General features: G+C 67.4%; 64 protein-coding genes, 1 tRNA gene and 1 pseudogene (1 of these 66 cut by a window edge). 27 read left to right on the top strand and 39 right to left on the bottom strand.

Annotated elements, in window-relative coordinates; translation table 11 throughout:
- Together phoU and phoB are read left to right on the top strand one after the other, a co-directional pair.
- A protein-coding gene (gene phoU, locus AC6EUL_RS17620) for a phosphate signaling complex protein PhoU (protein WP_056213306.1) crosses the window boundary here: on the top strand, positions 1-324 show its 3' end. It extends 402 nt beyond the left edge of the window; 324 of the gene's 726 nt are visible here — the last part of the coding sequence; the start codon falls outside the window, past its left edge; the stop codon is at positions 322-324.
- A gap of 30 nt (positions 325-354) precedes the next feature.
- Positions 355-1059 carry a phosphate regulon transcriptional regulator PhoB gene (gene phoB, locus AC6EUL_RS17615; protein WP_056213308.1) on the top strand — a complete coding sequence of 235 codons (705 nt, stop codon included), beginning with the start codon at positions 355-357 and terminating at the stop codon, positions 1057-1059.
- A 53-nt stretch (positions 1060-1112) separates the two neighbouring features.
- Here phoB and AC6EUL_RS17610 read toward each other — a convergent pair whose 3' ends face one another.
- The 3 genes from AC6EUL_RS17610 to AC6EUL_RS17600 all read right to left on the bottom strand — a co-directional run bounded on the left by AC6EUL_RS17610 (position 1113) and on the right by AC6EUL_RS17600 (position 4449).
- Positions 1113-2141 (bottom strand): matrixin family metalloprotease, encoded by a 1029-nt coding sequence (locus AC6EUL_RS17610; RefSeq protein WP_499871628.1) that lies wholly within the window; start codon positions 2139-2141, stop codon positions 1113-1115.
- 92 nt (positions 2142-2233) lie between these two features.
- On the bottom strand, positions 2234-3046 hold the full coding sequence (locus AC6EUL_RS17605) for an SDR family NAD(P)-dependent oxidoreductase (RefSeq protein WP_056379918.1): 813 nt from the start codon (positions 3044-3046) through the stop codon (positions 2234-2236).
- A 74-nt stretch (positions 3047-3120) separates the two neighbouring features.
- The gene (locus AC6EUL_RS17600) at positions 3121-4449 is read right to left on the bottom strand and encodes an MFS transporter (protein ID WP_499871688.1); all 1329 of its coding nucleotides are present in this window, start codon (positions 4447-4449) and stop codon (positions 3121-3123) included.
- Between the two features lie 315 nt (positions 4450-4764).
- Here AC6EUL_RS17600 and AC6EUL_RS17595 point away from each other — a divergent pair, with 315 nt between their 5' ends.
- Both AC6EUL_RS17595 and AC6EUL_RS17590 read left to right on the top strand, forming a co-directional pair.
- Complete coding sequence (locus tag AC6EUL_RS17595; protein WP_056349575.1) at positions 4765-5784, top strand: alpha/beta fold hydrolase; 1020 nt, start codon at positions 4765-4767, stop codon at positions 5782-5784.
- 42 nt (positions 5785-5826) lie between these two features.
- Entirely contained in the window at positions 5827-6696 is an 870-nt protein-coding gene (locus tag AC6EUL_RS17590) for an NAD(P)-dependent oxidoreductase (RefSeq protein ID WP_499871686.1), read from the top strand.
- 15 nt (positions 6697-6711) lie between these two features.
- Here AC6EUL_RS17590 and AC6EUL_RS17585 read toward each other — a convergent pair whose 3' ends face one another.
- On the bottom strand, positions 6712-7068 hold the full coding sequence (locus AC6EUL_RS17585) for a hypothetical protein (protein WP_056496950.1): 357 nt from the start codon (positions 7066-7068) through the stop codon (positions 6712-6714).
- Between the two features lie 476 nt (positions 7069-7544).
- On the opposite strand from AC6EUL_RS17585, the gene AC6EUL_RS17580 reads away from it, so the two are divergent.
- Positions 7545-7682: a hypothetical protein gene (locus AC6EUL_RS17580; protein WP_499871626.1), complete on the top strand. Its 138-nt coding sequence runs from the start codon at positions 7545-7547 to the stop codon at positions 7680-7682.
- 185 nt (positions 7683-7867) lie between these two features.
- Here the strand turns inward: AC6EUL_RS17580 and AC6EUL_RS17575 are convergent, their stop codons facing one another.
- Entirely contained in the window at positions 7868-8356 is a 489-nt protein-coding gene (locus AC6EUL_RS17575) for an Lrp/AsnC family transcriptional regulator (RefSeq protein ID WP_499871625.1), read from the bottom strand.
- 142 nt (positions 8357-8498) lie between these two features.
- On the opposite strand from AC6EUL_RS17575, the gene AC6EUL_RS17570 reads away from it, so the two are divergent.
- A complete protein-coding gene (locus tag AC6EUL_RS17570; RefSeq protein WP_499871624.1) occupies positions 8499-9452 on the top strand; it encodes a DMT family transporter in 954 nt (317 codons plus the stop codon).
- Positions 9453-9576: 124 nt separating this feature from the next.
- Positions 9577-10290, top strand: coding sequence for a GntR family transcriptional regulator (locus tag AC6EUL_RS17565; protein ID WP_499871623.1), 714 nt, complete (start codon positions 9577-9579; stop codon positions 10288-10290).
- Positions 10291-10403: 113 nt separating this feature from the next.
- Here the strand turns inward: AC6EUL_RS17565 and AC6EUL_RS17560 are convergent, their stop codons facing one another.
- On the bottom strand, positions 10404-10805 hold the full coding sequence (locus AC6EUL_RS17560; protein WP_056213332.1) for a nuclear transport factor 2 family protein: 402 nt from the start codon (positions 10803-10805) through the stop codon (positions 10404-10406).
- A 190-nt stretch (positions 10806-10995) separates the two neighbouring features.
- Here AC6EUL_RS17560 and AC6EUL_RS17555 point away from each other — a divergent pair, with 190 nt between their 5' ends.
- Genes AC6EUL_RS17555 through AC6EUL_RS17545 form a run of 3 tightly spaced genes read left to right on the top strand, consistent with a single transcriptional unit; the run spans position 10996 to position 15584 of the window.
- The gene (locus AC6EUL_RS17555; RefSeq protein WP_499871622.1) at positions 10996-12228 is read left to right on the top strand and encodes an ABC transporter substrate-binding protein; all 1233 of its coding nucleotides are present in this window, start codon (positions 10996-10998) and stop codon (positions 12226-12228) included.
- Positions 12229-12241: 13 nt separating this feature from the next.
- On the top strand, positions 12242-13111 hold the full coding sequence (locus tag AC6EUL_RS17550; protein ID WP_499871621.1) for a branched-chain amino acid ABC transporter permease: 870 nt from the start codon (positions 12242-12244) through the stop codon (positions 13109-13111).
- Between the two features lie 4 nt (positions 13112-13115).
- A complete protein-coding gene (locus AC6EUL_RS17545; RefSeq protein ID WP_499871618.1) occupies positions 13116-15584 on the top strand; it encodes a branched-chain amino acid ABC transporter ATP-binding protein/permease in 2469 nt (822 codons plus the stop codon).
- A gap of 42 nt (positions 15585-15626) precedes the next feature.
- Here AC6EUL_RS17545 and AC6EUL_RS17540 read toward each other — a convergent pair whose 3' ends face one another.
- The gene (locus AC6EUL_RS17540) at positions 15627-16004 is read right to left on the bottom strand and encodes a response regulator (RefSeq protein ID WP_347379729.1); all 378 of its coding nucleotides are present in this window, start codon (positions 16002-16004) and stop codon (positions 15627-15629) included.
- A gap of 212 nt (positions 16005-16216) precedes the next feature.
- On the opposite strand from AC6EUL_RS17540, the gene AC6EUL_RS17535 reads away from it, so the two are divergent.
- Positions 16217-16882 (top strand): class I SAM-dependent methyltransferase, encoded by a 666-nt coding sequence (locus tag AC6EUL_RS17535; RefSeq protein WP_499871615.1) that lies wholly within the window; start codon positions 16217-16219, stop codon positions 16880-16882.
- A gap of 71 nt (positions 16883-16953) precedes the next feature.
- Here AC6EUL_RS17535 and AC6EUL_RS17530 read toward each other — a convergent pair whose 3' ends face one another.
- The 3 genes from AC6EUL_RS17530 to AC6EUL_RS17520 all read right to left on the bottom strand — a co-directional run bounded on the left by AC6EUL_RS17530 (position 16954) and on the right by AC6EUL_RS17520 (position 18293).
- Complete coding sequence (locus AC6EUL_RS17530) at positions 16954-17313, bottom strand: DUF6883 domain-containing protein (RefSeq protein ID WP_499871613.1); 360 nt, start codon at positions 17311-17313, stop codon at positions 16954-16956.
- 8 nt (positions 17314-17321) lie between these two features.
- Positions 17322-17600, bottom strand: coding sequence for a DUF4926 domain-containing protein (locus tag AC6EUL_RS17525; RefSeq protein WP_499871611.1), 279 nt, complete (start codon positions 17598-17600; stop codon positions 17322-17324).
- A 111-nt stretch (positions 17601-17711) separates the two neighbouring features.
- Positions 17712-18293, bottom strand: a complete 582-nt coding sequence (locus tag AC6EUL_RS17520) for a 3'-5' exonuclease (protein ID WP_200941331.1) — start codon at positions 18291-18293, stop codon at positions 17712-17714.
- A gap of 124 nt (positions 18294-18417) precedes the next feature.
- On the opposite strand from AC6EUL_RS17520, the gene AC6EUL_RS17515 reads away from it, so the two are divergent.
- The 4 genes from AC6EUL_RS17515 (at position 18418) to AC6EUL_RS17500 (ending at position 21881) form a co-directional block, all read left to right on the top strand.
- Positions 18418-19515: a phosphatase PAP2 family protein gene (locus AC6EUL_RS17515; RefSeq protein ID WP_499871608.1), complete on the top strand. Its 1098-nt coding sequence runs from the start codon at positions 18418-18420 to the stop codon at positions 19513-19515.
- 247 nt (positions 19516-19762) lie between these two features.
- The gene (locus AC6EUL_RS17510; protein ID WP_499871606.1) at positions 19763-21241 is read left to right on the top strand and encodes a protein adenylyltransferase SelO; all 1479 of its coding nucleotides are present in this window, start codon (positions 19763-19765) and stop codon (positions 21239-21241) included.
- 69 nt (positions 21242-21310) lie between these two features.
- On the top strand, positions 21311-21574 hold the full coding sequence (locus AC6EUL_RS17505; RefSeq protein WP_499871604.1) for a hypothetical protein: 264 nt from the start codon (positions 21311-21313) through the stop codon (positions 21572-21574).
- Between the two features lie 118 nt (positions 21575-21692).
- Positions 21693-21881 (top strand): hypothetical protein, encoded by a 189-nt coding sequence (locus tag AC6EUL_RS17500; protein WP_056379935.1) that lies wholly within the window; start codon positions 21693-21695, stop codon positions 21879-21881.
- A gap of 10 nt (positions 21882-21891) precedes the next feature.
- On the opposite strand, the gene AC6EUL_RS17495 is transcribed toward AC6EUL_RS17500, so the two are convergent.
- Positions 21892-23238: an adenylate/guanylate cyclase domain-containing protein gene (locus AC6EUL_RS17495; RefSeq protein ID WP_499871601.1), complete on the bottom strand. Its 1347-nt coding sequence runs from the start codon at positions 23236-23238 to the stop codon at positions 21892-21894.
- Positions 23239-23316: 78 nt separating this feature from the next.
- Complete coding sequence (locus AC6EUL_RS17490; protein ID WP_056213359.1) at positions 23317-23802, bottom strand: MmcB family DNA repair protein; 486 nt, start codon at positions 23800-23802, stop codon at positions 23317-23319.
- A gap of 200 nt (positions 23803-24002) precedes the next feature.
- Between AC6EUL_RS17490 and AC6EUL_RS17485 the strand changes: the two genes are divergently transcribed.
- Positions 24003-24431, top strand: coding sequence for a hypothetical protein (locus AC6EUL_RS17485; RefSeq protein ID WP_499871599.1), 429 nt, complete (start codon positions 24003-24005; stop codon positions 24429-24431).
- A 6-nt stretch (positions 24432-24437) separates the two neighbouring features.
- On the opposite strand, the gene AC6EUL_RS17480 is transcribed toward AC6EUL_RS17485, so the two are convergent.
- Both AC6EUL_RS17480 and AC6EUL_RS17475 read right to left on the bottom strand, forming a co-directional pair.
- Positions 24438-25223 carry a cobalamin-binding protein gene (locus AC6EUL_RS17480; RefSeq protein WP_499871597.1) on the bottom strand — a complete coding sequence of 262 codons (786 nt, stop codon included), beginning with the start codon at positions 25221-25223 and terminating at the stop codon, positions 24438-24440.
- A gap of 6 nt (positions 25224-25229) precedes the next feature.
- The gene (locus AC6EUL_RS17475; RefSeq protein WP_056213362.1) at positions 25230-25751 is read right to left on the bottom strand and encodes a DedA family protein; all 522 of its coding nucleotides are present in this window, start codon (positions 25749-25751) and stop codon (positions 25230-25232) included.
- Positions 25752-25902: 151 nt separating this feature from the next.
- Here AC6EUL_RS17475 and pdxY point away from each other — a divergent pair, with 151 nt between their 5' ends.
- From pdxY to AC6EUL_RS17460, 3 genes are read left to right on the top strand one after another with little or no spacing between them, the layout of a single operon-like run.
- The gene (pdxY, locus tag AC6EUL_RS17470) at positions 25903-26751 is read left to right on the top strand and encodes a pyridoxal kinase PdxY (RefSeq protein ID WP_056277285.1); all 849 of its coding nucleotides are present in this window, start codon (positions 25903-25905) and stop codon (positions 26749-26751) included.
- 32 nt (positions 26752-26783) lie between these two features.
- Positions 26784-27680 (top strand): PhzF family phenazine biosynthesis protein, encoded by an 897-nt coding sequence (locus tag AC6EUL_RS17465; protein WP_056277289.1) that lies wholly within the window; start codon positions 26784-26786, stop codon positions 27678-27680.
- Positions 27673-28389 carry a hypothetical protein gene (locus AC6EUL_RS17460; RefSeq protein WP_056277291.1) on the top strand — a complete coding sequence of 239 codons (717 nt, stop codon included), beginning with the start codon at positions 27673-27675 and terminating at the stop codon, positions 28387-28389. The genes AC6EUL_RS17465 and AC6EUL_RS17460 overlap by 8 nt, the downstream gene beginning before the upstream one ends.
- Here AC6EUL_RS17460 and AC6EUL_RS17455 read toward each other — a convergent pair.
- Together AC6EUL_RS17455 and AC6EUL_RS17450 are read right to left on the bottom strand one after the other, a co-directional pair.
- A complete protein-coding gene (locus AC6EUL_RS17455; RefSeq protein WP_056213371.1) occupies positions 28380-28709 on the bottom strand; it encodes a hypothetical protein in 330 nt (109 codons plus the stop codon). The genes AC6EUL_RS17460 and AC6EUL_RS17455 overlap by 10 nt on opposite strands.
- A gap of 166 nt (positions 28710-28875) precedes the next feature.
- A complete protein-coding gene (locus tag AC6EUL_RS17450) occupies positions 28876-29361 on the bottom strand; it encodes an SRPBCC family protein (protein WP_056213373.1) in 486 nt (161 codons plus the stop codon).
- A 561-nt stretch (positions 29362-29922) separates the two neighbouring features.
- Here AC6EUL_RS17450 and AC6EUL_RS17445 point away from each other — a divergent pair.
- Together AC6EUL_RS17445 and AC6EUL_RS17440 are read left to right on the top strand one after the other, a co-directional pair.
- Positions 29923-31500, top strand: coding sequence for a 2-isopropylmalate synthase (locus AC6EUL_RS17445; protein WP_056496997.1), 1578 nt, complete (start codon positions 29923-29925; stop codon positions 31498-31500).
- A gap of 103 nt (positions 31501-31603) precedes the next feature.
- Positions 31604-31679, top strand: a tRNA-Lys gene (locus AC6EUL_RS17440).
- Between the two features lie 57 nt (positions 31680-31736).
- On the opposite strand, the gene AC6EUL_RS17435 is transcribed toward AC6EUL_RS17440, so the two are convergent.
- The 7 genes from AC6EUL_RS17435 to AC6EUL_RS17405 form a co-directional block, all read right to left on the bottom strand.
- Positions 31737-32945 carry a site-specific integrase gene (locus AC6EUL_RS17435; RefSeq protein ID WP_499871592.1) on the bottom strand — a complete coding sequence of 403 codons (1209 nt, stop codon included), beginning with the start codon at positions 32943-32945 and terminating at the stop codon, positions 31737-31739.
- Positions 32945-33202, bottom strand: a complete 258-nt coding sequence (locus AC6EUL_RS17430) for a hypothetical protein (protein ID WP_056477845.1) — start codon at positions 33200-33202, stop codon at positions 32945-32947. The genes AC6EUL_RS17435 and AC6EUL_RS17430 overlap by 1 nt, the downstream gene beginning before the upstream one ends.
- A 4-nt stretch (positions 33203-33206) precedes the next feature.
- Positions 33207-33770: a MerR family transcriptional regulator gene (locus AC6EUL_RS17425; RefSeq protein ID WP_499871590.1), complete on the bottom strand. Its 564-nt coding sequence runs from the start codon at positions 33768-33770 to the stop codon at positions 33207-33209.
- 125 nt (positions 33771-33895) lie between these two features.
- Positions 33896-34213 (bottom strand): hypothetical protein, encoded by a 318-nt coding sequence (locus tag AC6EUL_RS17420; protein WP_499871588.1) that lies wholly within the window; start codon positions 34211-34213, stop codon positions 33896-33898.
- A gap of 233 nt (positions 34214-34446) precedes the next feature.
- Entirely contained in the window at positions 34447-34698 is a 252-nt protein-coding gene (locus AC6EUL_RS17415; RefSeq protein WP_499871586.1) for a hypothetical protein, read from the bottom strand.
- A 2-nt stretch (positions 34699-34700) separates the two neighbouring features.
- Positions 34701-35192, bottom strand: coding sequence for a hypothetical protein (locus tag AC6EUL_RS17410; protein WP_499871584.1), 492 nt, complete (start codon positions 35190-35192; stop codon positions 34701-34703).
- Between the two features lie 11 nt (positions 35193-35203).
- Entirely contained in the window at positions 35204-35383 is a 180-nt protein-coding gene (locus AC6EUL_RS17405) for a hypothetical protein (RefSeq protein WP_499871582.1), read from the bottom strand.
- A gap of 628 nt (positions 35384-36011) precedes the next feature.
- On the opposite strand from AC6EUL_RS17405, the gene AC6EUL_RS17400 reads away from it, so the two are divergent.
- The 3 genes from AC6EUL_RS17400 to AC6EUL_RS17390 all read left to right on the top strand — a co-directional run bounded on the left by AC6EUL_RS17400 (position 36012) and on the right by AC6EUL_RS17390 (position 40332).
- Entirely contained in the window at positions 36012-36290 is a 279-nt protein-coding gene (locus AC6EUL_RS17400; RefSeq protein ID WP_499871580.1) for a hypothetical protein, read from the top strand.
- 719 nt (positions 36291-37009) lie between these two features.
- Positions 37010-39067, top strand: a complete 2058-nt coding sequence (locus AC6EUL_RS17395) for an ATP-binding protein (protein WP_499871578.1) — start codon at positions 37010-37012, stop codon at positions 39065-39067.
- Positions 39064-40332: a PP_RS20740 family protein gene (locus AC6EUL_RS17390; RefSeq protein ID WP_499871577.1), complete on the top strand. Its 1269-nt coding sequence runs from the start codon at positions 39064-39066 to the stop codon at positions 40330-40332. Before AC6EUL_RS17395 ends, AC6EUL_RS17390 begins: the two co-directional genes overlap by 4 nt.
- Here the strand turns inward: AC6EUL_RS17390 and AC6EUL_RS17385 are convergent.
- Positions 40295-41401 carry a DNA cytosine methyltransferase gene (locus AC6EUL_RS17385; protein WP_499871575.1) on the bottom strand — a complete coding sequence of 369 codons (1107 nt, stop codon included), beginning with the start codon at positions 41399-41401 and terminating at the stop codon, positions 40295-40297. The two genes, AC6EUL_RS17390 and AC6EUL_RS17385, sit on opposite strands and share 38 nt — an antisense overlap.
- Before the next feature lie 106 nt (positions 41402-41507).
- Here AC6EUL_RS17385 and AC6EUL_RS17380 point away from each other — a divergent pair, with 106 nt between their 5' ends.
- Positions 41508-41960, top strand: a complete 453-nt coding sequence (locus AC6EUL_RS17380) for a very short patch repair endonuclease (RefSeq protein WP_499871573.1) — start codon at positions 41508-41510, stop codon at positions 41958-41960.
- 41 nt (positions 41961-42001) lie between these two features.
- Here AC6EUL_RS17380 and AC6EUL_RS17375 read toward each other — a convergent pair whose 3' ends face one another.
- From AC6EUL_RS17375 to AC6EUL_RS17330, 10 genes are all read right to left on the bottom strand, one after another.
- Positions 42002-42256, bottom strand: a complete 255-nt coding sequence (locus AC6EUL_RS17375; RefSeq protein ID WP_499871571.1) for a hypothetical protein — start codon at positions 42254-42256, stop codon at positions 42002-42004.
- A gap of 51 nt (positions 42257-42307) precedes the next feature.
- A complete protein-coding gene (locus AC6EUL_RS17370) occupies positions 42308-43045 on the bottom strand; it encodes a hypothetical protein (RefSeq protein ID WP_499871569.1) in 738 nt (245 codons plus the stop codon).
- 252 nt (positions 43046-43297) lie between these two features.
- Positions 43298-43795 carry an HAD domain-containing protein gene (locus tag AC6EUL_RS17365; protein WP_499871567.1) on the bottom strand — a complete coding sequence of 166 codons (498 nt, stop codon included), beginning with the start codon at positions 43793-43795 and terminating at the stop codon, positions 43298-43300.
- Positions 43796-43903: 108 nt separating this feature from the next.
- Positions 43904-44371, bottom strand: coding sequence for a Ros/MucR family transcriptional regulator (locus AC6EUL_RS17360; protein WP_499871565.1), 468 nt, complete (start codon positions 44369-44371; stop codon positions 43904-43906).
- 263 nt (positions 44372-44634) lie between these two features.
- Positions 44635-44892 (bottom strand): hypothetical protein, encoded by a 258-nt coding sequence (locus AC6EUL_RS17355; protein ID WP_499871563.1) that lies wholly within the window; start codon positions 44890-44892, stop codon positions 44635-44637.
- The gene (locus tag AC6EUL_RS17350; RefSeq protein ID WP_499871561.1) at positions 44889-45491 is read right to left on the bottom strand and encodes a hypothetical protein; all 603 of its coding nucleotides are present in this window, start codon (positions 45489-45491) and stop codon (positions 44889-44891) included. The genes AC6EUL_RS17355 and AC6EUL_RS17350 overlap by 4 nt, the downstream gene beginning before the upstream one ends.
- 162 nt (positions 45492-45653) lie before the next feature.
- A complete protein-coding gene (locus AC6EUL_RS17345; RefSeq protein ID WP_499871559.1) occupies positions 45654-46004 on the bottom strand; it encodes a hypothetical protein in 351 nt (116 codons plus the stop codon).
- A 124-nt stretch (positions 46005-46128) separates the two neighbouring features.
- Positions 46129-46866, bottom strand: coding sequence for a hypothetical protein (locus AC6EUL_RS17340; RefSeq protein ID WP_499871557.1), 738 nt, complete (start codon positions 46864-46866; stop codon positions 46129-46131).
- 2 nt (positions 46867-46868) lie between these two features.
- Positions 46869-47093 (bottom strand): helix-turn-helix domain-containing protein, encoded by a 225-nt coding sequence (locus AC6EUL_RS17335; protein ID WP_499871555.1) that lies wholly within the window; start codon positions 47091-47093, stop codon positions 46869-46871.
- Positions 47094-47172: 79 nt separating this feature from the next.
- The gene (locus AC6EUL_RS17330; RefSeq protein ID WP_499871553.1) at positions 47173-47418 is read right to left on the bottom strand and encodes a helix-turn-helix domain-containing protein; all 246 of its coding nucleotides are present in this window, start codon (positions 47416-47418) and stop codon (positions 47173-47175) included.
- A gap of 246 nt (positions 47419-47664) precedes the next feature.
- Here AC6EUL_RS17330 and AC6EUL_RS17325 point away from each other — a divergent pair, with 246 nt between their 5' ends.
- Positions 47665-47919 (top strand): hypothetical protein, encoded by a 255-nt coding sequence (locus AC6EUL_RS17325; protein WP_499871551.1) that lies wholly within the window; start codon positions 47665-47667, stop codon positions 47917-47919.
- Positions 47920-48006: 87 nt separating this feature from the next.
- Here AC6EUL_RS17325 and AC6EUL_RS17320 read toward each other — a convergent pair whose 3' ends face one another.
- From AC6EUL_RS17320 to AC6EUL_RS17300, 5 genes are read right to left on the bottom strand one after another with little or no spacing between them, the layout of a single operon-like run.
- Positions 48007-49032, bottom strand: a complete 1026-nt coding sequence (locus AC6EUL_RS17320) for a hypothetical protein (RefSeq protein ID WP_499871550.1) — start codon at positions 49030-49032, stop codon at positions 48007-48009.
- Positions 49032-49964: a DUF1376 domain-containing protein gene (locus AC6EUL_RS17315; RefSeq protein ID WP_499871548.1), complete on the bottom strand. Its 933-nt coding sequence runs from the start codon at positions 49962-49964 to the stop codon at positions 49032-49034. Before AC6EUL_RS17315 ends, AC6EUL_RS17320 begins: the two co-directional genes overlap by 1 nt.
- The gene (locus AC6EUL_RS17310; RefSeq protein WP_499871546.1) at positions 49964-51376 is read right to left on the bottom strand and encodes a replicative DNA helicase; all 1413 of its coding nucleotides are present in this window, start codon (positions 51374-51376) and stop codon (positions 49964-49966) included. Before AC6EUL_RS17310 ends, AC6EUL_RS17315 begins: the two co-directional genes overlap by 1 nt.
- Positions 51373-51603, bottom strand: a complete 231-nt coding sequence (locus AC6EUL_RS17305; protein ID WP_499871544.1) for a hypothetical protein — start codon at positions 51601-51603, stop codon at positions 51373-51375. Before AC6EUL_RS17305 ends, AC6EUL_RS17310 begins: the two co-directional genes overlap by 4 nt.
- A complete protein-coding gene (locus AC6EUL_RS17300; protein WP_499871542.1) occupies positions 51600-51848 on the bottom strand; it encodes a hypothetical protein in 249 nt (82 codons plus the stop codon). The genes AC6EUL_RS17305 and AC6EUL_RS17300 overlap by 4 nt, the downstream gene beginning before the upstream one ends.
- A gap of 1005 nt (positions 51849-52853) precedes the next feature.
- Between AC6EUL_RS17300 and AC6EUL_RS17295 the strand changes: the two are divergent.
- Positions 52854-53135: pseudogene (locus AC6EUL_RS17295) on the top strand (transposase); the annotation flags it as partial.
- Between the last annotated feature and the right edge of the window lie 71 nt (positions 53136-53206).

Below are 53206 nucleotides of genomic sequence, written 5' to 3'. Positions count from 1 at the left end.
CTCAAGGACGTCCTCGACGCCTATGCCAGCCGCGACACCAAGGCGGCCCTCGACGTCTGGGAGCGCGACGACGCCATCGATGCCCTCTACAATTCCCTGTTCCGCGAGCTCCTGACCTACATGATGGAGGACCCGCGCAACATCTCGTTCTGCACGCATCTCCTGTTCGTGGCCAAGAACATCGAGCGCATCGGCGACCACACCACCAACATCGCCGAGACGATCCACTACCTCGTCACCGGCGAGAACCTCCTGGCCGAGCGCGAGCGCCCGAAGAACGACGCGTCCAACTACGCCACCGTGGACATGCCCGGCGCGGCCTGACCCCCGTGCCGGTCTGATCGAAAGCGCACGATGAGTACGCGTATCCTGATCGTCGAGGACGAGGAGGCCCTGACCCTCCTCCTCCGCTACAACCTCGAGGCCGAGGGGTTCATCGTCGACTCGGCCGCCCGCGGCGACGAGGCGGACCTGCGCCTGCAGGAGCAGGTGCCCGACCTCGTCCTGCTCGACTGGATGCTGCCGGCCCTGTCGGGGATCGAGCTCTGCCGCCGCATCCGCGCCCGGCGCGAGACCGAGCGGCTGCCGGTCATCATGCTCACGGCGCGGGGCGAGGAGGGCGACCGCATCCGGGGCCTCGGAACGGGCGCCGACGACTACATCGTGAAGCCGTTCTCGGTGCCGGAGCTCCTCGCCCGGGTCCGCGCCCTGCTGCGCCGGGCCAAGCCGGCCCACGTCGCCAACCTGCTGGTGGCCGGCGACATCGAGCTCGACCGGGTCAGCCACCGCATCCGCCGGGAAGGCCGCGAGATCCATCTCGGGCCGACCGAGTTCAAGCTCCTCGAATTCCTGATGCAGAGCCCCGGCCGGGTGTTCTCGCGCGAGCAGCTCCTCGACGGCGTCTGGGGCCACGACGTCTACATCGACGAGCGCACGGTCGACGTCCATGTCGGGCGCCTGCGCAAGGCCCTGAACCGCCCGCGCCAGAGCGACCCGATCCGCACGGTCCGCGGCTCGGGCTACTCCTTCGACGAGATGTTCGAGGCCGAGGCCGAGTAGCCGATCCCGAGGCGCGCCGGCCCAGCCGTCAGGCGGATAGCCGGGCCCGCCGCCTAGGCGAAGATCATCGCATCGGTGGGCAGGTGGACGGTGAAGGCCTTGCCCTCGTCGACCCAGCCCGGACCGGCGGCGCCGTGGTTGATGCCGTTGGCTTCCTCGGCACTGCCGGCGAAGTGATGCTGGCCGGTCTGGGTGTTGTAGAAGCGCTCCAGGGTCAGGCCGCCGGGGGCGCCCGCATCCGCGTAGGCCTCGAAGGCCACGCCCTCGTACGTGTAGGTCGGCGCCGTCTTGAGGACCTGGTCCCGCTCGGCGACGCTCGTCGTGAAGAAGTGGGCGTTCGAGGCCGTGTCGAAGAACCGGAACACGTCCACCGTGTCGGCGCCCTGGGCCGGGGCCGCCCACGGGGTGCCCTCGTAGGTGAACCACGGCAGCGTCTTTTCGATCTGCGCCTTCTCGGCCGTGCTCGTGGTGTAGAAGTGATCCCCCGTATGGGTGTCGTAGAACCGATAGACCGCCGTGACGGCGGTGCCGGCGACCGGGCTCGTCTGTGCCGCCGCGGCCACCACCGGGGCGGGCGGCGCACCGTACAGGGCCTGGATCCCGGCGATGTCGCCGGCCGCCAGGGTCGTGATGCCCCTGTCGAGGATGGCGTTCATCACCTCGGGCTTGGCGTCGTAATGGTCGAGGCCGAGCGCGTGGCCGATCTCGTGCAGCGCCACCAGGGAGAAATCCACGTTCTGGGTGCCGACGATGCGGGCGCCGGAGGCGTGCCAGCCCTCGCCGCTGTCGAAGGTCACCTCCGCGGACTGCATGCGCTGGCCGCTGTAGGAATAGGTGGCGTAGCCCAGGGTCTTGCCGAGCCCGTCGATCCCCCCGAGGGTGAAGTCGATCTGGGCGTTGGCCGTCGCGGCCACCTGCTGGAAGGCGATGTCGGCGGCGGCGGCCCAGGTGGCGAAGGCGGCCTGGAGGAGGCTCACGAAGCCGGTGGGGATCGTGCCGTCGACGGCCCAGGTGACGGTGCCGCCGCCCGTGCCTGCCGCGCCCGTTCCCCAGCGCGGACCTTCCAGCGCATAATCCCCCATCGGCCGCCCTCCCGTGCGTTCGGGCCAGGGTCGGCGGCAGAGGTTGCGAAATCCTTACCGGACCGGCCGCAACGCGTCGGGGCGGCGCGTCCTCACACGATGCTGCGCACCACGCCGCCATCGACGCGCAGCGCCGCCCCGCTGGTGGCGCTGGCGGCCGGGCTGCAGATGTAGGCGACCATGCTGGCGACCTCCTCGACGGTGGCGAGGCGGCCGATCAGCGAGGTCGGGCGGTGCTCGGCCACGAAGGCGCGGCCGGCGGCGTCGAGGTCGACGGCGCCCCCGGTTCCGCCGTCCTGCCCCTGCGCCATGCTCTTCATGAAATCGGCGACCCCCTCGGACAGGGTCGGCCCCGGCAGCACGCTGTTCACGGTGACGCCGCTGCCCGACACGGTCTCGGCGAGCCCCCGGGCCACGGCGAGCTGGGCGGTCTTCGTCATCCCGTAATGGACCATCTCCACCGGGATGTTCACGCCGGATTCGCTGGAGATGAAGACCACCCGGCCCCAGCCGCGCGCGACCATGCCGGGGGTGTAGGCCCGCGCCAGGCGCACGCCGCTCATCACGTTGGTCTCGAAGAACCGCTGCCAGTCCTCGTCCGGGATCTCGAAGAACGGCTTCGGCTCGAAGATGCCGGTGTTGTTCACCAGGATGTCGACGTCCGGCAGGCCGGCGACCACGCGGGCCGCCCCGTCCGGACTGGCGACGTCCCCGGGCGCCCCGATGAAGCCGGCACGGCCGGTCTCGCGCTTCAGGCGGTCGACGGCGTCGCGGACGCGGTCCTGCGTCCGCCCGTTGATCGCCACGTTGGCGCCGAGTTCGCCCAGGGCCTTGGCGATGGCGTAGCCGATGCCGCTGGTGGAGCCGCTGACGAGGGCGCGCTTGCCGGACAGGTCGAGGTTCATGGGATCGTCCTTCGGAGAGGCACTGATCCGGGTCAACGCGCAGGTCGGGCCCTGGTGCGATCGCGGCGGATGCGTCAGGCGCGGGGCTGGCGCCGCAGGACGCTGGTCACCGCCCCGAGGCTCGCCAGCGCGACGGCGCACCACAGGGTCGCGGTCACCGGCCCGGCCGGCGGGCCGCCCTGGTGCAGGCCGAAGATCACCGCCACCAGGGCCGCGCCGAAGGATTGTCCGGTGAGGCGGGCGGTGGACTGCATCCCGCTCGCCCCGCCGCTGCGGTCCCGCGGGGCGCTGGTGATGATGACCTTGTTGTTGGGCGACTGGAACAACCCGAAGCCGAGGCCGCACAGGGTCAGGCGCCAGGCGATGTCGGGATGCGACGCGCCCGCGGGGAGGAGGGCCGTCGCCGTCAGGCCGGTGGCCATCAGGGCGAGGCCGAGGCCGCCGAGCAGCCCCGGGGCGTAGCGGTCGGCGAGGCGCCCCGAGATCGGGGCCATCAGGGCGATGGCCAGGGGCCACGGCGTCATCAGGAAGCCGGTCTGGGTCTCGGAGAGGTGCAGCACGTCCTGGAAGTAGAAGGGCAGGGCGACGTAGGCCATCATCTGGGCCGCGAAGGAGGCGACCGAGCTCGCCATCGACAGGGCGAAGGCGGGGATCCGCAGGAGGTCGACGGGCAGGAGCGGGCGCGCCAGCCGGGTCTGGGTCCGGACGAACACCGCGCCGATCGCCAGGGCCGCCCCGATCTCGGCCAGCGCCACGCCCCGGGTCGCCGGGTCGCCGAGGCCGTCGACCCCGATGATGAGGAGCCCGAAGGTCACGGCGTTGAGGAGGGCGCTGCGGAGGTCGAAGCGCCCGCCGTTCCGGGGCGTCGCCGGGAGGGTGCGGGCCCCCACCGTCAGGGCGATCAGCCCCACCGGCAGGTTGACCAGGAACAGCCAGGGCCAGCTCGCCACCGACAGGATGGCGGCCGCCACCGTCGGACCGGCGGCGGAGGCCATGGCCACCACCAGGGCGATGTTGCCGACGCCGCGCCCGATCATCCGCTGCGGGTAGATGAAGCGCACCAGGGCGGTGTTCACGCTCATGATGCCGGCCGCCCCGAGCCCCTGCGCGATCCGCGCGGCCACCAGGGCTTCGAAGCTGGGGGCGAAGGCGCAGGCGACGGACGCCGCCGTGAACACGGCGAGACCGGCGAGGTAGATCCGGCGATAGCCCAGGATGTCGCCCAGGGCGGCCAGGGGCAGCAGGGCGGCCGTCACCGCGATCTGGAAGCTGTTGGTCACGAAGATCGCCGCGGAGGGCTCGACCCCGAGGTCCTTGGCCATCACCGGCAGGGCGACGTTGACGATGGCGCCGTCGAGGACCGCCATGGTCATGGCAAGGCTGATCGCGAGGAGCGCCAGCATGCGTTCGCGCACCGGAATGCCGTCCAGTCCGGGCTCGGGCGGTGTCCGGGGCGGGAGATCCTGGTGCGGGAGATCTTGACCCTGGGAGGGATCCTGATCCCGGGACGTCGTCCGGTCCGGGGAGGAAGGTCGGCCGCGCGGATCCGGGCCGGGAACGTCGGTGGTCATGGCCGAGCCCTGGGACGCCGGGCCGGAAACCGCAAGGGCCGGGGAAACGCGGCGTGTCGTTTGTCACCGGGATCGGGCGACGCTGGTGCGGAACCTGCGCTATGTCAGCCCGGTGCGTAGGATTGCGCGCCGTTGCCGGGACCCCACATGGACGCGCTCCTCAAACTCTCCGCCCTGCTGCTGGCGGCCCTGCTGTCCGTGGCGCCCGCCGCCGCCCAGCCGACCGCCAACGACACGGCGCCCCTCGGCATCGCCCTGGAGGGCTTCGCCTACCCGTACCCGGTCTTCTATCTCGAGCGGATGCGCGACGGCGAGCGCCAGCGCCTCGCCTACATGGACGTGCCCGCGGAGGGACAGGCCAACGGCCGGACCGTCCTGCTGCTGCATGGGCGCAACTTCCCGTCGAGCTACTGGCAGCCGGTGATCCAGGCCCTGACCCGCGCGGGCTACCGGGTGCTGGCCCCGGACCAGCTCGGCTTCGGCAAGTCGGCCAAGCCCGTGGGGCCCTACACCTTCGACGCCATGGCGGCCGACACCGTGGCGCTGCTCGACTCCCTCGGCCTGGCCCGGGTCGACGTGGTGGCCCATTCCATGGGGGGGATGCTGGCGGTGCGCCTCGCGCGCAATGCCCCGACCCGGGTCAACAGCCTCGTCCTCGAAGCGCCGATCGGCCTGGAGGATTACCGGTTCACGGTGCCGCCGGTCTCCGACGCCACCCTGCTGCGCCTGGAGGGCGACGCCACGGCGGAGTCCTACCGCCGCCAGCTGATGACGAACTACGCCCTGTCGCTGCCGGCCTCCGCCATCGAACCCTTCGTGGCGCTGCGCGAGCGGGTGAAGGGCTCGGGCGAGTATCCGCGCTGGCTGCAGTCCTTCGTCAATGCCTACCAGGCGATCTGGGGGCAGCCGGTGGTGCACGAGATCCCGCTGCTCCCGGTCCCGACCCTCTTCATCATGGGCGAGAACGACCACAACGCCCCCGGCAAGCCCTTCGCGCCGGAAGCCCTCCGGGCCGGGATGGGGCGCAATGCCGAGCACGCGCGGACGCTGGCCGGCCGGATGCCGAACGGCCGCGCCGTGGTGCTGCCCGGCATCGGGCACCTCGTCCACATGGAGGCGACGGACCAGTTCAACAGCCTGACTCTCGAATTCCTCGACGGCCACTGAGCGCCGGGCCACCACGACGGGAGAGACGACATGAGCGTGCGCATGGATGTCGGCGTGATCGGCCTCGGACGGATGGGCCGCGGCATGGCGGCGAGCCTGGTCCGGGCCGGGCACAGGGTCCGGGTCTGGAACCGCTCGGCCGGCGCGGCCGACGGGCTCGACGGGGTGGTCCCGGTGGCGAGCGCCGCCGAGGCTTTCGCCGGGGATGCGGCCATCACCATGCTGGCCGACGACGCGGCCCTGCGGGCGGTGATCGTGGAGGGGGGACTCCTCGACGGCGCCGCGCGCCCGGGCCTGCATCTCTCGATGAGCACGATCTCGGTGGCCCTGGCGCAGGAGCTCGCCGCCATCCACGCCCGCGCCGGCGTGCCCTACATCGCCGCTCCGGTCTTCGGACGTCCGGACGTCGCCGAGGCCGGCGCCCTGAACATCGTGGCGGCGGGCGAACCGGCGGCCATCGACCGGGCCGGGCCGCTCCTCGACGCCCTGGGCGCCCGGACCTGGGGCTTCGGGCCCGAGCCGCACCGGGCCAACGCGGTCAAGCTCGCGGGCAACTTCATGCTGATCGCGGCGATCGAGGCCATGGGCGAGGCGTCCGCCCTGGCCGAGGGCCACGGGGTGACGGGGGCCGACCTCCTCGACCTCCTGACGAACACCCTGTTCGCTTCCCCCGTCTACAAGAACTACGGCGCGCTCATCGCGGCCCGGCGCTACGAGCCGCCGGGGTTCAACCTCAAGCTCGGCGCCAAGGATGTCGGCCTGGCGCTCTCCGCGGCCGGGGCCGCCGGGGTGCCGATGCCCTTCGCCAGCGTGCTGCGCGACAACCTCATCGAGGCGATGGGCCACGGCGACGCCGAGAAGGACCTCGCGGCCCTCGCCGAGGTCGCCCGCCGGCGGGGCCGGACGGCCTGAGGGCGGTTTCCGCCTTCAGCGGAAGACGAAGAGCGACACGCCGACCACCACCGGCACCAGGGCGGCGAGGCCGATGAACAGCGGCATGACCCAGCCGCCGCCGGTCTCTTGCCTCGCGGCCTCCCGCGCCTTCGGCGGCGCGGCCTCGGTCTTCCGGGCGAGCGCCACGCGGGCATGCGAGGGGGCGTTGCCGGCCGCCTCGTCGTCGGTGCCGAGCTGCGACAGGCCGGGGTCGTACTGGGCGATCTTGTCCCCGGTCCGGCCGCTGTCGATGTCCGCCTTCAGCATGGCGGTGGTGGGCCGGTCGGATTCGGGCGGCGTCGCGACCGCGAGGTTGCCCGGGGACGGGGGTGTTTCGGATCGTAAGGTCATGGGGGGCTCCGTGTCCGGGGGCGGACCTGTGGGGAGGCAACGCGCCATGGCCTCGCCCGTTCGTCGCCCGCTCTGACGCAGCACCGCGCCACGCCTCGGGGGCCCAAGCCGCGCCACGGGCGAAAATCGCGTCCCCCTCCGGGGTGACCGGGGTCCGGCCCCTGTGCTTTCGGCGGGAGAGCGCGGCATCGGCCCGGGTCACGAGCCTGTCGCCGGACTCGCCCGCCCGGAGGGCCGCGATCCCGCAGGAACAGGTCCGGGCGCCAACGACGGGCAGGGGCGTCCAGCGCGCCGTCGGGGCGCCGCCGGTTGTCGAGGCCGGTGAGCAGACCGGTGCTGGCCAGGCGCTCGACGGGAAGGACGCACCGGAGACGGCCCGCAGCGTGGCGCGGTCCTCCGGTGCGGACCACGCTTCGACGATCTCCCGGAACGCCTCCGTCGCGCGGACGTCCGGCAGGATCGCGTCGATCCGGTCGATGACGGCCCGCCCCCAGGGCGTGCGCGCGCCCAACACCCGGCTGAAGCGCGGGGCCGGATTCTTGGTCATGGGCCACCCGATCCAGGGCCGGGGCTCGCCCAGCGCCCGGGCGGAGGAGGCCGCGATGTCGGCGTGACCGATCACGTCGTCGAGGCGTCCGTTCTGGAACGTCCGGAAGGCCTCGTCGAACGCGGAATGCCCCTGCGGCGCGTCCGCGCCCTGCAGGATCGGGTCGATGGCGGGCCCCATGGACCGATTGCGCAGGACGCTGGTGCGCAACTCCGGATGCTCCGTGAGCAGGCTCCGCAGCCAGAGGGCCCCTCAGCGCCGAAGATGGCCGAGGGGCAGGGCGGTCGTGTACTTCACCTGTCCCAGGGCGAAGCTGGAGCGGATGCTCGCGACGCCGGGAATTCGGGTGAGGTAATCGAGCACGAGCTTCTGGAACTGGCCCAGATCCTCCACCACGACGCGCAGCATGTAATCGGCCTCGCCGCTCATCAGGTAGCACTCCATCACCTCGGGACGGTGGCGCACCGCCGCGTCGAAGGCCGTGAGCGCGGTCTGGGTCTGTTTCTCCAGCGTGACGTGGACGAAGACGTTGACCGCCAGCCCGAGGGCGATCGGATCGGCCACCGCGACGGAGCGCTGGATGACGCCGCTGGCCTTCAGGTCGTTGACCCGGCGCCAGCACGGCGAGGTCGAGAGCCCGACCTCCTGGGCCAGCTCGGCGACGCTGATCTCGCTGTCCCGTTGCAGGCGTTCGAGGATGCGCAGGGAGGCGTCATCCAGCATGATCGACCGCGGCGGCATGATCTGTCCCCAAACCGGATGAATGCGGCATGTTTTGCCGATTGTACCGGTCTAACCGGAAAATCGGGACGAACATACCGTCGAGCGGGACATAAACATCCTGGGCCGCGGCCTCGTCCGCGATCTGTCCGCGGACCCCCTCATGGTCAATTCCTTCTCCCCACCCTTGGTCTCGCCACCCTTGGTCTCGCCACCCTTGGCGCCGGCCCATCCCCGCATCCGGGTTCCGACGGGGGCCTGGCTCGGCCTGATGGTGCTGCTCTGGGGCCTGAGCTGGCCGGCGATGAAGCTCTGCCTCGACGCCGCGCCGCCCCTCTGGCTCGCGGCCCTGCGCTTTTCCAGCGCCGGGGCGGTCCTGTTCGGGCTCCTCGGCCTCGCCGGCCGCCTGCGCTGGCCGCCCCGGGCCGACTGGCCGGTGCTCGCCAGCGTCGGGCTCCTGCAGATGATGGCCTTCACGGCCCTCGGCCTGATCGCGATGCGCCACACCGATGCGGGCCGGGCGGCGCTGCTGGCCTACACGACGCCGATCTGGGTCCTGCTCGGCGCCGGCTTGGTGCTGCGCGAGCGCCCGTCGCGCCGGCAGGGCGTCGCGATCCTGCTCGGCCTCGTGGGCGTCGCCGTGGTTTGCTCGCCGATGGGCATGGATTGGACCGATCCCGACGTGCTCCTCGGCAACGGCCTGCTGCTCGTCTGCGCCCTCTGCTGGGCCGGGGTCATCCTGCATGTCCGCCGCCACCGCTGGCGCGCGCATCCCCTCGACCTCGCGCCCTGGCAGATGCTGCTGGCGGCGGTCCCGCTCGCCGTCGCCGCCTTCGCGGTGGAGGGGCCGCTCGCCGTCGCGTGGTCGCCACGCCTCGTCGGGCTCCTGGTCTTCATCGGGCCTGTGGCGACGTCGCTCTGCTTCGTGATCTTCGCGACGATCGGCCGGCGCATCGACAGCTTCACCATGGCGAACGCCACCCTCGGGGTTCCGGCGGTGGGCCTCCTGTCCTCCGCCCTGCTGCTGGGCGAGCGCCTCGGCCCTGCCCTGCTCGTCGGCCTCGGCTGTCTCGCCGCCGCCCTGGTCACAGCGGCGCAGGATGCGCGCCGCGCCTGACCCGGATCGGTCGAGTCCATCCCGGACCCTCGCCCGCGCGGCCCCTCGGCCGGAGGCAGGGGGCCGGATCTGGTCCCACTCGTGCTTCCGGAGCCGCGACGGGCACGGGATGGATCGACGCGACATGCAGGACGACGAGACGCGGGTGGAGAGCCGGGACCGGGTGGGCTCGATCTGCCGCTCCCTGCGCCGGGCGATCGTCGAGCGGGCGATCATGCCCGGCGACCGCCTGCCCGAAGATGCGCTGGGCGAGCGCTTCGGCGTCAGCCGTACCATCGCCCGCCAGGCCCTCGGGCAACTGGCGGGGGAGGGGCTGGTGGAACTGCGGCGCAACCGCATCGCCGTGGTGGCGACTCCGAGCTGGGCGGAGGCGCGCGACACCTTCGACGTGCGCATCAGCCTGGAGCGCCTTGTGGTCGCGCGCCTCGCCGGGCAGCTGACGCCCGCGCAGCAGGCGGCGCTCCACGCGCACATCGCCCGGGAGGAGGCGGCGCAGGGCGGGGCCGACGGCGCCTCGATCCGCCTCGCCACCGAGTTCCACCTGCTGCTCGCCCGGATGACCGGCAGCCCGGTGCTGGAGCGCTACGTGGCCGAGCTCGGCTACCGCTGCGCCCTGGTGCTCTCGCTCTACAGCCGGCCGCATTCCGCCGAATGCGGGGTCGCTGAGCACCGCGCCCTCGCCGCCGCCCTGATTGCGGGCGACCCCGCGCGGGCCGTGGCGCTGATGGACCACCACCTCGACGCGGTGGCCGAGCGGGCGCGCATCGTCGCCGCCCCGCCGCGCGAGCGCGACCTCGGCCGCCTGCTCGCGCCCTACATCGAGCCCGTGGGCGGATGAGGGTCCCGCGGACCCAATCCGTCTGATCCGTTCGGGATGGCGGATACGGGCTTCGCGCACGCGCCGCGCCGGCTTGCCGATCCGGGCACCGCTTCGATCACGCGGAGCCCGGATCAGGTGTTCAGGTCGTGCCGGCTGAGGAGGCGCTCGGCGCTGTCGTTCCAGACCTCCATGGTCACGATCAGGCCGTCCCGCACCGTGAAGCGGTCGACGTAGCGGTTGCCCTCGAACGGCGTCCCGTCCGGCCATGCGCCGTAGAGCGTGCCGAGGCTGTAGACCGTGGTGACGCCGTCCCCCGGCACCACGTCGAGGCGCTCCATCCGCTTCTTCACCCAGGCGTAGCGCCCGGCGTTGAAGGCCGTGACCTCGCGGGGATGCCCGAAGGTGCGCCCGCCCGTGAACACGATGGTGATGCCCGGCGCCATGTAGGTCGCCGCCCGCTCGGGGTCGGGCACCATCGAGGCTTCGAGATAGGCGGTGACGTTGGCCGCGTCGCGGGCGGTGGTGTCGGTCATGGTCGGGCCTCCGGGGACACGCCCCTCCCTGCCGCAAACGCCGCCAAAGTGCATGCAACAAGTGTATGCACTTTGGCGCATCCGCAGGCACTGAGCGGGGTCTGGCGAGAATCCCCTTGCAAATTCAAGGCCGAAGCGGCTGGCATGGGGGTTGCGGGGTGGGGCAAGACGCAGCCGCCGGAGAGACCCCATGCCCCGCCGACCCCTGTCCAGCCGACCCCTGTCCGGCCGATCGACGCCCCTGACCCGCCGCCTCGCCCTGGGGGCCTGCGGCGCTCTGGGCGCCTGCCTCGTCCTCGGGCTCTCCGCCGCCGGCGCGGCCCGGGCCGCGGAGCCGATCCGGATCGGCCTCGTCACGGCGCTGAGCGGGCAGTCGGCGAAATCCGGCGAGGCGATCTCCCGCGGCATCGGGCTCGCCATCGACGAGGTCAACGCCCGCGGCGGCGTGCTCGGGCGGCCTCTGGAGCTGGTGGCGCGGGACGACGAGGCCAACCCGTCGAAGGGCGTGCTCGCCGCCCGCGAGCTGATCCAGCGGGTCGGCGTGGTGGCGCTGGTCGGCGGCCTCGACACGCCGGTCTCGATGGCGCTGGTGCCCATCGCCAACCAGATGAAGGTGCCCTTCCTCGGGCCCTGGGCCGCCGGCACCGGGATCACCCGCAACGGGGCGGCCGACAACTACGCCTTCCGGGTCTCGGCCGTGGACGCCCTGGTGGACGAGGCCCTGGTCGCCTACGCGGTGAAGACCCATCGCGCGAAGAAGCCCGGGATGATCCTGGTCAACAACGCCTGGGGCGAGTCGAACCAGCAGGGCCTGACCGCGGCGCTGAAGGCCGCCGACCTGCCGGCCGCCGGCATCGAGAAGTACGAGGCCGCCGACCTCGACATGGTGCCCCAGCTCACCCGCCTGCGGGAGGCCGGCGCCGACACCCTGTTCCTCGTCGGCAATGTCGGGCCCTCGGCCCAGGTGGTGAAGTCCCTCGACCGGATGGGCTGGAGCGTGCCGGTGGTCTCGCACTGGGGCCCGGCCGGCGGGCGCTTCGACGAGCTCGCCGGGCCGAGCGCGGCAAGAGTCCACTTCATCCAGACCTTCACCTTCGCGGGCAACACCAGCCCGAAGGCCCTCGCGGTCCTCGACGCCCTCAAGGCGAAGTATCCGGCGATCAAGACGATGGCCGACGTCACCCCGGCGGTGGGCATCGCCAACGCCTACGACGCCACCCACCTGCTCGCCCTGGCGATCCAGGCCGCCGGCTCGACCAAGGGACCGGAGGTGCGGGACGGCTTCTACAAGGTCGCGACCTATCCGGGCCTGATCAAGACCTACGACACGCCCTTCGCGCCGGGCCAGCACGACGCCCTCGGGCCGCAGGACTACGTCTTCACCCGCTTCCAGAACGGCGAGATCGTCGCCGTTACGAACTAAAGGGACGGGGCCGATGCTCACGGGAACGCTCATCACCGGCCTCGGCCTCGGCAGCATGTACGGGCTCGTGGCGCTCGGCTTCCACGTCACCTACGCGGTCTCGGGCACGGTGAACTTCGCGCAGGGCAGCGCCGTCACCCTCGGGGCGGTGCTGGGCTACACCCTGGCGGTGACGCTGGGCTGGCCGATGCCGGCGGCGATCCTCGGGGCGCTGCTCGGCTGCGCGCTCCTCGGGGTCGCGGTGGAGCGGCTGCTGGTGCGGCCCTTCGTCGAGAAGGGCTCGGAGGCCTGGCTCCTCGCCACCGTGGCGGGCGGCATCGTCCTCGACAACGCGATGCTGTTCACCTTCGGCAAGGAGCCGCGCAGCCTGCCCTCGTCCCTGGCGGTGAAGCCGGTGGAGATCCTCGGCACCGGCCTCTATCCGCTCCAGCTCCTCATCCCGGTGGTCGGCCTCTCGGTGGCGGTGGCGATCCGGACCCTGTTCCGCCGCACCGACCTCGGCCGGGTGCTCCTGGCGGTGGCGCAGAACGCCGAGGCCGCGCGGCTGATGGGCATCGACGTCCGGCGCACGGTGGCCTGCGCCTTCGCGCTCTCGGCGCTGCTGGCCGGGGCCGCCGGCCTCCTCATCGCGCCGCTGTTCTCGGTCTCGGCCGAGATGGGGGCGCTGTTCGGGATCAAGGCCTTCGCCGTGGCGATCCTGGGCGGCATCGGCTCGGCCACCGGCGTGGTGCTGGCGGGCCTGCTCTACGGCCTCGTCGAGGCCGGCGTCACCGCGACCCTCGGCTCCACCTACACCCAGCTCGTGGTCTTCTCGGTGATCATCCTGGCCCTGGCGCTGCGCCCCGACGGGCTCCTCGGCCGCGCCGCCATCAACAAGGTCTGAGCCGATGCACCGCCTGCGCGCCCCCGCCGCGATGCCTCTCACGATCCTGGCCCTGACCCTGGCGGGGCTGGCCCTGGTGGGGCTGACCGGCGGCTACAGCCACTTCGTCATCGCCCTGGTGGCCCTGACCACGGTCGCCGGAACGGGGCTCAACGTCCTCCTCGGGCTGACCGGGCTGATCTCCTTCGGCCATGCCGGCTTCTACGCCATCGGCGCCTATGCCAGCGCGATCCTCTCCGGAGCCGGGCTGAGCTTCTGGCTCGCGCTGCCGGCGGCCGGCCTGCTCTCGGGCCTGGTCGGAGCGGGGCTCGCGGTGCCGGCCATGCGGGTGAAGGGCCCCTACCTCGCCATGGTCACCATCGCGTTCGGCTTCATCATCGAGCACGCCCTGATCGAGGGCGGGGCACTCACCGGCGGCCAGAACGGCCTCGTGGTCACCGCCGGGCCGAGCCTGTTCGGCACCCCCTTCGCCGAGCGCGAGCTGGCCCTCCTCGCCGTGCTGGGCGCGGGCCTCGCCCTCTACAGCTTCCATCGCCTCGCCCGCAGCCGCCTCGGGCGGGCGATGCGGGCGGTGCGCGACGCCGACGTGGCGGCCGCCTCCCTGGGCTTCGACCCGGTGCGGGTGAAGACACTCGCCTTCGCGATCTCGGCGGCGCTGACGGGCCTCGCCGGGGCGGTGCTGCCGCCCCTGATGCTGTTCATCGCCCCGAGCTCGTTCCCGTTCTCGCAGTCGATCCTGTTCGTGCTCTCCGTGGTGGTCGGCGGGGCCGGCACCGTGCTCGGGCCGCTCTTCGGCGCCCTCGTCACCGTGCTCCTGCCCGAGACCCTGGCGGGGCTCGCCGAGTACCGGCTGCTGTTCTTCGGCCTCGCCACCCTGGTGGTGCTCTGGCTGGTGCCCGCGGGGATCGTCGGCAGCGCGGCCCGGCTGCTGCCGCGGCCCCGCACCGGCGCCCGGCCGCCGGCGCTGGATTTCGCCCGGCTCATCGGGCAGCGCGGGGGCGAGCCCCTGGTGGTCGAGGGCATCGGCATCCGCTTCGGCGGCATCCGCGCGGCCGAGGGCGTCTCGGTCCGGGCCGAGGCCGGGGCGGTGACGAGCCTGATCGGCCCCAACGGCGCCGGCAAGACCACGGTGCTCAACATGATCTCGGGCTTCTACCGGCCGCAGGCCGGGGCGATCCGCTTAGGGGACCGGGACCTCGCCGGGGCCCCGGCCCACGCCATCGCCCGGGCCGGCATCGCCCGCACCTACCAGACCACGCGCCTGTTCGGCTCGCTCGGCGTCCTCGACAACGTCGCCCTGGCCTTCGAGCCGGGCCGCCTCTGGCGCCCCTCCGGCAAGGGCGACCGCGTTGCCGCCGCGTCCCTGCTGGACTTCGTGGGCTACGCGGGCGACCTCGACCGGCCCGCCGGGGAGCTGCCCCATGTGGACCGCCGCCTGGTGGAGATCGCCCGGGCGCTCGCCGGCCGGCCGCGCATCCTCCTCCTCGACGAGCCCGCCGCCGGCCTGACCCGGGCCGACACCGACGCCCTGGGCGGTCTCCTGCGCCGGATCGCCGGGCAGGGCATCGCCGTGGTGCTGGTCGAGCACGACATGCCCCTGGTGATGGGCGTCTCCGACGCGATCCTGGTCATGGATGCCGGGCGTCCGATCGCCCACGGGACGCCGGCCGCGATCCGGCACGACCCGGCGGTGATCCGCGCCTATCTGGGCGGGGCCGACACGCCGGCCCGGCCCCGCGCCGTCGCCTGGAAGCCGCCGGCCGACGCGGTGCTCTCCACCCAGGGCCTCACCGCCGGCTACGGCGCCGCCCCGGTCCTCGACCGCGTCGCCCTCGAGGTCCGCCCCGGCGAGACCGTGGCGCTGCTCGGCGCCAACGGCGCCGGCAAGTCGACGACCCTGCGGGCCCTCGCCGGCCTGCTCCGGCCGGTCTCCGGCGGGATCGTGCTGGAGGACCGGGCCATCGCGCAGCTGCCCGCCCACACCATCGCCCGCCTCGGCCTCGCCCTGGTGCCGGAGGGCCGGCAGGTGTTTCCCGAATTGACCGTGATCGAGAACATCCGCCTCGGGGCCCATGGCCGCAAGGCGCCCATCGACCCGGCCGAGATCGAGGCGCTGCTCACCCGCTTTCCCCGCCTGCGCGACCGGGCGACGAGCCGGGCGGGCCTGCTCTCGGGGGGCGAGCAGCAGATGCTGGCGATCGCCCGCGGGATGATGGCGCAGCCGCGCATCCTGCTCCTCGACGAGCCCTCCCTCGGCCTGGCCCCGGCGATGATCAACGCCCTCTACGCCGTGGTGGCGGACCTGCGCGACCAGGGCGTCACCATCCTGATCGTCGACCAGATGGCGGCCCTGGCCCTGACGGTGGCCGATCGCGGCTACGTGCTGGAGCAGGGCCGCGTCGTCACCGCCGGCACCGCCGCCGAACTCAGCGCCGATGCCGGCCTGGAGGCCGCCTATCTCGGCGCCGCCTGACAGGGCGGCCGGTCCGACCGGTGGCCGCGGCCAGCGCCCCTTCTAGCGCTTGCGTGCTTTCAGAGGCTCGGGTTTCTGACCGTCCGGCAGGATCATGTCGAGGTGGTCGTGAACGATCTGAGCGCTGAAGGGCTTGCCCAGGAAGACAGCCCCCTCGGGAAGATCCCCCACCCCCGGTTTGACGCCGCCGGATGCAACGACGATCGAGATGTCGGGCCAGCGCCTCGCGGTCGTTCGTGCCAACTCGAAGCCATCGGGGCCGCCCGGCATCTCCACATCGGTGAACAGCAGCACGATCAGGTCTGCGTGGTCCTCAAGCAGCTTGATCGCTTCAACGCCATTTGCTGCCGACAGGGCGTGGAAGCCAGCATCCTCCAAGATCGTTTCCGCATCCATCCGAACGAGGAAATCGTCGTCCACGACGAGGGCATACGGCGCGTTCGGGGGGTGAGGCATGGCCATCAAGCCGAGGGGACGGACAAAAGTTCAGATTGGCGGGAGCATGGGTCTGGATCGCCACGGCTGGCGCGCCTGATGGATCGGGCTTCGGAGGGGGGGCCAAGAGGGTCGAAGCGTCCGCAAGCCACCCGACGCGGACGTTCGCCAGCTCGTCGCGCGTGATACGATCCGGCATGGATGCTTTCTCAGATCCGCAGGCCGTTGCCCGCTACGCCGAAAACCCGCCGCGCATGGTGCCCGGCTATGCCGACATGCAACGTATGGCGAGGCTTCTCCTCGCGGAACGCGCCCCGGACAAGGCACAGGTGCTCGTTCTCGGCGCGGGCGGCGGCCTCGAACTCAAGGTGTTCGCCGAGGGGCAGCCCGGGTGGACGTTCGTCGGCGTCGACCCGTCTGCCGCAATGCTTGACCTTGCCCGGAAAACCCTGGGCCACCTCTCCGACCGTGCCCATCTTCATGAGGGGCTGATCGATGGCGCGCCGGAGGGGCCGTTCGACGCTGCCGCCTGCATCCTGACCCTGCACTTCATCGAGCGTCAGGAGCGGTCACGCACCCTCCGGGAAATTCGGCGTCGACTAAAGCCCGGTGCACCCTTCGTCGCGGCGCACTTCAGCATTCCGCAGGATGAACGCGACCTCTGGCTCTCACGGTATGCCGCTTTCGCGACGGCCTCCGGCATCGAACGCTCACACGCCGAGCGTGCAAAGACCGGGATCGTAGAACGCTTGCCGATCCTTTCGCCCGAGGAGGACGAGACGCTGTTGCGCGAGGCTGGGTTTAGCGGGGTCCGCCTCTTCTACGCCGGGTTTGCCTTCCGGGGCTGGGTCGCCTGGGCCTGACGCCAAAGAGCCGCAAACCACCCCCGGTGGTCGTTCACACGGTCGAACGGATCGGCGCCCGATCCTCCGGATCAGGGTCGCGGCGCCGACCGGTTACGGTCGGGACAAGCCGCCCCGAAGCGGCCCGTCTCGCCCTCGGCCTCCGCGATCACCAGCCAGACCGAGCGGATCCAGGGCCTGCGGCCCGAGGGTGTTCCCAGGGGACCGACGCAGGTCAGCATGTCGGCTCCGTATTCGGAGGGCTGACGGGCGACGTGGGCAGCGCCCTGGGCTTCGGCAACGAGGGCGTCCGCGAACGCCAAGGGCTCGGTCGGCGCGAAGCCGAACCCGGGGAAGAAGCGTGCTTTCGGCCCGCCATGCGGGTGGGTCACGTCCAGCAGATCATTGCAGATCTTGCGGGTATCGACGCCGAGCCGGTGCGGGACGGCCACGTTCCCGCTCACCGCTCCGCTGGGACGGCGAGCGTCAGGAGCGCGGCCGGGACCGCCGCAAGGGCCTCGGCGGGCTCGGCAAACTCGACCAGGTACGCGCTGGATCCCGGATAGACCGCGACGATCGTCCCCTCGGTCCCTGCTTCGATCCGCGCGCCCGACTCGGCGTTCACCGCACCGATCAGCACGACGCGGTCCAGGTCTCGCAGGCCTGGCTGGTCGTTCCTCAGCAGGAACTGCGTTTCGATCGACAGGCAGGAGAGGATACGCTGCCCGCCGAATGGCACACCTCGCACCGATCCGCGACGGCCGCGGGCGGGTGACGAAACCTCGCCGGCCTCACCGGACGCAGGGTTCGGGCGCTGGGCAAAGGCTCGCCCCATCTCCACCCGAGACCGCTACTCCACCCCGCCTCCGCCCTCCTCGCGGAGCAGCGCCGCGGCGCGGCTTCGGGCGCGGGCCCAGCGCCGGCACTCGCGCCGGGCATCCGACAGGGCGCGATGCTCCGCCGCCGGATCGTCGCGCGCCTCCAGGCGCAGGGTCGCCAGGAGCTTGCCCGCCAGGGCGTCGCGCGCGGTCGGCGCCACGCCGCCCGCCGCGAGCACGTCCAGGACGACGCGGCGCTGCGCCTCCGCCGTGGCCTTCAGCCGGAGGGCGTGGCGCGGCAGGCCGGCGGCGCGCAGGAGCCGGCTCAGCCAGTGCCCGTCCCAGGAGGGCGCCGAGGCGTAGAGCGCCACGTCGCGCAGGGCCGTGAGCATGTGCAGCGCCACCCAGTCGTGGGCGACGCCCTCCCGCACCAGGCGTTCCCGGGCGAGCCCGTGCACCGCCTCGGCCTCGGGCGCCCAGTCGGTCCAGCCCGGGGCCGGGCGGATGAGGAAGCTCTCCGACTTACCGTCGGGAAACACCCACGCGACCTCGATCGGGTAGCTGGTCTTCGCGAGGGAGGACGCCTCGAAATCCAGGAAGGCGATGCGGCTCAACGGGCGACCATCGGGGGGACCATCGGGGCTGGGAACCGGAACGGGATGGGGAAAAGGAACGCCGCCGGGCAACAAACCGGCGCAAAGCCGAGTTCCGGCTGCGACGAACCACGAAGGATGCCGGGTGAGCGACGCAACTCCGATTTCGATGCCCGCGCGCGGGACGCGCCGCGGACTCGCCGAGGCCGCCTCCCTCGCAAGATCTTCCTTCGCAAGATCCCCCCTTTCAGGATCCGCCCTCGCCAAACCCATCGCCCGCATCGGCCGGGTCTCGGCCGCCCTGGCCGCGCCGCATCAGGCGCTCTGGGGCCTCGCCCTGGCGGTCGCCCTCCTCGATGCGGTGTGGCTGCGCCGGGCCGGGATCGCCCTGGCGCCGTTCGGCTTCGGCGTGGCGGCGGGCCTCGTCGCGGCGCTCCTCGCCCTCGCGGTCCTGTTCGGCCCGATCCTGTCCGAGCCCAAGCTGCGGGCGATGGCCCTAGCGAGCGCCGGCCTCATCGCCGTGACCGTGCCGATCGCGGTGCTGCACTACCTCACCGCCACCTGGGCCCTGCCGCTGGCCGATGCGCGGCTGGCCCGGGCGGAGGCGGCGCTCGGCCTCGACTGGCCCGCCTACTACGCTGCCCTGCAGGCGCAGCCGCGCCTCGCCTGGTGGCTGGCGCTCGCCTACCACACCAGCGGGCCGCAGGTCGGGCTCACGGTGATCGCGCTCAGCGCCACCCTCCGGGTCGGCCGGCTCTGGGCCTATGTGCGGATGTTCGCCGTGCTGCTCCTCACGGTCGTGCTCATCGCCGCCCTGGTGCCGGCGGCCGGCCCCTTTGTGCAGTACGGTCTCGCCACCGTGCCGGACGGCTCCATCGAGACCCTGGGCGCCCTCTGGCACCTCGACGCCCTGGAGCACCTGCGCGCCGGGACCCTGCGCACCCTGGCCCTGGAGGACATCCGCGGCCTCGTGACCTTTCCGTCCTTCCACGTCTGCCTCGCGGTGCTGACCGCCTGGGCGCTGGCGCCGATCCCGGTCCTCGGCCCCCTGGCGATCGCCCTCAACGCCGTCATCGTGGTGGCGACCCTCGGGGCCGGTGGGCACTACCTGCCCGACCTGCTGGCCGGCTTCGTGCTCTCGATCACGGTCATCGGCGGACGCGCGATCCTGCGCGGACGCCGCACCCGCGCGCCGGGCCTCCTGTCCGAACCCGCCCCGCACGGGTCGCGTTGTCCGGGGTGAACGCGCGCGGCCGGCCCCCTCGGCCCCCTCGGCGCCCCCGCGCCGTCCGCCATTACCCGAGCCGGGGCCAGGGCCGATACGCCCATCGCCGGGGCCGTCGCCTCCGGACAGGACGGCCCCGCGCGCGACGTTCGGGATCGCCATGATGTGCCTTGGCCTCTTCCCTTGGGATTTGCCTTGGCGCATGCGGCGCCCCACCTCGTGGGCAGCACCGCGCGCCGCGCCGCACACGGGACCCATGCCCTCGATGACAGCCGCCATTCCCTTCGCCAACACCTATGCCCGCCTGCCGGAGCACTTCTTCGCTGCGGTGAACCCCACCCCCGTGGCGGCGCCCCGCCTGATCCGGATCAACCGAGAACTCGCCGCGGACCTCGGGATCGAGGCCGCCTGGCTCGAGAGCCCGGAGGGCGTCGCGGTGCTGGCTGGCAACCGGGTGCCGGAGGGCGCCGAGCCCCTGGCCATGGCCTATGCCGGCCACCAGTTCGGCAACCGCGTGCCCCAGCTCGGCGACGGCCGGGCGATCCTGCTCGGCGAGGTCGTCGGGCGCGACGGGGTCCGGCGCGACATTCAGCTCAAGGGCTCGGGCCCGACGCCGTTCTCCCGGCGGGGCGACGGTCGCGCCGCCCTCGGGCCGGTGCTGCGCGAGTACGTGGTCAGCGAGGCCATGACGGCTCTGGGCATCCCCAGCACCCGCGCCCTGGCGGCGGTGCTCACGGGCGATTCCGTGAGGCGCGAGACGGTCCTGCCCGGCGGCGTCCTGACCCGGGTCGCCACCAGCCACATCCGCGTCGGCACCTTCCAGTACTTCGCCATGCGGGGCGACGTCGACGGCGTGCGGGCGCTGGCCGACCACGTCATCGGCCGGCACTATCCGGAGCTGGCGGAAGACGCCAACCCCTACGGCGCCCTGCTGACCCGGGTGGTGGAGCGCCAGGCCGACCTCGTCGCGCGCTGGCTCCTCGTCGGCTTCATCCACGGGGTGATGAACACCGACAACTGCGCCGTCTCCGGCGAGACCATCGATTTCGGACCCTGTGCCTTCCTCGACGCCTACGACCCCTCCGCCGTGTTCAGCGCCATCGACGAGAATGGCCGCTACGCCTACGGCAACCAGCCGGGCATCCTGCACTGGAACCTGACCCGGTTCGCCGAGGCGCTGCTGCCCCTGCTGGCGCCCGAGACCGAGGACGGCATCGCCGTGGCGCAGGACCGCCTCGCCGCCTTCGGCCCCCGGTTCGAGGCGGCCTATTACGGCGGCCTGCGGGCCAAGCTCGGCCTCACCACGGACCGGGACGAGGACCGCGAGCTCGGCCGCACCCTGCTGGAGGCGATGCAGGCCGGGCGCGCCGACTTCACCCTGACCTTCCGGCGCCTCGGCGCAGCGGCCCTCGGCCCCGAGGGCGACGGTTCGGTGCGCGACCTCTTCGACGACTCCACCGTATACGAGGCCTGGGCGACCCGCTGGCGCGCGCGTCTCGCCGCCGAGCCGGGGGACCCGGCCGCGCGCCGGGCGGCGATGGACCGGGTCAACCCGGCCTTCATCCCGCGCAACCATCGGGTCGAGGCGGTGATCGAGGCGGCGGTCGCGCGCGACGACTTCGCGCCGTTCCACGAGCTCGTGGCGGTGCTGGCCCGCCCCTACGACGACCAGCCCGCCTTCGCGGCTTATGCCGCGCCGCCGCAGCCGCACGAGCGCGTGCTCCAGACCTTCTGCGGCACCTGAACCGAACCGGCTCCGCGCGGGCGGTGTACTCCGAAGGAACGAACCCCGCCCACGACGGAGACGTGCCGGATGCCGAAAGACCCCTTCGCCGAAGCCGGCACCGATCCGTCGGGCGGTCTTGCCACCAGCCCGCGGGACACCGTCACCGGGCAGGTCAAGGACGCGTCCGGAGACCCTTTGGATCGGCCCGGCACCGAGGCCGCGGAGGCGGGCGCCAGCGACACCACGCCCCTGACTCCACAGGGGCGGACGGGCGACGCCGCGCGGAAAGACCACGCCACCGCCCCCACGCGCGGTGTAAAGACCGACCGGGCGGACAAGGCCGAGGGCTGAGCGGGCTCGGGCGACGCACCGGATCTTCCCCGGTTCGGAGGGAACACGGATAGCCTTGCGCTATTTCTGGTATATTGTATTTCGTAAGCGCTCGTCAGCGCATGCCAGGAGTGTTCCGATGACCCAGACAGTGAAGCCGGACCGTCCGATCTGGCCCTCCGTCCCGGACGACCGTCCGCCGCCCCGGACCACCCGACCGGAGACCCCGGCCCCCGAGATCGATCCGGCTCTCCTCGAGCGGCCCAAGGCCGACGAGGCGGCCCGCCAGCGTGTCGGGTTCGAGGGGTTCGGCTCGTTCTCGGGCTAACCGTCTTGGCTCACGCGACGGAGGCGAACGGATGCTCCGGCGCCGCGGCATCCGCCGCGGTGTCCTCGGCCCAGCCCACCGCGAACAGCAGCATGTCGCGGGTGTCTCGGCACTCCGACGGGGGCATGCCGGAGAGCCGGAGCGATGTCCGGGTAGCCGGCTCGAGGAGGCGGATCACCTCGTCCGAGGCCGCCAGGGTCAGGTCGGCGGCCTTGGCCCGGGCCTCGATCCTGGCGAGTCGGTTCATCGCCGTGCCCAGCACCGTGAACTCGGCCCGGTGCCCGTCGTCGAAGACCCCCACCAGCACCTCGCCGGCATGCAGCGCCATGGTGATGCGCAGCTCCGGCCGCTCTTCCCGGCGGCGATCCTCGTTCAGCGCCGCGAGACGCGCGACAATGGTTTGGGCGCATGCCAGCACTGCCTCGGCCTGGGCCTGCGGACGCCCGACGATGAACTGCGCCAGGACGCCGTCGCCGACATATTTATCGACGATGCCGCCGTGCTCGCTTACCGCCACGTGGGTCAGGGCGCGGACGTCGAGCAGGGCGCGCACCACCTCCTCCTGGGTCTGGTCGCGCGAGAAGGCCGAGAAGCCGCGCAGGTCGAGGCCGAACAGGCAGGCGTGGCGGGACTGCACCGCACCGACGCCGCCGCCGCTCTGGGCAAGCTCTCCCGCCACCCGGCGCGGCACGAAGCGCGCGAGACTCGTCCGCTCCTGCTCCATCCGCAAAGCCGTCGTCACTGCCATCTGCAGGCGGCGCACCCCATCGATCACCACGAGGCTCGCGGCGAGGAAGGTGAGCAGGCCGGGCACCTCCTCTTCCAGGGTCACGTGCGGACCGAGAAGGGCGCTCTCGGGCGCGAGATAGGCGAGGAGGATGGTGCCGCCCCAGGCGAGACTCACCAGACCCGAGAACACGACGGTGTGCCAGACCCGCATGCTGAGTCCGGTCTGGAGCAGGAGCAGGAAGGCTGGCAGGCGGCTCACCGCGGTGGCCGTCTCCTCTGTTTCCACCGCACCGAGCAGGATGTGCTCGACGATGAGGAACAGGGCCACGCCGGCGTTCAGCAGGGTCGCTGTCCAGGCCAGCCACTCCATGCCGGGCTCCGCCCCGCCGTCCCGCTGCGAGGCGCGCCAATCGGCGATCCCGAGGCCGAGGGAGAAGATCGCGTAGACCCCGAGGCCGATCCAGTGATGGGTGGAATGGGCCGAGCCGTCGTAGCCCTGGGCGGTGGCCACGAGCACCAGGACGATGACGAGGTAGAGCAGCAGGGACCGACGGCCCGAGGCGGCCTGGAGCCGTCGCAGGATGGCGGGATCGCCGTCGTGTGGACGGCGACGGGAGGGCAGGCGCATGCAGTTGGCAATCGATGAGTGGCGCGTGGTTCCTTACCACGCCGGGCCGCCCGTGCATCGGCGGCGATTCGCCGTGCCTCAGAGGGCGCCTTCGCGGATGGCGCCGGGATCGGCCAGAGCGTGCAGCAGGCGCGCGGCGCTATGGGCGAAGCGCAGGGTCACGGCCTTGCGCCGGGGACCGCTGAGGGAATGGTCCGCCGGGTCGCGCAGGATCGCGGCGCCGAAGGCATCGGCGACGATGAGGCCGGCGTCCTCCGGGGTCAGGGTGGTGGAGAGCGTCTCGGGGATCGCGAAATAGAAGCGGTCGCAGTAGTCCCGATAATCCGGCCATTTCCGGTCGGCCCGGAAGTCGGCGACGCTGGACTTGATCTCCACGATCGTCAGGCGCCCGGCCGGGCAGAGGGCGATGACGTCGGCGCGGCGGCCGTTCGCCAGGGAGAATTCTGGAATGGTGACGTGACCGAGCTCGGCGAACAGACGCCGGACGCCGCGCTGGACCTGGAGCGCGGTGGCCGACTGACGCCGGTCGGGCGGAAGGATCACGGACGCGAGGGCTGCTGACATACGGCTCTGATGCTTCGGAACGACGTCCCGAATCGGGACGGGTCCCAGGAAATCAGCCGCCGCGCGGCTTGTCACCTGCGACCCCGTTGCGCCGGTCGGGCTGGAGCACGGGCCCGGACCATGGCACCCCTCGTGGTGGATCGGGTGCGGAGGAGGCAGGTCTGCCGAAGAACGAAGACCGGGACGCCGAGACGGCGCGGGTGGCGCGCGAACTCGATCGCCTCGAGGCGCTGGCCGCCCGGCGACGCCTGCGGGTGGGCTTGCTGAGAGCGGCGCGCGGTGCCCTGGGCGCCGGCGCGACCCTGGCGACGCTCATCAAGCTGAAGCTGGCGGGCTCCCTGGCGCTCAAGCTCGGCATCGCCGTGCTGGTCGGAATGGGGCTGGCCTGGCCCGTCGTCGTCCTGGCGGTGGTGGTGCTGATCGGCTTCGTGCTCGCCCTGGTGAGCCTGTTCGACGGAGGGGCCGCCGATTGTCCCGACACCGCCTGCGGCGACGGCTGCGAGCGCCGGGAGAAGCGGGCGGCCCGTCTGCGCCATCTCATCGCCCGGCGCCAAGCCTGGCTCGCAGCCCCGTCGGGACCGGCTCCCAGCGCGCGCAGGCGCGAGGCCGATCCGCTGTCGGCCGCGTGAAACCGCTCAGGCTATATCCCGGAGGGCGGCGCGGATCGCGTCGAAACCGTCCGTGAGGGCGGCAGGGCCCGGCTGGAGGATCAGCGGCGACTTGATCTCGTGGATGCGCCCGGCGGCCACCGCCGGAATCGCGTCCCATCCCGGGCGGGCGCGGATGTGCGCGCGGTTCACACGCTTGCCGCACCATGAGGCGAGGATCACGTCGGGCCGGGCCGCGATCACCGCCTCCGGGCTCACGATCCGGTCCCGGGCCGCCGCCTGTCGGCTGAGTTCGGGGAAGACGTCGTCGCCGCCCGCCGCCGCGATGAGGTCCGAGACCCATCCGATGCCGGAGATCATCGGGGCATCCCATTCTTCGAAGTAGACGCGCGGATGCGGCCGGCCGACGCTTTCCGCGGCGGCGGCCGCGATGCGGTCTGCCAGCCGCGTCGCTAGGGTCTCGGCCTCGGCCGACACGCCGGTCAGGGCGCCCACGGTGCGGATCATCGCCAGGCAGCCGGCCAGGTCGCGCTGGTTGAAGAGGTGCACGGCGATGCCGGCCCGGGCAAGGTCGGCGACGATCTCGGCCTGCAGATCGGAGAAGGCCAGGACGAGATCGGGAGCGAGGGCCAGGATCTTGGGCAGGTCGGCGCTGGTGAAGGCCGAGACCCGAGGCTTCTCCCGCCGGACCCGGGCCGGGCGGACCGCGTAGCCCGAGACCCCGACGATGCGGTCTTCCTGGCCGAGGAGGTAGAGCGTCTCGACGGTCTCCTCCGTCAGACAGACGATGCGCTCGGGCGGGAACCGGCGCACGGCGCCTCAGCCCTTCAGGTAGCCGAGGAGGCCGGCCCCCGGCGCCAGCATGAGGAAGGCCCAGGCCAGGGCCGAGGTGACGTTGGCGATCTGGAACGGCAGGCGCTTCACACCGAATACCCCTGCGACCAGGGGCACCACGGCCCGCGCCGGCCCGATGAACCGCCCGATCAGGATGCCGCCGGCTCCCCATTTGCGGCAGAACTCCTCGGCGCGGGCGACGATGGCGGGATAGCGCCGCATCGGCCACATCTGCTTGGCGCCGTCCTTGTAATAGTGCCCGAACTCGTAGGAGACCCAGTCGCCGAGAGCGGCCCCGAGCGCACCGGCGAGCATCACCGGCCAGAACGGGATACCGACCGAGCCCATCAGCGCTCCGATGCCGAGGAGCAGGAAGGTGGCGGGCACCAGCAGCGAGAGAAAGGCCAGGGACTCGCAGAACGCGAGCACGCCGACGATCAGCGGCGTCCAGCCCTGGTTCGCCTCCACGAAGGCGAGGGTGCTGGTGCGGATTGAATCGAAGTCCATGGGGCTCGCTTGAGGTTCGGCGCCTTCCTGTGACCGAGGGCGCGGATCGGGGCAAGCGCGTGGGGCGCCGGCAGGGGTGCGTTGGGAAGGAAAACCGGGTTAAGGGCTGGCGCCACAACTCCTCGGCCGCGGGATTTCGGGAGATTCCGGCATGAACATCCTCTCGATCCAGTCCCACGTTGCCTTCGGCCACGTGGGCAACGCCTCGGCGGTGTTTCCGATGCAACGCCTCGGCGTCGAGGTTTGGCCGATCCATACGGTGCAGTTCTCCAACCACACCGGCTACGGCGCCTGGCGCGGCCGGGTGTTCGATGGCCCGGCGATCGAGGACCTCGTCGCCGGCATTGCCGAGCGGGGTGTGCTCGGAACCTGCGACGGAGTCCTCTCGGGCTACATGGGTTCGGCCGATATCGGGACCGCCATCGTGCGGGCCGTGGCCTCGGTGCGGGCGCTGAACCCACAGGCCCTCTACGCCTGCGACCCCGTGATGGGCGACACCGACCGCGGCATCTACGTACGGCCCGGCATCCCCGAATTCATGCGCGAGCAGGCGGTGCCCGCGGCCGACATCGTCACCCCGAACCAGTTCGAGCTGAACCACCTCTCGGGCCTGCCGACCGGCACCCTCGCGGAGGCCAAGCGCGCGGTGGCCTCGGTTCAGGCGCTGGGACCCCGCGTTGTCCTCGTCACCTCGCTGGTCACCGACGATACGCCGGACGACGCCATCGACCTTCTGGCGGGGGAGGGCGGCCATTTCTGGCGCCTGCGCACGCCGCGCCTTCACCTCGACGTGAATGGCGCGGGCGACGCCATCGCGGCTCTGTTCCTGGTGCACTACGCCCGGACGTGCTCGGCCGCGCTGGCCCTGGGTATGGCCGGCGCCTCGGTCTATGGTCTCCTGCGCCGCACGGCCGAGGCGGGCTCACGCGAGATCCTCACGGTGGCGGCGCAGGACGAGTTCGTCACGCCGAGCGAGACGTTTCCGGTGCACACCGTCTAAGGTTGATTCTCAGAGAGCCTGGAGACCCCGCCATGCCCCGCCGCTTCGTGACCCTCGACGTGTTCACCGACACGGCGCTGACCGGCAATCCCCTGGCCGTCGTGCTCGATGCCGAGGACCTCGACACCGCCGCGATGCAGGCCCTGGCCGCCGAGTTCAATCTGTCCGAGACGGTGTTCGTTCTCCCGCCCGAGACACCCCGGCACCGCGCCCGGATGCGCATCTTCACGCCCACGTCGGAACTGCCCTTCGCCGGGCACCCCACCCTCGGCACCGCCATCCTCCTTGCCCTGCGCGACCAGCGGGCGGGGCTCACCGACGCGATGGCCTTCGGGCTCGAGGCCCCCCTCGGAACCCTGGCCTGCGTGGTCGAGCCCGGGGAGGGGCGCGGTACCGGGCGCTTCAAGATGCCGGGGCTCCCGGAATATCTGGGGGAGGGACCCGAGACGAACCTGGTCGCGGCCGCCCTGGGCCTGGAGCCGGGTGAGATCGGCTTCGCCCGCCACGTCCCGAGCCGGCACCGGACCGGCCCTTCCTTCCTGTTCGTGCCCCTCGCCAGCCGAGCGGCCCTCGACCGGGCTCGCGTCGTGCCGGCAGCCCTCGATGATCTCGGCACTCCGGCCGCGCTCTACTGCTACACCCTCAACCCCGAAGAGGTCGGCCACCGCTATCAGGCCCGGATGTTCGCGCCCCATCTCGGCGTGCCGGAAGACCCGGCCACCGGCTCGGCCGCAGCGGCCTTCGCCGGAGTGATGATGCAGTTCGAGCCCCTGGGCGACGGGGAGCACGACATCGTCCTACGCCAAGGCGTCGCCATGGGCCGACCGAGTACGATCGGGGTCCAGCTCGTCATCGAGGCCGGTGCCCTGCGCTCCGTGGAGATCAGCGGGGCGGCGGTGCTGGTGAGTGAGGGCACCCTGCTTGTCTGACGGTTTCACGCTGACGCCGCTCCGGCACATCGAGGCCCGGCTGGTCCCTTCCGACTGGTCCTGGGCCCGCGACCATGCCGGGGCGATCGCCGAGACCTGGGCGCGGCGACGCACCGAGCGGCCGGACCTGTTCGACGGACGGGTGCTCCTTGCCCGCGACTGCCGCATCGATGGATCGACCTGCGTGATCGACCTGTTCGAGGTCGCGTATTCTCAGTTCCTCGCCTTCCGCCTGGCCGGCTCCCCGGATCCGGCGGTGACCAACGCCTTCGCGGCGGTGGTGCCGTGGAGCGCCGACGGCGCGGCCCTCTTGGGCATCATGGGCGGACACACAGCCAATGCCGGGCAGATTTACTTCGCCTGCGGAACCCCGGATCGAACCGACACCCGCGAGGGCGGTCGCGTCGATCTCGCCGGCAGCGCCGGGCGGGAGTTCCTGGAGGAAACGGGTCTTGCCCTTCCGGCCGATGCGCCGGAGGCGTGGGTTTTGGTCTCGGGCCAGAGCCAGCACGCCTTCCTGCTCCCGGTCCGCTTTGCGGAAACGGCCGAGGTGCTGCATGGCCGGATGGAGGCACACCGCCAAAGCGAGGCCGCGCCAGAACTCGCCGGCTTCGCCATCGCGCGCGGGCTGGACGACCTCGACGCCGCTCGGATGCCCGGCTTCGTGCGCGCCTATCTCACCGACGCCTTCGCGGGCGCTCAGCGGTAGCCGTAGCGTGCCTTGGCGGCGCCGAGCAGACTGAGGGCCTCACGCTCGCGGCCGCCCGCGCAGGCATCGGCGGCGTGGCGCAGGTCGGCCCCGAAGCGCTCGCCGACGGGCGGGTTGAGGTTGCCGGTAGCGACATCGCTCTCGACCACCGCCTGGGTGCGGGCGATGGACGGGCCGCAGCCGGTGCCCTGTGGCAGGGGCGCGGCGACCACGGGGGCTGCGGCGACGGCGACCGCGGGGGGCGCCGAGGCGGTCGGCTTGCAGGCGCCGAGCAGGGCGGCGGAGAGAAGGACGGCGACGGCGAGGCTGACCCGGGACACGGCGGCTCCTGACGGTACCCGTGCCGGGACACGGCACAGCTTGATCCGGGCCGGTTTTGCGCCGAGTGCTCTGGCTGGTCAATCGGGCGCGGGTCCGAATGAACCTGCAGGCGAGGGCGGCCTCGGGTGAGCCGCCCTCGGTCTTGGTCCGCTTACTTCGATCCGCTTACTTGGACTTGTCGGCGATAGCCTTCAGGCCGGAATCGTAAATGCCGGAGATTGCATCGATTGCCACCGCATCCGGCGCGCCCTTCGCCTTGAAGCTGCCGGTCCAGTTCACGGTCGAGCCCGAGCCCTTGGGCATCACCGAGAGGGTCGAGGAATAGTCGCTCACCGGCAACGGACCGGAAACGATGGCATAGGTGTAGCTCATGGCCTTGTCGTCGCGCTTGGTCTGCGACTCGACGATGGTGCCGCCACCCTTCAGGCTCAGGGTTCGCAAAGCCTTGCCGCCGTCCTGCGACAGCACGCATTTCTCGATGGCCGGATGCCACTGACCGATGCCGCAGAAATCGCCGATCGTCGCCCAGACCTTGGCGGGAGGGGCGGCGACATCGATGGTCTTGGCAGCATCCAGCGCCAGCGCCGGCGCCGCTCCGGCGATCAGGGCGAGGGCAGGCAGGGCCAGGGTGCGCGACAGCATCCGCGACATAATGGGGATTCCTTCCAGATTTTTTCTTGCGTGGACGGACTGATTTCGCCGCCGAATCGTATTCGATCCACCAGCGAAGCTAGGCGGAGCAGACCGCACGGCAATGCATCCGGCCGAAACGATTGCGAATTCCAACGAGACCTTGTGGGGAACTGGGCTCTGAGACCGAATTCCTCCCTGTCCGGCGGTCGCGCGCATTGCTGGCGGGCGCGGCGCTGAAACTTGTCAAGCGGGCCCTCAGCGGCTAGGTAAACCGCCTTCGCAAGCGTTCGCGCACCGCCGCGGTGCGCCCTTGCCTCTCGGGAGAGACGAGCCTTGGCCAGCGCCGGCTCCACGCGCAGCACGACCGACGCCGCCTTCGCGGCCGTCCGGTCGCGCGCGTCTCTCGCCGCCCTGCTCCTCCTTATCCGCCCCTGAGAGCCGTCCGGGCGCGTGCGCCTGGGCTCTCAGGGGAGTGCAGTTTTCTAAGGTCGGCGCCCGTCCACCGGCGCTTGCCCGGACCCCTCGATTTCCCGATGCCGCGTCCCCGGTTCTGGACCGCGTTCCGACAGGATACTCAGCATGACGACCTCCCCGACTCCGGCGCCCGAAGCCCGCGCGAAGGACCGCGTTCTCATCTTCGACACCACCCTGCGCGACGGCGAGCAGTGCCCCGGTGCCACCATGACCCTCGACGAGAAGCTCGCGGTCGCCGAACTCCTCGACACCATGGGCGTCGACATCATTGAGGCGGGTTTCCCCATCGCGTCGAACGGCGATTTCGCGGCGGTCTCCGAGATCGCCCGGCGCGTCAAGCGCGCCACCGTCGCGGGTCTCGCCCGCGCGATTCCCGCCGACATCGCCCGGGCCGGCGAGGCGGTGCGCCAGGCCAGGCGCGGCCGTATCCACACCTTCGTGTCGACCTCGCCGATCCACCTCGCGCACCAGATGCGCAAGTCCGAGGATGAGGTGGTGGAGATCATCCTGAAGACGGTGTCCCAGGCCCGCGACCTCGTCGAGGACGTGGAATGGTCGGCCATGGACGCCACCCGCACGCCGATCGACTATCTCTGCCGCTGCGTCGAGGCGGCGATCCGTTCGGGCGCCACCACCATCAACCTGCCCGACACCGTGGGCTACGCCACACCGGACGAGTACCGCCGGATGTTCCAGGACGTCCGGAACCGGGTGCCGAACGCCGACAAAGCGATCTTCTCGGTGCATTGCCACGACGATCTGGGTCTCGCCATCGCCAATTCCCTGGCTGGCATCGAGGGCGGCGCGCGGCAGGTGGAGTGCACCATCAACGGCATCGGCGAGCGGGCCGGCAACGCTGCTTTGGAGGAGATCGTCATGGCGATCCGTACCCGCGGCGACGTCATGCCCTTTGAGACCGGCATCGAGACCACGATGCTCACCCGCGCCTCGAAGCTCGTTAGCCATGCGACGAACTTTCCCGTGCAGTACAACAAGGCGATTGTCGGTCGGAACGCCTTCGCGCACGAGAGCGGCATCCACCAGGACGGTATGCTCAAGCACACGGAGACCTACGAGATCATGACTCCAGCCTCGGTCGGCGTTGCCAAGACCTCGCTCGTCATGGGCAAGCATTCGGGCCGGGCCGCCTTCCGCGCGAAGCTGGACGAACTCGGCCTCGTGCTGAGCAACAACCAGATGCAGGACGTATTCGAGCGCTTCAAGGCATTGGCCGACCGCAAGAAGCACGTCTACGACGAGGACATCGAGGCCCTGGTCGACGAGAACCTCGCCACGGCGCATGACCGGATCCGCCTCGTCTCCCTGTCGGTGATCGCGGGCACCCGCGGCCCGCAGCGGGCGACCCTGAAGCTCGATATCGCAGGCCGGATGGTCACCGAGGAGGCCGTCGGAAACGGCCCGGTCGACGCCGTGTTCAACGCGATTCAGGCTCTCGTGCCGCATCAGGCCGACCTCGAACTCTATCAGGTCCACGCGGTCACCGAGGGCACGGATGCTCAGGCCGAGGTCTCGGTGCGCCTCAAGAGCGGCGAGCGCAGTGTGACCGCCCGAGGCGCCGACCCCGACACCCTGGTCGCTTCGGCCCGTGCCTACCTCTCGGCCCTCAACAAGCTCGAAGCCTGGGCGGAGCGCCTGCATGCCCAGAGCCCAGCCGCGGTTTAGCCGAGAAAATAACGCCCCGGGGGTGGACACCCCCCGGGGCGTTTGCTATCAGCCCCCTCGTCGCGGCGGACTTGGTGGGCCGCAGCGATCGCCGCAAGGCGTTGGGTGCATAGCTCAGTTGGTAGAGCAGCTGACTCTTAATCAGCGGGTCCAAGGTTCGAACCCTTGTGCACCCACCAAACATCTCAATGACTTAGCCAGTTTGTATGACGTCGTTTCGACACGACCTCACCGGCTTATTTCGACAAACTTTCCTTCTTCGTTCTCGCGTCCAAGCGTTTCCGCGCTCCCGCCTGCCGTTGCTTCGAGGTCGCTTGCGCGTACCGAAGCAGAGCTGCGGTGGTCAGGTGGCCGCTCAGCGCGCGGAGCTGAGCGTCTGTCAGGTCGGCCTCGGCGCCTTCGACGTTGCCGCCGTGACGCAAGCCCATGAACTTCACTTCCGGGTCGATACCAGCGGCATTCCGGATGTTCGCAACGCGATGCCGAAAGTAATGCTCGTCCCAGGGTAGGTGGACCTTCCGGCGCCGGTCTGGTTGATCCCGCGTGACGATCAAGGTGCCATGCCGCGGAAAGTGATCCAGCCGATCCATCAGCTCCGGCCAGAGCACCGTGCCATCCACGTCGAACAGCGGCAGCTCAACGAGCTCACCGGTCTTGTGGTGGAAGATCCTTGCGAGTCCTGGCTTGTCGGCCGGACGGTAGTGCGTCCAGGCCAAGCGCTTCAGGATGTCCTCCTGACGTTGAAGCCAGAAGAAGGCGATCATCGCCGCTGTACCAATCGAGGCCTCGCCAGCGGCGTCTGCGGCGGCCACAAAGCGCAGTAGCTCCTCGTGAGTAACCGGCCGCGTCGGCTTGGCCTTGTAGGCGAGATCCATCTTAGCGAATGGGTTCTCCGCCGGGACGATATCGGGCTTGTCGCGGCGCGCCACGTTCCAGGCGCGCTTCGCGATGCTCATGGCGAGGATGCCTGTGCGGATGCGCTCCGTACCATCGGCCTTGAGCTTCAGGCGCTCGTAGAGACGATCGGCAGCGCCAGGCGTGATGCTCCCAAGTGCCAGGGTACCGAAACGCCGGCCATCCTTCAGCACGTAGCTTGAGACGAGATGCAGGGCCGCGTCATAGCCCTTGCGGGTCTTCGGCGGCTTGCTGGTGTACTTCGGCGACGTCTTGTAAAGCGCGGCCATCCAATCGAACGTTCCGATGCGAATGCGAACGGTGTCGACCGGTACGGCACCGCGCTGGCGCCAAGCATCGAACTGGGGATTGAGGACGTCGTCGCAGCGGGCCTTCGCGACTCCGTAGTCGCTTCCGAGGGCTTCTGATCGCGTCGGACATCCTGCCTCTTTGGCCCATGTCGGCGGAACCCAATAGTAGCCGGTGAGGCCCGACATCAGCCGCCGCGCCACCATCAGCTTGGGCCAGCCCTGGGGCTTGCGACGCGGCATCAGATCAGGCCCTCGATGCTCTCGGCTATCGGGACCACGGGCATCGCGAGCCCGTGACGACGGGCGATGTCCTGCGCCAAGCGCTCACGATGCCATTTCGGCAGACAGCCTCTTTCGGTACGCGGGCGCGAGTAGATGCCGCGATCGACCTTTGCGCGAAACGCCTCGACGCTCGGCTCGTCGCAGAAGGCAGCCGCCGTCTCTGCACGCATCTCCAGTGGCCAGGAACCGAGCGGGTATGCGACCGCGCGTGCCATCGGTTCAGGCCTCCTGATTCCAGCGCAGGGCGCGAAGCTCAGCGATGTGCTTCTCAAAGGCAGCGATGCCTTCGGTGACGTTGCCGGGGTAGGGCGGCTTGTCGGAGGCGCCTTCCTTCTCGATCAGAGCACGCACGCGAGGCCAGAGCTCGTCGAAGAGGGGCCAACAGCGGATCTGGATGCTTACCGGCGTGTCAGCGCTGTCGAGCTGCATGTACTCCCCGTCGTCGTTCCGAGAGAAGAACAGCGTCCCTGGGTAGGTGAATAGGGGCTCCTGGCCGGGGCCGTAGCCGTCGGTCAGCATGGCGTGGTAGGGGCCCCGGCTTCGACGCAGAGCCTTCGCAGCTTCCTCGGCCGACAATCCCCCGTTCTTCATCAGGGCCTTCACAGCGGAGAGAAGCAGCAGATCGGCCAGCTTGAAGTCGACATGATAGCCTTTGCCCTTCGGCCGGGCCGGGAAGAGGTCGTACCGCGTGAGGTAGTTCCCGATCTGACCGCTGGTCATGCCGACTAAGGCGGCGGCATCGCTGCGAGAGAATGCCCAGGTCTCAATCTGCGTCGCGTCCACGGCATCACTCCAAAACGTCACAGTGATGCTATGACGTGTGCTGACGTTTGTAAAGCATCGATCCGATGCTCTGATGAATGGATACCGCACCAGGTTGCTGGGCGGCCCGATGGCCTCCTGCCGGTTCACTGCGATCCACCCTCGGCAGCACGAAGCCTCTGGGTCGTCCGTTGCACCATGGTCGTGAAGCGATCGGCAGCAGCCTCCCGGCCGAATTTCCGGGTGACGCGTCTGAGGACCCGGCCCACGAACCCGGGCACGGCATCGGGATCGCGAGCGAGGATTACCAGCAGCTCATCCAAGCACGCTGTAGCGAAGTCGTCCTTCTGCGGGATTGCCTTCTCCTTCAGCCGCTGGCGGTAGCCGGCCTGGTACCCACGCTGCCGCCGGAGACGAGCGCGGTACCGCCGAGCATCATTCCCATCGTGAAAATCGTCTGCCATCACGTCCTCCGATCCCTTCGAGCAAGGTTCGCGACGAGCCATGAAAATCGCAATGGCAGGTGGTTTGAGGTGGGCCGCCCCAGGGGAGGGGCGAAACCGGGTGAGCTGCCTCCGTTTCCCCCTGCTCAACCTATTAGGAGGCAGGGGGAGAGCTAACCCCGTGAACAAACCGGGCGAGACGGGGTCTCGGTCAGGCTCCTGATTCGAACGCATGAAGGCAGCCTGATCGGGTCTCAATCCGCCTCCAGATCGCGGTCGCTACCAACGGCCCAGATGCGTTGGGAAGGGCCGCCAATGGGTGAGGCGAGCGAAGGCTCCCTGTCGGCATCGGGCTCGAGGTCGGCGTCGCCATCTGCGGCATCAAGGATGGCAACGATCTGGTCGACGACATCCAGAGCAAGATCGGCAAGACGTTCGAACTCTGCCCTTGAGATGCTGGCAGCCTGGATCCGGCGAGGGGCGGGAAACGGCACGACGTTGCTCATGGTCAGCCCCATGCCTTCAGCGCTTCGAGGAGGAGGTCGGGTGCGTCGAGGCGATCGACTCGGCCGTTGCAGTCGATCTCGTGCATGATGCGCACGCTAAGGATCTCATCGTGCTCGGACTTGTTCGTCGGCGCACGCCGAGTGATTTCGGCGACGCAGCTGTCACGGAAGAAGGAAAAGCGCTGGCTCTCACCCTCAACGAACCAGCCGATGTTCGACAGACGCGATGAACCGTCGGAGCTTTGGCAAAGCGGCATGTTACCGATGTGCCCCCAAAAACTGTCGGCCTGTCGTGTGATCTCGTATAGGCGCGCGAGCTCTTCGATGCTGAACGGAGCAAAATCGAACTCGGCCGCATAGCGCCGGCAGTTGGCTAGAAGGGCCTCCAGGGGTACCTGCGGAGGCAGACGGGCAGTGGCTGCCCTTAGCGCCCCGGCACGCTCTTGGATCGATTGCTCGGGAGCGGTAGTGCTTGGTTTGCGACGAGCGTTCATAACAGCCTCCCTCATCCGATCTGCAGGAAGCCGTAGGCGAGCACGCCCCCGGCAATGATCAGGACGGCCGAGACAAGGTCGCCAGCGAAGTCGAGGAAGCGGGGAGCCCGGACGTGTGCCGAGTCGGGCCGCACCGGGGTGATGACTGGGCCGTCCTCCGCCTCGGCCTCATCTGGCTCCAGCAGGGGCATCGGACGGGAGTAAACCGCTGCCGAAGGCGAGCGAGAGCGTTCACCGGCGCGTGCCGATGTTGTAGAATTCCGGATAGCCATGATGCGTCGTTCCTCGACGTGTGTGGTCAGGGCCAGTCGAGTGTTGCAACCACTCGATTGGCCCGGTATTATTAGCGCCAGAAAATGGTGGCCGCAATAGCTAGCGCTGGAAATTCTTCACGAGGTCGGCCGCGCGTTGACGCAACGCCGGTAAACGTACGCCTTCCTCCTCAGCAGCTGTGGGCTCTCGATCACTGGATCAAACACCAGTCCGATCCCAAACCTTCGCGGCCTGAAGCGGTGAGGCGACTGCTTGAAGCGGCTCTACCCGAACGACCGCCTAGCCCATATGGGTACCTGACAGGGCTCGTAGAAAGACAGCAACTTGCCCCTTCCGAAAGCAACTTGATCGAAATTTTGGACGAGATCATTGCTTTGACGGGGGATGGCGACCCACGGAACGAAAGCTTCGTTCGCTCCGTCTTCGCGGACTACCTCAACGCCCAGCTCGCACCTGCTCCAGAGCCCCTTCCAGGGCCAAAGCCAGGAATGTAGGCTGAGGCATCCAACACCCTACCGAGCACCTTAAGGCAGAGGGCTGCCTAACATGACTGCGAAGGCCGGAGACCTGCTGGATCGGCTCACAGAAGTCTCTCGCCTTTCGACGCTTCTCGCTGACCGCGTGCTCGCAGCCCAGGCTGCCGACCAGCCTGTGCCCAAGGCTCACATGAACGCCTTGCTCGACGCAGCCATCATCCTGGATAAGTACGAGGTCGACCTACCGACTTCTCTCGGCCAGATCGTCGATCAGATCAGCGATGCCGAAGATGAAGAGGCTGATCGGCTTGCGTGGCTGTTCCGGCCGTTCCAAGGGCCGAGAGGCTGATGTCCACCGATCACCAGAATGCTATTGGTTATCTGAAGTGAGCAAGAGCTCAGACGGCAGCTTGGACAGATGGCGGAAGTGCTCCGGCTTAGCACGTCGCTATCGCATCCCGTGCTCAACACTCTACAGGCTCATGACCCAGTTACGCACGATCAGACGACAGCGTTGATCAAAGCCGCCTACGTGCTGAGGGACAATGACCTCCCTTGGCCGTCCGTTCTCACACAAGCGCCGCACGAACTTGTTGACCGGGTCGGCCGCCATAACCCAAAGTGATCATCGCCGACATAAGGAACAACGTGACTCAACATCAGAGCAAAGAGTGGAAGCAAGCCGAGGCGGCTTTTGCGAAAGAGCAGGCTCGGCCATCTCGCACGCCCGTCCCGCAGCTGACCACGAGCGCAGTCGATGAGAACATGGCTAGGCAAAAGGCTGCGCGCTTGGCCAGGGATGCTGATCGGGCCGCCGTGAGCAGACGCTAAGGTGCCGGTATCAGCGATCGTACTTCGAACGACGGAGGCAGCACTTTGCCTTCAGCGGGTGTTGAATCTCCAGGTTGGCACCCGAAGCTGCTTCACGCGCCATTCTCAAAAAAGGACGATGTGCAAAGCTCGTCCGTTTTGGGACGGATGGATCAAGAACCTCGTGAGCAAGACGCAAGAGCCTTGCCTCTAACGTGTTTGTGCACCTAGTTTGCGCTGAACGTAGGACAGACTCTCTTGGTTGATGAAACATTGAATGCGTCGGCTGCAGCGGCGCCGCAGGGCGCGCCGGACGACGACCTGCCGCTCTTGGCTGATAACGCAGCGCTATCGCAGTGGCTGGCTGAGGAGAGCAATGAGGGGCTGGTCGCCCGCACGCGGCTTAAGGCCAGCGAACGCGTCATTGCGCGAGTAACGGACGGCATCTATCGGCAGCCTGCATCCGCCCTTAGGGAGCTGATTTCAAACGCCTGGGACGCCGATGCGAACGAGGTTTCGATTCTGACTGACGCTCCTCGTTTCTCCCGAATATATGTCCGCGACGATGGGGCAGGCATGTCCTATCAGACACTCTCACGCTTGCTGCATTCCATCGGCGGTAGTGCCAAGAGACGAGAGGAAGGGCAGGAGCTTGGCGTAACAGCGAAAGATGATGCTGATCGGACGCCAAAAGGCAGGCTGCTAATTGGCAAGATTGGCATTGGGTTGTTTTCCGTTAGCCAGCTTGCACGTAAGTTCCGAATTGTTACGAAAGTAAAGGGTGAGAGCTACCGCCTGATTGCTGAAATAAGCCTCAGAGCTTACTCGGAAGACGACTCGGACGACGACGATACAGAGTCGGATGATAGCTTCATCAGTGGGGATGTTCTGATAACCCGTGAGCACACTGAAGATAAAAGTGCACATGGGACTGATGTCGTCTTGGACGACGTGAAGCCGCGAGTCCGCGACCTTCTACGCAGCGCCGACCGGTGGAGATCAGTAGACGAGAAACAGGCTGCAATCGAAAGGGACGATCTGGAGACGGCTGCAACCATCCGGATCGAGCCTCCTGTGTATCACTCCGGCTGGATTGCTGACCTCGGGATCCGTCAGGAGGGCGCTGATATCCTGAGCCGATCTCCTAATCTGCCATGGGAGGCCTCTGATCCCGCAGGATCGCGTATGGGCAAGCTCATGGACGCTGTGGAGCGAGAGTTTACGAAATTTGAACGTCCGGACCTGGCGACTACTCTCGATACATACCTGGAAACGATCTGGACGTTAGCTTTGTCTGTACCAGTCAGCTACGTCGACAAGCACCCATTTGAGCTTACCTCAGATGCGTCTGTACGATTATTCTGGATATCTAACGACACTAGAGGGCAGGCGCAAGAGCTTGACCTTCCACCAGGAAAAACCGTACGGACTGCGGTCAAGGAGCAAGTTAGAGGCCATCCAGAACTTCTGGATGGCGCAGCTGACCCTGCTGGAGGGTTCAAAGTCATTCTTGATGGCGTCGAACTGAAGCGTCCAATACGCTTCAAGTTCATTCGGACTGAGCGTCGTGGCCTCGAAAAAACCATGCTGTTTGTCGGTCGTTACGCGCCAAATCTCCGCCGTGTCGATAAGAGTGTTACCGGCGGCGGCCTCGAACTCGAAGGCTATTTATTTTGGAATGGGCGAGTGGTTCCAAAAGAAAACAACGGAGTTCTTATCCGTATTCGAGGATCTAGCGGTGCACTATTTGATCCTACATTTTTTAAATATCAAATCTCAGAGCAGACTCGGCTGCGCCAGATAACATCAGAACTCTTCATTCAACGGGGGTTAGATGCCGCGTTGAATATTGATCGAGAGTCATTTAACTTTTCGCATCCTCACGTCCAGCTTGTTACGTTGTGGCTTCATCGCGCCATCAGACAGCTGACTAATAAACACAAAGACTTGAGCGGTCGCGCGCGGGATGATCGCAGGCACGAAGAAGCCGCTATTCAAAGAAGTGCCGTGGCCACACATGCGGAGGCCGTCTGGCGAAATTACCGAGGGTCGGAGCCAGTCCCCGAAGTAACAATCTCCACCGATGTTACTCGGGCACAGGAAGCCCGCCAACAGGGATATATCGCGTACGCACGCCACGAAATGCCCAGCTTGGCCGTACAACAGCCTGAAATGCGAACAGATCGAGACAGCCGTGCGAAAGCGCTCGTTCAGGTGCTGTCTGCCTACGGGGTGCTCGACGATCGGTCCTACGAAGAACAGCAGAGCATGATTGACGCAATTCTACGGATCTTTTTTGAAGTGCCAATTCAATGATGAGCGTACAAGACGGTGGGGTAGACGAGCCTGAGAACGAGGAAGATCTCCGCGCTATATTTGGCCAATTAGTTGGCGCTGATATCGACGCGCCTTCGGGGCTTGCAAGAAAGAGGCGCGGATTCCTTCCATGGCATCACCCCGTGAAGCAAGTAGTCCGCGATCGGCAATGGGCCGAACTTACAGCTCGCCTTATTGAGGCTCGCACAACTCAGAGCGATACTCTGCGCTACTTCACGCTTCCCGGAGCAGATCTTCTGGACGTCCGAGTGCTGGCAGAAAAGTGCTCTGATAAGAACGTCAGGATTGAATACTTTGGTTTCAATTCGGGATACGTCGCTGCGCAGGGGGATCTGGCGGACTTAAACGAAGATCAGGGAGCCTGGATTAGCGCTGAGTCGGCTCTTCGGCAGTCGAACCGTATTACTGGGGATGCGGTCATATTGCCGGACCGGCTGGAGGATATCGCAATAGACAGGTCGCAGGCCGCTGAGCAGCTTCGTTTGCGAGATATATTTGACGTTGTTAATATCGATGCATGTGACCATCTCGCCTACAGACCAGCGGGCAGAGATGTCTGTACTTTCGACGCTCTGAACGCTATTCTAAAACATCAAATGGTCGCGAGAAGGCCATGGCTACTTTTCATAACTACCCGCGTTCACCCGGATCTCCTGGGGCAGCCAGGATTAGAGTTTCAGCGCGCAATCGGTGAAAATCTTCGGGTTAGTTCTGAACTATTTGGTGGAGCGCTCGCTGCAGCTATAGGCGCTGACCCTGCGCGCATACTGGCCGCTGTTGCCGGCGCGTGGGCCAGCAATGATAGCACCTTCCTGAAGCTCTATACGATCGGACTTGGTAAGTTCCTTCTTCAGTTTTTTCACGCACAGCCGAACCTTCCGGCTCATGTCGAACTTGCAAGCGCGTACGCATACAGGGTTCATGGTGATCAGCCCGACATGTTAGCGTTGGCCTTTCGAATAAGCCCAGAACCGCAGCGTGCTTTTCCTGCTAGCGCTGGCGGCGCAACGGTTACGCCACCTCTAGAACCGGCACGAGCAGTCAAGCTCGCCGAGCGCGCACAGCGCCTTCAAGATTTGGATCAAGCAATCGAAGCAGAGGCGGATCTTCGAACGGAAGCCATCAGAAATACCGAGAGCCTTCTACGATCCGCGAACTATGATGAACAAGCTTGGCGAGAATGGCTCGCAACGCATCCTCAACGGCCTATGTCTGTCCCCGATGCTGCTGCCGAGTTATCTTAGACATATAAGAAGTAACCACTCTGCGACGAATGGGAATACGAATCGATGAGGTTTTCCCCTTTGTCTGAATCTTAGTATTTATCTGTTTACCTATGGAGTCGGCTACGGCGTGAGCCAGTAATGGTGGAACCGCTTCACTTACCTGAGCGAACTGGGACGACAGTGAGCCGACAAGCTCATAATCTCTTGGAAAGCTTTGTAATAGCATTGCTTCATAGACACTGAGGCGCCTATGGCAGTTTGGATGTATATGTACTTCGCGGTTGCCGTATGCGACTGTAATACTTGGTAGATGCCAAGCGAGAGTTTTGAAGCTTCTTTTTCCGCCATGCCCAGGGACTAGTGTGCCTGGTTGTAAGAACTTCAAAGACTTGGGCTGCATGCACCAATGATTCGGGTGGGCTGGAAAGTCAGCAGGATTTGCACCCCGCACATAGTATGCTGGCTCAGGTAAGTTGCCGATAGCAAACCGAACAGTCACACTGTCTTGGTTCAGCGTTGTAGGTTCGGGAGGAAGCCATCGAAGATCGCCGAAGAGCTTCCTGTTTATTCCAACTAGGAAGAGGCGCTCCCGCTTTTGGGGGGTTTGGTATAGCGATGCATTTAGAATATGCTTCTCGACGTTGAACCCGAGCATATCCATTCGTTCGATGATAGCGGAAAGACGATCCGCGTGCTCGCGCCGACATAAGCCCGTGACATTCTCCATCACGAAGAACTGAAGTGGCTTCCTGTTATTGAGGCGCTCGAGTATATCACAGTAAACTAATGGAAGTGTATGCCTCAGGTCGCCTTCTTTAACTGTACGATTTGCCTGACTGAAGCTCTGACACGGCGGTCCACCAATCAAGCCGGTGGGCTCAAACTGCTTTCCATATATCTGGTCCAACCGTTCAAGTGTAAGATCCCTGACATCCGCAACCTGAGCAACTGCATTGATTGAATTGCGGTTAAAGTTGTAGGAAGCAACGCTGTCCGCTTTTTTATCAAATGCAAGTCCGACCTTATAGCCGGCCTTTTCGAACCCAAGATCCAGGCCTCCTGCGCCGCAAAACAAACTCAGCAGCACGGATGATACCCTCTTCCAGGAGCGACAGAAACGCTAAGGCATCGCTTCTAGCGAAGGCAAGGGCCCGCCTCCATCCCTTATCTTCGAAAACAGTGGGAAACGGCAAATGGCAGACGTGATGACGCCTACCCAGCGTAGCCGCTGCATGTCCAGAATCCGATCGAAGAACACGAAGCCCGAAATGCGGATCCGCAAGCTCGCGCACTCACTCGGCTATCGATTTCGTCTCTATCGCAAGGACTTGCCTGGAAATCCGGATCTCGTGTTTCCGAGGCGACGCAAAATTGTTTTTGTACATGGGTGCTTCTGGCACCGACATTTTGGATGCAGAGATGCCTCTATCCCGAAAAGCCGGCGTGAGTATTGGGACGATAAATTTGCGCGTAATGTTGCCCGGGATGTGGAGGCCCAGCAGGCGCTCTTAGCTGCCGGATGGAAGGTGCTTGTTATTTGGGAATGCCAAATATCAGATCTTGATGCTTTGCAGGAGCTTCTTATAGGTTTTCTTGGACCACCCGGGAGCACGGGCGACACCGGCCCTTTTGCGCCCACTATCTAAGGCTGCGGTGTCGCACTGCAAGGGGTTTAGAAACCTTACGATTAAATCGCTTCATCCTGGCCAGTCCCGGCGGTCAAGATCCGATTCGAGACCGCCACCATGTAGGCCAGCCCGTAGACGCTGATTTCGTGCTCCTGAACGCCGTCCCGGCGCAGGGTGACGATGCGGTCCTCCATGTAGCGTTCGATGCCGCGCTTCAGGATGCGCCCGGCGGCGAGTGAGCCGACCGTGCGCAAGATGGTGGAAGCGAGTTCTTCCGCCACGAGCATCCCGTCGGCCTCGGCGAGCCGCCGCACGGCGGCGTGGGTCTCCAGGTATTGGTATGGCGCGCTTTGAGGGGATAAAGCTCAGGCGGCCGCGGGCGCTCGCCCGAACGATGCGCCTGCGACGCGGCGAAGGGTGTCCACAAAGCGTGTCGTCAACCGTGAGAGTGGCGAGCGCCACAGCCCGAATCCGTCGTCGCAGAGCGGATCGTTGACCACGGGGCTACCATCCTGGCCGACAAGCACGTTGCCGATGTTCGGATCGAGCGCGCGGGGAGCTACGGCCCGGAGAGTTGCTACGAACGCTTCGTAGCCCGGCCATGCGGCTCTAAAATCCTCGCGAATGCCGTCGAAGCTCGGATGATCAACCTGAGGCTCGTACGCCGGCCATTCCGCCTTGAACCGCTCGCGCACGCCCTCATCCATCGCCGCGCCGGCCTGGTCCGCAAGAACAGCATGAGCGTAGGGCAACCACCACGTCTCGGGAGTCGGGTTGGCCAGCCGCGAGCCGACCGTCATCAGAGCACCGCAGCGGCTAACAGACAGGTCGTGGACGCGCGGGGCATGCGGCCCGTCGGAGCCAACGAACCCCTTACGGAGGAGGGCCGCGTAGTCGCCGAAGCCATCGGCCTTGCGTGCGAGGCGCACGACGACGTCCGGATGTTCCTGATGTGCGTGGACGGAGCCGTGGTAGCCGTAACCGATTTCTGCCCAGCCCGCGGCGATCAGCGACGCGTGGGCCTTGGCGGCCGAGCGCTCGACAATGCCCAAGGCGGCAAGGGAGGGACTGACGACACGGCTCCGGTTCAAAAGTCCCAACATCGCAGTCACTCCTTCCTGCCGATCGAAGATCCGACGCGACGCACCCTGTGGCGCGACAGGGATGCCGCACCACGAAAGCAGGCCGGACGGGCAGGTCCAGCGAAGGTCAGTGTGACCGTGTCGATGTCGGGAGCAGTGGAACGAGACCGTCACACCGCTGTCATGCAATGACGCGAGGCCCCGGAAAGTTCAAGTGCTACGGAAGCGTAAACGCGTGGGCAAACGGCCTGCGCCGTCCAGTCGCACGATCCGTCAGGCCGCTTTCGCCTGCGCCAGAAGGGATCGCGCCAGAACGCTGTCGGCGTCACACAGGCCGCGCTCCGCATCGGGCCTGACATGCCGGCCTGCATGGGCGGGACCGACTTCGACATCGTCGAGGATGAGATAGTCCGCGATGCGGTTTCGGAGCAGGTGCTCAGTGATCTCGTCGCCGCGCCCGGCCCGCTCGGCGGCCAGCATTCCACCTGTTTTGGGATCGCGGCTCGTCGGCAGGATGGCCGTGCGCCAATCGGGGTGGAAGCAGTTCTTCGGCAGTCCCGCTTCGACAAGGGTCGGGCGGCAATCGGCGACGCGCCACGTCGACGAGACCACCACCCGCGCGTCGAACTCCCGGACCAGCGCGGCGACACGGGCGATCTGCGCCGGGTTCAGCTTGTCCTTGCCCACCTGCCGCTGATAGCCGACCGTCGTCACGACGCCATCCACGTCGAGATAGATTGTGGGCTGCTCCGCGCCTCGATGCTCGTCCAAGAACCCTGAACTCCGTCGCGTGCGGAGTCCCCGCATCTGCAGCCGAAGGGGCTACAGGGCGGCGTCCCAGCCGTCTAGCGTGCGCTTGGTCCTGCTGCCAACGTGGCCTCAGGCGGCCCGCTTGCGGCCCTGCGCCCGGGGCCGCTCGCCCTCTCCGCGGTCGGCGACCCGGCCAAGGCCAATCGATTTAGCCAGGGCCGAGCGCTGCGCAGCGTAGGCCGGGGCGACCATGGGATAATCAGCCGAGAGACCGAAGCGCTGGCGGTAGCCCTGCGGGTCGAGCCCGTGCGTGCCGAGATGGCGCTTCAGGGTCTTATAGGCTTTGCCGTCCAGGAAGCTGACGATGCCGTCTGGCGTCACAGATTTCCGGATCTGCGCGGCCGTCGGCTTCTCGACTTCGGCTTCGGCCGGCACCTGCGTGCTGCCAGTGGCAAGGCCGTTGAGAGCGGAATAGACGGTGCGGATCATCTCTGGCAGATCGGACGTGCGCACAGGATTATTCGACACATACGCAGCGACGATGTCGCCCGTCAGTTCTACGAAGTTCAAGGTCTGCATTTCGGTATTCTCAGACATGGCATTCTTCACATGAAGGCCCCCGTCCCAGGCGAATGGCGCAAATCTCCCCTGCAATCAAATGAATAAATTGTAATTCAGCCTGGGGCATACCAGGTATGCGCAAAATAGATCAGTAGTCGACGGCTGCGGAGAGCGCCTGCAAGCCGCGTCAATTACCTATTATTCCCGAAGGACATGAGGTCGAGCCACGTCGGTTGGGTGATCGTCGGGGCGAGCTTCTGCATGATGGATTCCTTTGGGTGCTGAGGGGGGTAATTGACTCAGTGCAATCGCGGCGCAGGCCGAGCGATCGAGCGAAGCTGATGGACGAGAACGGGAGTGCGCTCGCCAGCCTCAGCGATCCGCCTCGTGGCAATCGCATCAACGATGCTGGCGGCGGCTGTTCGATCTAGACCGCGGTCTTCGGCGACTTCGGCGACCGCGCGTTCTGCCCACTCCAAGATGCGGTTGGCCTCCGCTTGGAACATAGATCGCGCGCGCTGGATGGCTTCCGCGAGGGGCATCGTGTCATCGGTCATCTCGGCGCCTTCCATTCCGGGTCGGCCGGCTCGCCCATCTCGGCGAGATGCTGGCGGACGTAGGTGCTAAGGACTTGGACGAGGCTGCGAGGATCGACCTTGCCGGTTGCCGTATCGACCTTGATCTCGTCCGCCATCGAGATGCCAACCCGGGCCGGCCAGGAAGACCAAGCGTCTCGTCCCTCGCGGGCCAAGTCGAAGAACAGCTTCTCCGCGGCAGTTCGATCAACGAGCGTGCTCTCCTGCTCCGCTTGATCGAGGTCGCGCTGACGGGCCTTTAGGATCAATTCGGCGGTGCGAACCTTGCCGAAGTCGATCCCTTTGCCATCGTCGCGCATGCCCTCTTCGGCCAGGATGCGGGCGATCAGCGTGACGGCTTCACGGGCATCCGCTTCGGTACCCACCTCCGCGGTTGGGTGCGTACCTCGCGTGCGTACCTTGGGCGAGGTACGCACCTTGGTACGCACCGGGTCTGTGGCTGAACTCCAGGCAGATCGCGCCGCGACTGGATCTATAAGACCGTTTGGCAAACGCTTGATACGTTTCGACAAAATGGCCTTGCGCACGGCCCCTTCCGTGACGTCGAGGATCTTGGCCAACTGCCGCTGAGAGACCCCTTCGGGCATAGGTGCGTACCTCGGATTTGGTGCCTGGCGCTAGGAAGTTTGGGGGCCCCGACCACCCGTATACGTTTTGGCCTCCCAGGGTCCCTGACGGGTCGGCGGGGGGGGGGCTCTTAGGCAGGGTCGGGCCCAGGGTGGTCACGCGGCCACCCACGCGACCCGGTCGCCTCGGTTGGCGAAGACGTCTCGGGTCTCTCCCGCCGGGATGAAGATGCGACCGGTCCCTGAGGCTATGCCCATCGCCTTGCTGGCATCCGGGTTCGGTCCCCAGGCCATGTAGATGTCGATGCTCGGACGGACCTCGAAGATCGCATCGGCCAAGGGTGGATTGGGAAACTGGCCAGCTCCCGGGACCACCGCGTCCGTCACCCCAGGTGCCGCCATGGTGCGGGACCAAATGAGTGCGCCCACGAGCAGCATGCCCTGGGTGATCTCTCCATCCCGTCCACCGACGTAAGCGCAGGCAATGTGTACGCCTGAGAGGGCCATGGGTCTGTCTCCTACGGGTCATCGTCTTAGGAGGAAGGGATGGCACCCGCGGTCCTGGCCGAAGCCAGGTTCGCCGCCGCGGGTGCCTCACCGGGTGAAGGAATGAACCCCCGGCGATCTCGGATCAGGCGGCCTGACGCTGGGCGTCGAAGGCCAGCATGGGCGCGAAATCCTGGTCGGCGATAAGACTGGGTTCGATCTCGCGGCTGCGGACCTTGCCGGCAGTCTCACGCAGGCGCTGGCCAAACTCGGTGGCGATGGCGATGGGATCGCTGCCCTCGACCAGGGTGCGCCGGCTGTACATCGACCAGGGGTTCACCTCCGCGTGGATTTCCAAATCGGGCATGACCTGGGCGAAGCCCTGCAGCAGGAGGGCGTTGGCGATGGCTACGGGGCCGGCCGGTCCCTGGATCGGATCGAACTGGCCGGCTGCCGCACCGCTGATGGTGATGCCGAGCATGGCATGCGCCTTGGCGACAGAAGCCAGGGCCTTGGCCAGATTGGCGGTAGCCGCCTCGATGTCGCTGGCGTTCTGCTCCAGCCCACCGGCAACACGCTCGCGCTCGGCATCGACCCGGGCCACCTCGATCCGGGCTTCCGTCTCGGCGATGCGGCGCTCGATCTCGGTAAGGGCATCCGTGATGCCGTAGGCCGTACCCTCGATCTCCCGGCAGGCGCGCTCGGCCTCGGCGATGGCCTTGCTGTCACTGTCCTCGATCAGCAGTCGGCGGCGCAGCGCGACGGCCTTCTCGACCTCTACAGCCAGGGCAGACTGACGGGCCTGCAGGTTGGTGCGGGTGGTGATGAGACCGGCGAGCTCGATCTCGGCGGTTCCAGCGGTAACGGGCTTGGATTTGGCCATGGTCAAGCAGCCTTCTTTCGAGCGGGCCGCACGTTGATCTTCGCGACGGGGAGATTGCGCAAGAAGGCCTCCCACTCCTCACGGATCAGGATGGTGCGTCGGCCGAACTTCCGGGCCACCAGCGTCCCGGCGCCGAGTGCCACGTAGATCTGGATGCGGCTGACGCCGCTCTCGCGAGCGGCCTCATCGATCGTGAGGGTGCTGCTGGACTTGCCTTCGCTCTGCATCGAAACCTCCAAGGTGTTTGAGGAGGTTCGGGCATGTCCTGTCTGGGCGATACGTCACGATTTCCGCGACGTGCATCCGTCACCCGAAAGCGAGTTCTTCCAGGCCCTCAGCAGCGAAGTACGGCCAGACCCTGGAGCTTCGCCGGTCACCGGTGAGGTAGGCGCCGAGGGCAGCGGCGTCGCCATTCAGGTACATCGCGAGGGCGACCCGGGACACGAGCCAGGGACCACCAGCGACACGCCGGCCGATGTCATGGTCTCGGCACCACATCCGGATCGTTCGCTCAGTGCGGTTCGCCTGCTCGGCGGCTTCTGCCGTTGTCATGCCCTCGCGGCGATCGAACGGGATTAGGCAACGGCTATCACCGGAGTGGGTAACCGCAGCGCTGCGCCTATCGGTCTCTCGGGTATGGGTCTGCATTGGTACGCACTCCAACAGGTACTCGGGTAATCGATGACACTGAGATCAGGTCACAAAGCTTGGGCTAAACGAAACAGCCCTTGGCAGGTCGACTAAGCAAAAAAGCGGCGTATCCTCGTTTCTGCCTCGACTGGGGCAAGGGAGGAAAATATGTCCGCAAACTGGAAATCAGTTAAAGAGGACTTGGACTGGAGCTTGAACCAGGGCGAAGACGTGAAAGGCCGGTTCGAATTAAAAGAAGCCTTCAGCAAAGGCGACGCCAAGGAGATGGCGCACGTTATCGAAGCGTACAAAATGGGACAGCGCGATAACCATAAGATCGCGAACCTCACGCGGTGTGCCCACGAGGATGATAAGCGCCTATACAACATTGGCCGAAAGTTAATCGAGCTTAAGGCTTCGTAGCATTCATCGAGGCGGGTTGAGGTGACCACTCCGGTTGCGTTGCCGTTCGTGCTCCGGTGCATGGTTATGCAGTCCAGCAAGCTTGCCTCAACCCTCCACATAGTTGCGCCTCCTGATGTTTCCGACGGTCTGCGGAGAGACACCTGCTCTGCGCGCGATCTCACGATCCGTGAGAGGGGCGGTGCCGGCGTTCTCGGTATCGAGCAGGGCCAGCACGTCGCGGCGCTTCTCGGCGTTGGTACGGCGGGGGTGTCCAGATTGGACGGGGGGGCTTGAGGTCCCCGGATCGGGGGAGCTCACCGGCTCCCTCGTACCTCGTTGTCCACTTTGGACGGGTGCAGCCTCGTCCCGGATACGAGCCCCCATGCGCTCAATGTCGGCGCGGAGGGTGCTTAAGGCTGGCTCCTGCTCCTCCCATGATCGCGCCATGTCGAGCCGGGCCACATGCTCCATCCAGGAGAGCCGTGCACGGATGTCGTTGAGGGACCGGGCCGGAAGGCACTGGCAGAGATCCTCGAGGACGTAGCGGCGCGCGTCGGCCCACAGATGGGGCGAGTAGTCCCTATCGAAGGCGCACCGGTCGCTGTCCCGCTTCTCCGCAGCCTCGTACTCCGCCCACGCGGCCGCAGTCGTCGCCGGTAAGGGCCATGCCCTTGTGACCGCCTGGCGGACGCTCTCCGGCATCCGCGAGCGGGAGTCGAGGGACCCCCATCCGTCCAGGCGATAGATGGTGTTCCAGGTCTCACCCGAGCCAAGCAAGGGCTCGCAGGCTCGACGCAGGGCAGTCTCACGTTCGGTGTCGGCCCAGACGGCATCCTCGGACCCGTATTCTGCAAGCAGGACGCTGCGCTTGGCTGCCCGCTCACGCTCGCGCTCGGCTCGCTGGGCCCGCATCTCGGGGGTGTTGAAGAAGTCGTTGAAGGCGTCGGCCGCAGCCTGCGCTTGGGCCTTGGGTTTCGGGGTGTCCAAAGTGGACATGGCCTGTTCGACGCTCATCCCGGCCTTCCGGGCGAGGGTCTGCATCTTCAGCATCGCCGCGGTCTTCTCACCCGGGCTGTCGGTGCGATCGTGAAGGGCGCGAACCTTGGCGAAGGTCTCCAGTCCGGCAGCCATCAGCCTGTCCCCGTCAGCAGCGTGAGGCTCGGTCGTGCCGTGTGGAGAATCCCGAACTCGGCGAGCACGCCGGCCGGGACCAGCGTCCGAGGATCGTCGGGGGGCGGTGTCCTCTGCGCCAGCGTCCACTGGCCGCCGGTGGTCTTCCAGCGCCGCAGATGCCCACGCCAGTCGTCGGCCGAGAGCGTGGCGAGGTAGGCGGCCGGATCGGCTGAAGCGCTGCTGCCGTCGGCGCCAGCACTCTGGGCGAAGCGGTCGAACCGCTCCTGGTTCAGCCATGTCGAGGCCTGGGCCACGAACTCGGTGCCGATCCGGTCCTTGGCCGAGAGCTCGGCAGCGTAGGCCTTCACGGCGGCCATGAGTGCCGCAGGTTTCGCACCCTGCCGGATGACCTTGGCGTAGGCTCTGGCAGCCGTCTTTCGGGGGTTATCGCCGTCCCGTTTCGGGTAGGCAGCCCAGAACTCAGGGAAGCCCGGCGGGTCCGTCCCCTTGGGGACTATAGGGGTATATGTAGCTGTAGCTGTAGCTGGTTTCGGTTCGCTTTCGTTCTGCTTTCCGTTTTCAGAACCTGATGCTTTGCCCTCATCGTTATTCCGCAATGACTTAGGCCGGCCGCCGAGCCTCCCGGCGGCACGCTTCTTCTCGACTTTACCCGTGACGAATTCGTGCTCGCGCGCGACCTGATCGTTGACCCAAGTTCCGTCTTTCAGGGCCCAGAGCGCCATCACCGAGGGCTTCAGCGTGGCCCAGCGCTTTAGAGAGATTCCGAGCATGCGAGCGAGCCGTGTGTCATCGTCCGGCAGGCAGCAGCCGGGAGAGCGCCAGGCGTAGATCTGCAGGCGGAAGTGCACGCCTTGCTCTTCCAGAGTGAGGTGCGCCGTGTCGGCCAGATAGCGGTCGACGCCCACCGGCATAGTCGGGAGCTGGCTCATCAGCGCGCCTCCGCCAGAACGTTGCAGGCGATGTCGCAGAAGCACTCGACCCGGACCGTGGGGCCGGAGCGCTGCTTCAGAATCTCGATCTCCAAAGTGTTCAGGCAGCGAGCGAGGCGATCCTCCTCGACGTCGGTGCGGTCGACCTTGCGCTCGAGGTAGTAGGCGTCCCGGTACAACCCGAGCACCACATCGGCATCCTGCTCGATGGATCCGCTCTCGCGCAGGTCCGCCAGGATTGGGCGCTTGTCCTGGCGTTTCTCCACCTCGCGGTTGAGCTGGCTCAGGCCGAGTACGGGAATACCAAGTTCCTTCGCCAGCCCCTTCAGGCCCAGGCTGATCTCCGTCATCTCCTGCACCCGGTTGCCCGAGTAGCGCTTGGACGGACGAACGAGCCCGATGTGATCGACGATGAGGGCCGCGAAGGGGATGCCCTGGCGCTCGGCCTTCAGCTTCATCCGCCGGGCCCGCGCGGAGATCTGCGAGAGGGTTTGGCCTGGCTGCTGCTCGATCCAGAGTGGGATGTCGGCACAGGCCTCTGACGCTTCTTGGAGCCGAGCCATATCGGCCTCGGAGAGCCCTCGTGCCTCGGCAATCGCCCGGTAGGTGATCTGGTGCCATTCCCGCGGATTGTAGGCCAAGGCCGAGAGCACGCGCTCGGACAACTCCTCGGCGTTCATCTCCAGCGAGATGAGACCGACGGCACCACTCCGGCGGGCTGCCGTGAGAGCGATATGAAGGGCGACCGTGGTCTTCCCCATAGCCGGCCGGCCAGCGAGCACGACGAACTGACCGGGACGCATGCCGAGGGTGGTCGTGTCGAGCTTCGGCACGCCGAAGGGGACCCCGAGCATCGCTCTGCCCATACGGGTCTGGTTTACCCGGGCGAGAGTACTGGTGACGCTCTCAGCTAGGGTAACCCGACGAGCGCTCTCGACGAGACCAGCGCTGACAACCTCGTCCAAGGCGTCGATCATCCAGGCAGCATATTCGACCGGGCTGTGCACTGAGCCCGACGTCATGGCCGTCACTGCGGCCTGGGAGGTTTCCAGTACGCGCCGCATCCGCGCTGCCTGCGCAATCAGGCGGGCATAGCTGGGCGCACCGCTGATGGTGGTGGCGCCGCGCATCAGCTGGACGATGTACCCCCCGACCGTCTGGCCGCTACCCAGGTCGGCGTCCCCGAGGACTGCTTTCATCAGGCCGAGATCAATCGCCTCCCCGGCATCGCGACGATCGCACATCGTCAGGAAGAGGTGGCGGTGGATCGGCTCGAAGAAATCCTCTGGCTGAACGTGCTCCCGAGCCCCGTCCAGGGCATCGTTGTTGTGCAGGATCGCCCCGAGCAGGGCCTGTTCGGACTCGAGGGCGTGCGGAGGCCGCACGTCGGTTCCCTTGGCGGAATCTGTCATCGCGACACCTCCCGCTCTGCGGCTTGGAGAGCCAGGATGAGCTCAGGAAGCTTGGCCTTGGCGACGCAGATGCCGGCCTTGGTCGGCACAGGCTCACCGTGGCTGCTGCGGGGCGCCGAGAACACTCGCATGTCGACGAGGGCGTAGCCGGCATGAATGGCAACGCTGACCCGGATCTCCTCCAAGTTGTTCTTGCGGACGGTGGCGATGGTGCGAAGGTCGCTCATGCTCGGCCTCCCTGCAGGAAGGCGCGCATCTCATCGGGCCGGTTGAAGAGGGCGGTAACCGTGCCGTCTCGACCGATCAGCGCGACGAGCCGACTTGCCAGGGGAGGGCGCTGCGCCGTATTCTTTGCGCCGAGGTTCTTCCCCGAGGGCTTCTCATCAGCGCCGTTGCGGGCCTTCACCCCCGCGACGGCGTTCTTGTTTTCAGCAGGGGGACGAGAGGGGCGAAATCGTTTCGACAAAGCCAAATTTCCCTTTTCCTACAATGCAGGAACGAAGAGGGAATTTGTCGAAATGGTCGTTGAGACTGCTAGCCTTTCAGAGGCCTCTTAATCAGCGGGTCCAAGGTTCGAACCCTTGTGCACCCACCAAGCATATTAATCACTTAGGTGATTTAGCAGCCCAGCAGTTTGAGGCGTGGGTTGCAGTTGAGCTGCAGTTCCCTTTTCTGATTATACCTGACGGGCTGAAGAGCCGTCTTCTTCATGTGCTGTCGCTAAAGCTACGTGGAAATCGCGGGCGCGAGCTTCCATCATGACCAACCGGTGTGTTGCTGCATCGTTGAAGCGGTCCACTGGAACATCGAACAACTGATAGACAGCCTCCGTCAATCGGCGCCGATGTGCATATGGGGGCTCGCTGAGGCCCGGTGCTTCACGGTCGATCCCGTCTATGCTGACGGCCCTGTCTATGCCGCCTTCCAAGCCCCACCGCGCGGCGGTCGTACAGTAGGGTGATAATGTATTGCAGTGGAGGTCGCTTGCCGCGCTGCCCTGATTCCGGCGAGTGGGGTCGGACAGAAGCGCCACCACAAAGTCCATAACACCCAAGGGTGTTCGTGGCGTCCCTACCAGTCTCTCAAGAGGGAAGCTGACTGCGCCTACCGAGATAAGAACAGGTCTATCCGGCATGTCTATGCCTCGCCTTGCACTGCGAGGGCATAAGCCTGTCACGATCGTGCTGCGCTGTCTCGCCCGTATTGCAGGACCGCGGTCACTACCCGCTTGTGGCGCGTAATGCCACCGAAGGCCGAGCGGTCTACCCCGCAAGCATCGCAGACATCGGACAAAAGCGATCCGCTTTCCAGGTCTCCGATGACGCGCTCCAGGGCACCCTCCAGCGACCAAGCCACCGCCTTAACGCTGACGGCGGAGACGGGCCGGCCGGCGGCATCCTTGGCGATGCCCTTGGCCTGCCTCCTGAAAAGTGGTCCTCCCTGAGGTATGGCTTCGAGCCATGTGGAGGATGTTGTCATGGGACGGAAGAAGCACACGGCTGAAGAGATTGTCGCCAAGCTGCGCCAAGTTGATGTTCTGGTCTCGCAAGGTCGCAAGGTCGCCGAAGCAGTCCGCTTTATTGAGGTGACTGAGGTCACGTATTACCGCTGGCGCTCCAAATATGGCGGCCTGAAGGGTGACCAGGTCAAGCGGCTGAAGTCCCTGGAGACAGAAAACCAGCGCCTTCGTCGGGCGATCTCCGACCTGACTTTGGAGAAGCTCATCTTGAAGGAGGCAGCTTCGGGAAACTTGTTCTCTATTCGGGGTTCATCGGTCAACTCCCTTTCGTGCGCATCCTGGTTCGGCGCGTGAACGGTCCTGTGGAGCTC

Source organism: Methylobacterium sp. 001424705 (genome assembly GCF_059816145.1).
Note: the sequence above shows the minus strand (reverse complement) of the source record. Positions and strands in the feature narration are given on the sequence as shown.

Bases quoted from the DNA above. Each gene is read 5' to 3' on its own strand.
- AC6EUL_RS17445 (WP_056496997.1), top strand. From the start codon at position 29,923: ATGACGACCTCCCCGACTCCGGCGCCCGAAGCCCGCGCGAAGGACCGC.
- phoB (WP_056213308.1), top strand. From the start codon at position 355: ATGAGTACGCGTATCCTGATCGTCGAGGACGAGGAGGCCCTGACCCTC.
- AC6EUL_RS17330 (WP_499871553.1), bottom strand. From the start codon at position 47,418: ATGACAACGGCAGAAGCCGCCGAGCAGGCGAACCGCACTGAGCGAACG.
- AC6EUL_RS17410 (WP_499871584.1), bottom strand. From the start codon at position 35,192: ATGAACGCTCGTCGCAAACCAAGCACTACCGCTCCCGAGCAATCGATC.
- AC6EUL_RS17595 (WP_056349575.1), top strand. From the start codon at position 4,765: ATGGACGCGCTCCTCAAACTCTCCGCCCTGCTGCTGGCGGCCCTGCTG.
- pdxY (WP_056277285.1), top strand. From the start codon at position 25,903: ATGAACATCCTCTCGATCCAGTCCCACGTTGCCTTCGGCCACGTGGGC.
- AC6EUL_RS17585 (WP_056496950.1), bottom strand. From the start codon at position 7,068: ATGACCTTACGATCCGAAACACCCCCGTCCCCGGGCAACCTCGCGGTC.
- AC6EUL_RS17315 (WP_499871548.1), bottom strand. From the start codon at position 49,964: ATGAGCCAGCTCCCGACTATGCCGGTGGGCGTCGACCGCTATCTGGCC.
- AC6EUL_RS17560 (WP_056213332.1), bottom strand. From the start codon at position 10,805: ATGACCGACACCACCGCCCGCGACGCGGCCAACGTCACCGCCTATCTC.
- AC6EUL_RS17505 (WP_499871604.1), top strand. From the start codon at position 21,311: ATGCCGAAAGACCCCTTCGCCGAAGCCGGCACCGATCCGTCGGGCGGT.
- AC6EUL_RS17590 (WP_499871686.1), top strand. From the start codon at position 5,827: ATGGATGTCGGCGTGATCGGCCTCGGACGGATGGGCCGCGGCATGGCG.
- AC6EUL_RS17535 (WP_499871615.1), top strand. From the start codon at position 16,217: ATGGATGCTTTCTCAGATCCGCAGGCCGTTGCCCGCTACGCCGAAAAC.
- AC6EUL_RS17610 (WP_499871628.1), bottom strand. From the start codon at position 2,141: ATGGGGGATTATGCGCTGGAAGGTCCGCGCTGGGGAACGGGCGCGGCA.
- AC6EUL_RS17390 (WP_499871577.1), top strand. From the start codon at position 39,064: ATGATGAGCGTACAAGACGGTGGGGTAGACGAGCCTGAGAACGAGGAA.
- AC6EUL_RS17600 (WP_499871688.1), bottom strand. From the start codon at position 4,449: ATGCTGGCGCTCCTCGCGATCAGCCTTGCCATGACCATGGCGGTCCTC.
- AC6EUL_RS17360 (WP_499871565.1), bottom strand. From the start codon at position 44,371: ATGTCTGAGAATACCGAAATGCAGACCTTGAACTTCGTAGAACTGACG.
- AC6EUL_RS17570 (WP_499871624.1), top strand. From the start codon at position 8,499: ATGGTCAATTCCTTCTCCCCACCCTTGGTCTCGCCACCCTTGGTCTCG.
- AC6EUL_RS17475 (WP_056213362.1), bottom strand. From the start codon at position 25,751: ATGGACTTCGATTCAATCCGCACCAGCACCCTCGCCTTCGTGGAGGCG.
- AC6EUL_RS17495 (WP_499871601.1), bottom strand. From the start codon at position 23,238: ATGCGCCTGCCCTCCCGTCGCCGTCCACACGACGGCGATCCCGCCATC.
- AC6EUL_RS17400 (WP_499871580.1), top strand. From the start codon at position 36,012: ATGACTGCGAAGGCCGGAGACCTGCTGGATCGGCTCACAGAAGTCTCT.
- AC6EUL_RS17405 (WP_499871582.1), bottom strand. From the start codon at position 35,383: ATGCCCCTGCTGGAGCCAGATGAGGCCGAGGCGGAGGACGGCCCAGTC.
- AC6EUL_RS17510 (WP_499871606.1), top strand. From the start codon at position 19,763: ATGACAGCCGCCATTCCCTTCGCCAACACCTATGCCCGCCTGCCGGAG.
- AC6EUL_RS17500 (WP_056379935.1), top strand. From the start codon at position 21,693: ATGACCCAGACAGTGAAGCCGGACCGTCCGATCTGGCCCTCCGTCCCG.
- AC6EUL_RS17380 (WP_499871573.1), top strand. From the start codon at position 41,508: ATGGCAGACGTGATGACGCCTACCCAGCGTAGCCGCTGCATGTCCAGA.
- AC6EUL_RS17545 (WP_499871618.1), top strand. From the start codon at position 13,116: ATGCACCGCCTGCGCGCCCCCGCCGCGATGCCTCTCACGATCCTGGCC.
- AC6EUL_RS17565 (WP_499871623.1), top strand. From the start codon at position 9,577: ATGCAGGACGACGAGACGCGGGTGGAGAGCCGGGACCGGGTGGGCTCG.
- AC6EUL_RS17430 (WP_056477845.1), bottom strand. From the start codon at position 33,202: ATGGCACGCGCGGTCGCATACCCGCTCGGTTCCTGGCCACTGGAGATG.
- AC6EUL_RS17450 (WP_056213373.1), bottom strand. From the start codon at position 29,361: ATGTCGCGGATGCTGTCGCGCACCCTGGCCCTGCCTGCCCTCGCCCTG.
- AC6EUL_RS17580 (WP_499871626.1), top strand. From the start codon at position 7,545: ATGACGGCCCGCCCCCAGGGCGTGCGCGCGCCCAACACCCGGCTGAAG.
- AC6EUL_RS17325 (WP_499871551.1), top strand. From the start codon at position 47,665: ATGTCCGCAAACTGGAAATCAGTTAAAGAGGACTTGGACTGGAGCTTG.
- AC6EUL_RS17555 (WP_499871622.1), top strand. From the start codon at position 10,996: ATGCCCCGCCGACCCCTGTCCAGCCGACCCCTGTCCGGCCGATCGACG.
- AC6EUL_RS17490 (WP_056213359.1), bottom strand. From the start codon at position 23,802: ATGTCAGCAGCCCTCGCGTCCGTGATCCTTCCGCCCGACCGGCGTCAG.
- AC6EUL_RS17320 (WP_499871550.1), bottom strand. From the start codon at position 49,032: ATGGCTGCCGGACTGGAGACCTTCGCCAAGGTTCGCGCCCTTCACGAT.
- AC6EUL_RS17345 (WP_499871559.1), bottom strand. From the start codon at position 46,004: ATGGCCCTCTCAGGCGTACACATTGCCTGCGCTTACGTCGGTGGACGG.
- AC6EUL_RS17370 (WP_499871569.1), bottom strand. From the start codon at position 43,045: ATGTTGGGACTTTTGAACCGGAGCCGTGTCGTCAGTCCCTCCCTTGCC.
- AC6EUL_RS17310 (WP_499871546.1), bottom strand. From the start codon at position 51,376: ATGACAGATTCCGCCAAGGGAACCGACGTGCGGCCTCCGCACGCCCTC.
- AC6EUL_RS17575 (WP_499871625.1), bottom strand. From the start codon at position 8,356: ATGCCGCCGCGGTCGATCATGCTGGATGACGCCTCCCTGCGCATCCTC.
- AC6EUL_RS17335 (WP_499871555.1), bottom strand. From the start codon at position 47,093: ATGCAGAGCGAAGGCAAGTCCAGCAGCACCCTCACGATCGATGAGGCC.
- AC6EUL_RS17420 (WP_499871588.1), bottom strand. From the start codon at position 34,213: ATGGCAGACGATTTTCACGATGGGAATGATGCTCGGCGGTACCGCGCT.
- AC6EUL_RS17340 (WP_499871557.1), bottom strand. From the start codon at position 46,866: ATGGCCAAATCCAAGCCCGTTACCGCTGGAACCGCCGAGATCGAGCTC.
- AC6EUL_RS17465 (WP_056277289.1), top strand. From the start codon at position 26,784: ATGCCCCGCCGCTTCGTGACCCTCGACGTGTTCACCGACACGGCGCTG.
- AC6EUL_RS17415 (WP_499871586.1), bottom strand. From the start codon at position 34,698: ATGAGCAACGTCGTGCCGTTTCCCGCCCCTCGCCGGATCCAGGCTGCC.
- AC6EUL_RS17605 (WP_056379918.1), bottom strand. From the start codon at position 3,046: ATGAACCTCGACCTGTCCGGCAAGCGCGCCCTCGTCAGCGGCTCCACC.
- AC6EUL_RS17305 (WP_499871544.1), bottom strand. From the start codon at position 51,603: ATGAGCGACCTTCGCACCATCGCCACCGTCCGCAAGAACAACTTGGAG.
- AC6EUL_RS17355 (WP_499871563.1), bottom strand. From the start codon at position 44,892: ATGACCGATGACACGATGCCCCTCGCGGAAGCCATCCAGCGCGCGCGA.
- AC6EUL_RS17550 (WP_499871621.1), top strand. From the start codon at position 12,242: ATGCTCACGGGAACGCTCATCACCGGCCTCGGCCTCGGCAGCATGTAC.
- AC6EUL_RS17435 (WP_499871592.1), bottom strand. From the start codon at position 32,945: ATGCCGCGTCGCAAGCCCCAGGGCTGGCCCAAGCTGATGGTGGCGCGG.